This is a genomic window from Streptomyces sp. NPDC007084 (assembly GCF_040703595.1).
Taxonomy (GTDB): domain Bacteria; phylum Actinomycetota; class Actinomycetes; order Streptomycetales; family Streptomycetaceae; genus Streptomyces.
Genome location: NZ_JBEYFY010000011.1, coordinates 57672 through 113117, shown reverse-complemented (window position 1 = coordinate 113117; position 55446 = coordinate 57672). Strand labels below are relative to the sequence as shown.

Annotated in this window: 53 protein-coding genes and 1 riboswitch (1 of these 54 cut by a window edge); of the genes, 23 read left to right on the top strand and 30 right to left on the bottom strand. The window is 72.5% G+C overall.

The annotated features are described in order from the left end of the window. Window positions 1-19: 19 nt before the first annotated feature. Window positions 20-460 carry a VOC family protein gene (locus AB0912_RS12865; protein WP_366698722.1) on the bottom strand — a complete coding sequence of 147 codons (441 nt, stop codon included), beginning with the start codon at window positions 458-460 and terminating at the stop codon, window positions 20-22. A gap of 290 nt (window positions 461-750) precedes the next feature. Here AB0912_RS12865 and AB0912_RS12860 point away from each other — a divergent pair, with 290 nt between their 5' ends. Next, on the top strand, window positions 751-1176 hold the full coding sequence (locus tag AB0912_RS12860) for a hypothetical protein (protein WP_366698720.1): 426 nt from the start codon (window positions 751-753) through the stop codon (window positions 1174-1176). Between the two features lie 109 nt (window positions 1177-1285). Here the strand turns inward: AB0912_RS12860 and AB0912_RS12855 are convergent, their stop codons facing one another. Then, entirely contained in the window at window positions 1286-1708 is a 423-nt protein-coding gene (locus AB0912_RS12855) for a MarR family transcriptional regulator (RefSeq protein WP_366698718.1), read from the bottom strand. A gap of 245 nt (window positions 1709-1953) precedes the next feature. Between AB0912_RS12855 and eno the strand changes: the two genes are divergently transcribed. Then, the gene (gene eno / locus AB0912_RS12850; RefSeq protein WP_366698716.1) at window positions 1954-3333 is read left to right on the top strand and encodes a phosphopyruvate hydratase; all 1380 of its coding nucleotides are present in this window, start codon (window positions 1954-1956) and stop codon (window positions 3331-3333) included. Between the two features lie 100 nt (window positions 3334-3433). Here the strand turns inward: eno and AB0912_RS12845 are convergent, their stop codons facing one another. After that, window positions 3434-3766 (bottom strand): hypothetical protein, encoded by a 333-nt coding sequence (locus AB0912_RS12845; protein ID WP_366698714.1) that lies wholly within the window; start codon window positions 3764-3766, stop codon window positions 3434-3436. Between the two features lie 266 nt (window positions 3767-4032). On the opposite strand from AB0912_RS12845, the gene AB0912_RS12840 reads away from it, so the two are divergent. The 3 genes from AB0912_RS12840 (at window position 4033) to AB0912_RS12830 (ending at window position 6646) form a co-directional block, all read left to right on the top strand. Beyond that, the gene (locus AB0912_RS12840; protein WP_366698711.1) at window positions 4033-4497 is read left to right on the top strand and encodes a MarR family winged helix-turn-helix transcriptional regulator; all 465 of its coding nucleotides are present in this window, start codon (window positions 4033-4035) and stop codon (window positions 4495-4497) included. A gap of 101 nt (window positions 4498-4598) precedes the next feature. Beyond that, entirely contained in the window at window positions 4599-6056 is a 1458-nt protein-coding gene (locus AB0912_RS12835) for an MFS transporter (protein WP_366698825.1), read from the top strand. Window positions 6057-6058: 2 nt separating this feature from the next. After that, window positions 6059-6646, top strand: a complete 588-nt coding sequence (locus AB0912_RS12830) for a hydrolase (protein WP_366698709.1) — start codon at window positions 6059-6061, stop codon at window positions 6644-6646. Between the two features lie 160 nt (window positions 6647-6806). Here the strand turns inward: AB0912_RS12830 and AB0912_RS12825 are convergent, their stop codons facing one another. Continuing rightward, window positions 6807-7745: a 2-dehydropantoate 2-reductase gene (locus tag AB0912_RS12825; RefSeq protein ID WP_366698707.1), complete on the bottom strand. Its 939-nt coding sequence runs from the start codon at window positions 7743-7745 to the stop codon at window positions 6807-6809. 174 nt (window positions 7746-7919) lie between these two features. Between AB0912_RS12825 and AB0912_RS12820 the strand changes: the two genes are divergently transcribed. After that, entirely contained in the window at window positions 7920-8150 is a 231-nt protein-coding gene (locus AB0912_RS12820) for a DUF2277 domain-containing protein (RefSeq protein ID WP_366698705.1), read from the top strand. A 238-nt stretch (window positions 8151-8388) separates the two neighbouring features. Here AB0912_RS12820 and AB0912_RS12815 read toward each other — a convergent pair whose 3' ends face one another. From AB0912_RS12815 to AB0912_RS12795, 5 genes are all read right to left on the bottom strand, one after another. Further along, the gene (locus AB0912_RS12815) at window positions 8389-9036 is read right to left on the bottom strand and encodes a VTT domain-containing protein (RefSeq protein ID WP_366698703.1); all 648 of its coding nucleotides are present in this window, start codon (window positions 9034-9036) and stop codon (window positions 8389-8391) included. 369 nt (window positions 9037-9405) lie between these two features. Then, window positions 9406-9861 (bottom strand): DoxX family protein, encoded by a 456-nt coding sequence (locus tag AB0912_RS12810; RefSeq protein WP_366698701.1) that lies wholly within the window; start codon window positions 9859-9861, stop codon window positions 9406-9408. Window positions 9862-9943: 82 nt separating this feature from the next. Continuing rightward, on the bottom strand, window positions 9944-11836 hold the full coding sequence (locus AB0912_RS12805) for an FAD/NAD(P)-binding protein (protein ID WP_366698699.1): 1893 nt from the start codon (window positions 11834-11836) through the stop codon (window positions 9944-9946). Between the two features lie 298 nt (window positions 11837-12134). Beyond that, window positions 12135-13796 (bottom strand): alkaline phosphatase D family protein, encoded by a 1662-nt coding sequence (locus AB0912_RS12800; protein ID WP_366698697.1) that lies wholly within the window; start codon window positions 13794-13796, stop codon window positions 12135-12137. Window positions 13797-13966: 170 nt separating this feature from the next. Continuing rightward, a complete protein-coding gene (locus AB0912_RS12795; RefSeq protein ID WP_366698695.1) occupies window positions 13967-14611 on the bottom strand; it encodes an HNH endonuclease family protein in 645 nt (214 codons plus the stop codon). Window positions 14612-15090: 479 nt separating this feature from the next. Here AB0912_RS12795 and AB0912_RS12790 point away from each other — a divergent pair, with 479 nt between their 5' ends. After that, complete coding sequence (locus AB0912_RS12790) at window positions 15091-15672, top strand: TMEM165/GDT1 family protein (RefSeq protein WP_366698693.1); 582 nt, start codon at window positions 15091-15093, stop codon at window positions 15670-15672. 516 nt (window positions 15673-16188) lie between these two features. Further along, the gene (locus AB0912_RS12785) at window positions 16189-16620 is read left to right on the top strand and encodes a hypothetical protein (protein ID WP_366698691.1); all 432 of its coding nucleotides are present in this window, start codon (window positions 16189-16191) and stop codon (window positions 16618-16620) included. A 73-nt stretch (window positions 16621-16693) separates the two neighbouring features. Here AB0912_RS12785 and AB0912_RS12780 read toward each other — a convergent pair whose 3' ends face one another. Both AB0912_RS12780 and AB0912_RS12775 read right to left on the bottom strand, forming a co-directional pair. Beyond that, window positions 16694-17539 carry an inositol monophosphatase family protein gene (locus AB0912_RS12780; protein WP_366698689.1) on the bottom strand — a complete coding sequence of 282 codons (846 nt, stop codon included), beginning with the start codon at window positions 17537-17539 and terminating at the stop codon, window positions 16694-16696. Window positions 17540-17596: 57 nt separating this feature from the next. Further along, window positions 17597-18405, bottom strand: a protein-coding gene (locus tag AB0912_RS12775) for an IS5 family transposase (protein WP_366698687.1) whose coding sequence is annotated in 2 segments (ribosomal slippage) — window positions 17597-18066 and window positions 18066-18405 — 810 coding nt in all. Because the reading frame shifts where the segments join, the coding sequence is not laid out codon by codon here. A gap of 520 nt (window positions 18406-18925) precedes the next feature. On the opposite strand from AB0912_RS12775, the gene AB0912_RS12770 reads away from it, so the two are divergent. Continuing rightward, window positions 18926-19588 carry an HAD family hydrolase gene (locus tag AB0912_RS12770; RefSeq protein ID WP_366698685.1) on the top strand — a complete coding sequence of 221 codons (663 nt, stop codon included), beginning with the start codon at window positions 18926-18928 and terminating at the stop codon, window positions 19586-19588. A 168-nt stretch (window positions 19589-19756) separates the two neighbouring features. Here the strand turns inward: AB0912_RS12770 and AB0912_RS12765 are convergent, their stop codons facing one another. Then, complete coding sequence (locus AB0912_RS12765; protein WP_366698683.1) at window positions 19757-20857, bottom strand: peptidoglycan-binding domain-containing protein; 1101 nt, start codon at window positions 20855-20857, stop codon at window positions 19757-19759. Window positions 20858-21168: 311 nt separating this feature from the next. On the opposite strand from AB0912_RS12765, the gene AB0912_RS12760 reads away from it, so the two are divergent. The 3 genes from AB0912_RS12760 (at window position 21169) to AB0912_RS12750 (ending at window position 25574) form a co-directional block, all read left to right on the top strand. Then, window positions 21169-23232 carry an MDR family MFS transporter gene (locus AB0912_RS12760; protein WP_366698823.1) on the top strand — a complete coding sequence of 688 codons (2064 nt, stop codon included), beginning with the start codon at window positions 21169-21171 and terminating at the stop codon, window positions 23230-23232. 488 nt (window positions 23233-23720) lie between these two features. Beyond that, complete coding sequence (locus tag AB0912_RS12755; RefSeq protein WP_366698681.1) at window positions 23721-24455, top strand: hypothetical protein; 735 nt, start codon at window positions 23721-23723, stop codon at window positions 24453-24455. 198 nt (window positions 24456-24653) lie between these two features. After that, entirely contained in the window at window positions 24654-25574 is a 921-nt protein-coding gene (locus tag AB0912_RS12750; RefSeq protein WP_366698679.1) for a hypothetical protein, read from the top strand. A 220-nt stretch (window positions 25575-25794) separates the two neighbouring features. Here the strand turns inward: AB0912_RS12750 and AB0912_RS12745 are convergent, their stop codons facing one another. After that, window positions 25795-26262: a DUF1992 domain-containing protein gene (locus tag AB0912_RS12745; protein WP_366698677.1), complete on the bottom strand. Its 468-nt coding sequence runs from the start codon at window positions 26260-26262 to the stop codon at window positions 25795-25797. 121 nt (window positions 26263-26383) lie between these two features. On the opposite strand from AB0912_RS12745, the gene AB0912_RS12740 reads away from it, so the two are divergent. Further along, a complete protein-coding gene (locus tag AB0912_RS12740) occupies window positions 26384-26779 on the top strand; it encodes a hypothetical protein (RefSeq protein ID WP_366698675.1) in 396 nt (131 codons plus the stop codon). A gap of 76 nt (window positions 26780-26855) precedes the next feature. Here AB0912_RS12740 and AB0912_RS12735 read toward each other — a convergent pair whose 3' ends face one another. Further along, window positions 26856-27527 carry an O-methyltransferase gene (locus AB0912_RS12735; RefSeq protein ID WP_366698673.1) on the bottom strand — a complete coding sequence of 224 codons (672 nt, stop codon included), beginning with the start codon at window positions 27525-27527 and terminating at the stop codon, window positions 26856-26858. Window positions 27528-27731: 204 nt separating this feature from the next. Then, window positions 27732-29132: a glycine betaine/L-proline transporter ProP gene (gene proP / locus AB0912_RS12730; RefSeq protein WP_366698671.1), complete on the bottom strand. Its 1401-nt coding sequence runs from the start codon at window positions 29130-29132 to the stop codon at window positions 27732-27734. 413 nt (window positions 29133-29545) lie between these two features. Between proP and AB0912_RS12725 the strand changes: the two genes are divergently transcribed. Then, the gene (locus AB0912_RS12725) at window positions 29546-31597 is read left to right on the top strand and encodes a bifunctional glycosyltransferase 87/phosphatase PAP2 family protein (RefSeq protein WP_366698669.1); all 2052 of its coding nucleotides are present in this window, start codon (window positions 29546-29548) and stop codon (window positions 31595-31597) included. Between the two features lie 28 nt (window positions 31598-31625). On the opposite strand, the gene AB0912_RS12720 is transcribed toward AB0912_RS12725, so the two are convergent. Further along, the gene (locus AB0912_RS12720; protein ID WP_366698667.1) at window positions 31626-32870 is read right to left on the bottom strand and encodes a cytochrome P450; all 1245 of its coding nucleotides are present in this window, start codon (window positions 32868-32870) and stop codon (window positions 31626-31628) included. 334 nt (window positions 32871-33204) lie between these two features. Here AB0912_RS12720 and AB0912_RS12715 point away from each other — a divergent pair, with 334 nt between their 5' ends. After that, the gene (locus tag AB0912_RS12715; protein WP_366698665.1) at window positions 33205-34374 is read left to right on the top strand and encodes a steroid 3-ketoacyl-CoA thiolase; all 1170 of its coding nucleotides are present in this window, start codon (window positions 33205-33207) and stop codon (window positions 34372-34374) included. On the opposite strand, the gene AB0912_RS12710 is transcribed toward AB0912_RS12715, so the two are convergent. Both AB0912_RS12710 and AB0912_RS12705 read right to left on the bottom strand, forming a co-directional pair. Next, complete coding sequence (locus tag AB0912_RS12710; RefSeq protein ID WP_366698663.1) at window positions 34358-34636, bottom strand: DUF397 domain-containing protein; 279 nt, start codon at window positions 34634-34636, stop codon at window positions 34358-34360. The genes AB0912_RS12715 and AB0912_RS12710 overlap by 17 nt on opposite strands. Next, window positions 34596-35444: a helix-turn-helix transcriptional regulator gene (locus tag AB0912_RS12705; protein WP_366698661.1), complete on the bottom strand. Its 849-nt coding sequence runs from the start codon at window positions 35442-35444 to the stop codon at window positions 34596-34598. The genes AB0912_RS12710 and AB0912_RS12705 overlap by 41 nt, the downstream gene beginning before the upstream one ends. A gap of 93 nt (window positions 35445-35537) precedes the next feature. On the opposite strand from AB0912_RS12705, the gene AB0912_RS12700 reads away from it, so the two are divergent. Beyond that, complete coding sequence (locus AB0912_RS12700) at window positions 35538-35972, top strand: ATP-binding protein (protein WP_366698659.1); 435 nt, start codon at window positions 35538-35540, stop codon at window positions 35970-35972. Window positions 35973-36104: 132 nt separating this feature from the next. Here the strand turns inward: AB0912_RS12700 and AB0912_RS12695 are convergent, their stop codons facing one another. From AB0912_RS12695 to AB0912_RS12670, 6 genes are all read right to left on the bottom strand, one after another. Further along, complete coding sequence (locus AB0912_RS12695) at window positions 36105-36524, bottom strand: transglycosylase SLT domain-containing protein (protein WP_366698657.1); 420 nt, start codon at window positions 36522-36524, stop codon at window positions 36105-36107. Between the two features lie 369 nt (window positions 36525-36893). Continuing rightward, window positions 36894-37772 (bottom strand): ECF transporter S component, encoded by an 879-nt coding sequence (locus AB0912_RS12690; protein WP_366698655.1) that lies wholly within the window; start codon window positions 37770-37772, stop codon window positions 36894-36896. Further along, window positions 37769-39598: an ATP-binding cassette domain-containing protein gene (locus AB0912_RS12685; protein ID WP_366698653.1), complete on the bottom strand. Its 1830-nt coding sequence runs from the start codon at window positions 39596-39598 to the stop codon at window positions 37769-37771. The genes AB0912_RS12690 and AB0912_RS12685 overlap by 4 nt, the downstream gene beginning before the upstream one ends. Beyond that, window positions 39595-40866, bottom strand: a complete 1272-nt coding sequence (locus tag AB0912_RS12680; protein WP_366698651.1) for a CbiQ family ECF transporter T component — start codon at window positions 40864-40866, stop codon at window positions 39595-39597. Before AB0912_RS12680 ends, AB0912_RS12685 begins: the two co-directional genes overlap by 4 nt. 9 nt (window positions 40867-40875) lie before the next feature. Further along, on the bottom strand, window positions 40876-41574 hold the full coding sequence (locus tag AB0912_RS12675; protein WP_366698649.1) for an SCO2322 family protein: 699 nt from the start codon (window positions 41572-41574) through the stop codon (window positions 40876-40878). Beyond that, window positions 41571-42821, bottom strand: coding sequence for a prenyltransferase/squalene oxidase repeat-containing protein (locus AB0912_RS12670; RefSeq protein ID WP_366698647.1), 1251 nt, complete (start codon window positions 42819-42821; stop codon window positions 41571-41573). The genes AB0912_RS12675 and AB0912_RS12670 overlap by 4 nt, the downstream gene beginning before the upstream one ends. Window positions 42822-42955: 134 nt before the next feature. After that, a riboswitch (cobalamin riboswitch) is annotated at window positions 42956-43019 on the bottom strand. A gap of 141 nt (window positions 43020-43160) precedes the next feature. Between AB0912_RS12670 and AB0912_RS12665 the strand changes: the two genes are divergently transcribed. Further along, window positions 43161-43832: a phosphotransferase gene (locus tag AB0912_RS12665; protein ID WP_366698645.1), complete on the top strand. Its 672-nt coding sequence runs from the start codon at window positions 43161-43163 to the stop codon at window positions 43830-43832. 44 nt (window positions 43833-43876) lie between these two features. Here AB0912_RS12665 and AB0912_RS12660 read toward each other — a convergent pair whose 3' ends face one another. Next, window positions 43877-44956 (bottom strand): MBL fold metallo-hydrolase, encoded by a 1080-nt coding sequence (locus AB0912_RS12660; protein WP_366698643.1) that lies wholly within the window; start codon window positions 44954-44956, stop codon window positions 43877-43879. Between the two features lie 198 nt (window positions 44957-45154). Here AB0912_RS12660 and AB0912_RS12655 point away from each other — a divergent pair, with 198 nt between their 5' ends. Both AB0912_RS12655 and AB0912_RS12650 read left to right on the top strand, forming a co-directional pair. Further along, window positions 45155-46612 carry an aldehyde dehydrogenase gene (locus AB0912_RS12655; protein WP_366698641.1) on the top strand — a complete coding sequence of 486 codons (1458 nt, stop codon included), beginning with the start codon at window positions 45155-45157 and terminating at the stop codon, window positions 46610-46612. A 2-nt stretch (window positions 46613-46614) separates the two neighbouring features. After that, window positions 46615-46848: a ferredoxin gene (locus AB0912_RS12650; RefSeq protein WP_366698821.1), complete on the top strand. Its 234-nt coding sequence runs from the start codon at window positions 46615-46617 to the stop codon at window positions 46846-46848. 201 nt (window positions 46849-47049) lie between these two features. On the opposite strand, the gene AB0912_RS12645 is transcribed toward AB0912_RS12650, so the two are convergent. Further along, window positions 47050-47688 carry a TetR family transcriptional regulator gene (locus AB0912_RS12645; protein ID WP_366698819.1) on the bottom strand — a complete coding sequence of 213 codons (639 nt, stop codon included), beginning with the start codon at window positions 47686-47688 and terminating at the stop codon, window positions 47050-47052. A 406-nt stretch (window positions 47689-48094) separates the two neighbouring features. Here AB0912_RS12645 and AB0912_RS12640 point away from each other — a divergent pair, with 406 nt between their 5' ends. Genes AB0912_RS12640 through AB0912_RS12630 form a run of 3 tightly spaced genes read left to right on the top strand, consistent with a single transcriptional unit; the run spans window position 48095 to window position 51470 of the window. Further along, window positions 48095-49600, top strand: coding sequence for a glycosyltransferase family 4 protein (locus AB0912_RS12640; RefSeq protein ID WP_366698639.1), 1506 nt, complete (start codon window positions 48095-48097; stop codon window positions 49598-49600). Next, window positions 49594-50397 carry a class I SAM-dependent methyltransferase gene (locus AB0912_RS12635; RefSeq protein WP_366698637.1) on the top strand — a complete coding sequence of 268 codons (804 nt, stop codon included), beginning with the start codon at window positions 49594-49596 and terminating at the stop codon, window positions 50395-50397. Before AB0912_RS12640 ends, AB0912_RS12635 begins: the two co-directional genes overlap by 7 nt. Beyond that, window positions 50394-51470, top strand: a complete 1077-nt coding sequence (locus AB0912_RS12630) for a prenyltransferase (protein ID WP_366698635.1) — start codon at window positions 50394-50396, stop codon at window positions 51468-51470. The genes AB0912_RS12635 and AB0912_RS12630 overlap by 4 nt, the downstream gene beginning before the upstream one ends. 24 nt (window positions 51471-51494) lie before the next feature. On the opposite strand, the gene AB0912_RS12625 is transcribed toward AB0912_RS12630, so the two are convergent. Further along, the gene (locus tag AB0912_RS12625; RefSeq protein WP_266613361.1) at window positions 51495-51788 is read right to left on the bottom strand and encodes a hypothetical protein; all 294 of its coding nucleotides are present in this window, start codon (window positions 51786-51788) and stop codon (window positions 51495-51497) included. A gap of 162 nt (window positions 51789-51950) precedes the next feature. Here AB0912_RS12625 and AB0912_RS12620 point away from each other — a divergent pair, with 162 nt between their 5' ends. Beyond that, window positions 51951-52520 carry a hypothetical protein gene (locus tag AB0912_RS12620; protein ID WP_366698633.1) on the top strand — a complete coding sequence of 190 codons (570 nt, stop codon included), beginning with the start codon at window positions 51951-51953 and terminating at the stop codon, window positions 52518-52520. An 85-nt stretch (window positions 52521-52605) separates the two neighbouring features. Here the strand turns inward: AB0912_RS12620 and AB0912_RS12615 are convergent, their stop codons facing one another. From AB0912_RS12615 to AB0912_RS12605, 3 genes are all read right to left on the bottom strand, one after another. Beyond that, a complete protein-coding gene (locus AB0912_RS12615; protein WP_366698631.1) occupies window positions 52606-53616 on the bottom strand; it encodes an LLM class F420-dependent oxidoreductase in 1011 nt (336 codons plus the stop codon). Window positions 53617-53730: 114 nt separating this feature from the next. Continuing rightward, on the bottom strand, window positions 53731-54495 hold the full coding sequence (locus AB0912_RS12610) for a hypothetical protein (RefSeq protein WP_366698629.1): 765 nt from the start codon (window positions 54493-54495) through the stop codon (window positions 53731-53733). A 206-nt stretch (window positions 54496-54701) separates the two neighbouring features. Then, window positions 54702-55446, bottom strand: partial view of an N-acetylmuramoyl-L-alanine amidase gene (locus tag AB0912_RS12605; RefSeq protein ID WP_366698627.1) — the 3' portion only. The gene runs 263 nt beyond the window's last position; only the last 745 of its 1008 coding nucleotides appear in the window; its start codon lies off the right edge, out of view; the stop codon is at window positions 54702-54704.

The following is a 55446-nucleotide window of genomic DNA, read 5'->3' as shown; positions in this document are numbered from 1 at the left end:
GGCTGGTCCGGTAGTCACCTCACCTCAGTTGTTCCGCCAGGCCGACGATGATGCCCTCCGGGCCGCGGACGTAGCAGAGCAGGTAGATGTCCTCGAACCGGGCGATCTCGCCGACGAGTTCGGCGCCGTGCGGGCGCAGGCGGGCGACCGTGTCCTTGAGGTCGTCGACGGCGAACATGACGCGGTGGGTGCCCAGGATGTTGTGCGGCCGGTTGCGGACACCGTCGCTGATCGCCTCGGGGCTGCGGTACTTCGACAGTTCCAGGCGGCCGTGGCCGTCCGGGGTTCGGAGCATCGCGATGTCGCAGTGGACGCCGTCGAGGCCGGTGCACTGGTCGGCGACGGGGCCCTGGACCTCTGTCCTGCCCTCCAGCTCCATACCGAGTTCCTCGAAGAACGCGACGGCCGCGTCCATGTCCTCGACGACGATGCCGACGTTGTCCATCCGCTGAATCGCCATGTTGGCTTCTCCTTCTTCCTCGCGCGGCCGGTGGCGGCCGGGGGTGGCCGGGGGTGGGTACTGGTGTCCCTGGGACGGAGCCGAGGGACCGTTCTCGACATTCGCAGACTGCCGGGCTTCGAAGGTTCCGGACCGCGCCTCAAAGGGGGTTCATCCGGATGCGCCAATCCGCCGCCATGCCTTCCTCAGGCAGAGGCCGGCTGTGCCGCCGAGGCGCGTCACGGTCAAGTAGGGCTCGGACGACCGTATTTGCTGGCCATGCGGCGAGCAGGGCTGCCACAGTGATCGCCATGGAGCTGCCCCCCGACACCGTGCTCGTCTTCGATCGCGACGAGGACCTGCTCGCCTTCGAGTCCTCCGGCCACGCCACGAACTGGATCGAGGCGATCGACGTGGACGAGGGGGAGTACACGGCGGCGTACTCGCCGGCCGGTGGTGTCTTGGCGCTCACCGCTCCCGACGGGCCGGAGGGGGCGGTCGTCCTGGCCGGGACCGGCAGGGTCGACCTGGGTGATCTGGAGCGGAGGGTGGCCGCCTACTGGCGTCGCCACCAGGCGGGCCTGCCCCCGCGTGACCCGATCCAGACGGCGCGCTTCCTGATCGACAGGGACGGGCGGCCCCGCCGAGGGTGGTTCGGTCGGGCCGTCGGCTTGCTGCGGCGCGATCGTGGCGGGGGACGAGTAGCGCGGTCGTACGGGGGTGAGGGGGCGGCATGAGGATGTCGCCGCTTCTTCCGGTGCGGGGGGTGGGCAACGCCGCTGTAGGTCGTGTGCCGGAGATGCCCGGCGGCGAGGAGTGGTGCCCTTTCTCTCCACCGGCGCCCTGCTAACGCGCGGCCAGCCGTTCCAGTAGAACCGTGCTCCGCGCCAGCAACTCCCGCTCCTCGTCCGTGAGTTCGGCCTCGATGGCCTGTGCGAGCCAGCCGGCCCGGCGGCCGCGTTCCGCTTCGAGGGCGGCTCGGCCCGCGTCCGACAGTTCGACCAGGGACTTGCGGCCGTCCGTGGGGTGCGCCCGGCGGGTGATCAGGTTCTGTTCCATGAGCAGTCCCACCGCACGGGCCATCGACTGCGGGCGTACGCGCTGATCGGCGGCGAGGTCGCTGGTGGTCATGGCGCCGTTGCGGTCGAGTGCGCCGAGCACGGCCGCCTGGCCCAGCGGGATGCGGTCCTCGTGTTTGACGCGTCGGGTGAGCTTGCCCATCGCGGTGCGCAGTTCGGCGGCGATGGCGGCGGCTTCCTGGGCGGGCATACGGCACTTTATCCCGGAGGCGCGCGCCGCTGTGCGCCTGACCTGCGCAGCAGCGCCCGGCCGCTGGACGCCTGACCACACAGCGACACCGCGGCAATGCTGCACAGCAACCCTGCACAGCAACACTGCACAGCAATGCTGAACAGCAAAACTGAGCAGCATTGCTGTAGTGTTTGGTTCGCCGGGCTCGGCGCCAGCGTTGTCGCAGCAGGGGTCACGGCATACGGCAAGGGAAAGGAACTCCCATGTCCATCAAGGCTGTTCGAAGCGCCGTTGCGAGCGCTGCTCGGAGCACCGGCACCCCCATCGATACCGATGCCGATACCGGTACCGACACAGATGCCGATACAGCCATCGCCACCGTCACCGCCCGCCAGATCCTCGACAGCCGCGGCAACCCCACGGTCGAAGTCGACGTCGTCCTGGCCGACGGGTCCCTGGGGCGGGCCGCCGTCCCCTCCGGTGCCTCCACCGGAGCCCGCGAGGCCGTCGAGCTGCGTGACGGGGACGCCGCGCGCTGGCACGGCAAGGGCGTCGACCGCGCCGTGGCCCACGTCAACGGGGAGATCGCGCAGTCCGTACGGGGCCGGGACGCCGGCGACCAGGCGGGCCTCGACGCCGCGCTGATCGCCCTCGACGGCACCCCCACGAAATCCCGCCTGGGCGCCAACGCCGTCCTCGGCGTCTCCCTCGCCGTCGCCAAGGCCGCCGCAGTGGCCCACCGCCGGCCCCTCTACCGCTACCTCGGCGGCGCCGGCGCCCACCTCCTGCCGCTGCCGATGATGAACATCGTCAACGGCGGCGCCCACGCCGACAATCCGCTGGACTTCCAGGAGTTCATGATCGCGCCCGTGGGTGCGCCGACCTTCGCGGAAGCCGTCCGCATGGGCAGCGAGGTCTTCCACACCCTGCGCCGGGACCTGCTGGCCGCCGGGCACTCCACGGGCGTCGGCGACGAGGGCGGCTTCGCGCCCGCCCTGCGTACCGCCGAGGAGGCGCTCGACTTCGTGACGGCCGCCATCGAACGCACCGGCTACCGCCCCGGCACGGACATCGGCCTGATCATGGACCCGGCATCGTCGGAGTTCTTCCACGACGGGGTGTACGACTACACGGGCGAGGGCGTACGCCGCACTCCCTCGGAGAACGCCGACTACCTCGCCAGGCTCATCGACGCCTACCCGATCGTCTCCATCGAGGACCCCATGGCGGAGAACGACCTGGACGGCTGGCGCGAGCTGACCGCCCGCGTCGGCGACCGCTGCCAGCTCACCGGCGACGACGTGTTCTGCACCAACGAGACCCTGCTGCGCGAGGGCATCCGCACTGGCGTCGGCAACTCGGTTCTGGTCAAGGTCAACCAGATCGGAACCCTCACCGAGGCGCTCGCCACGGTGGAGACGGCCCACCAGGCGGGCTGGACGGCCGTCATGTCGCACCGCTCGGGCGAGACGGAGGACACCACCATCGCGGACCTCGCGGTGGCGACCGGCTGCGGCCAGATCAAGACGGGTTCACTCTCCCGCTCCGACCGGACGGCCAAGTACAACCAACTGATCCGCATCGAAGAGGAGTTGGGCACCGCGGCCCGCTTCGCGGGCGGTTCCGCGCTGCGCCGGGGCTGACGGCCGGGCGGGAGCCCTCCCCGAAAACCGGCGCCCAACCGCACACCCCCGAGCCGCGCTTACACGGTCCCACGCCCCGCTCGGACGGCCCCCGCCTCTCCTACGCGCCCCCGTCCCCCGCATGCTTCAACCCCATCCGCGCCTCCACCTTCTCCGGTGGGGCGACCTCCGACCAGAAGCGGTGGCCGGAGACGAAGACGGCCAGTTCGCGTTCGCGTTGGCGGAGTTTTTCCACCTCGGCCTGTTCGTCGGGGGTCCAGCCGGGGGACGCCGGGCGTTCCACCTTGCGCCAGCCGCCGGTGTCGCTGAAGCCGTCCAGCGGCTCGACCGACCAGGGGAGTCGTTTCAGCAGGGCCAGCAGCTCGGCCCGGACCTGATGCAGCTCCTCCTGGCCGGCCAGGAGGTCACTCGGGAAGTCATAGGTCGCAGCCACACGGCAATGGTACGCCTGTTCGATTTTGTGGTGCGAGTTCCTTCCGGGACTTCACGCGAACGGGTGTCGAGGGGTGCGCCCCGGATGTACCGGCCCCGGGAGGACGCACTCCCTCCGAGCTGCGAGAAGGGCGGGGGAGGGGGGAGGAGAGGGGGGATGGCGACAGGGGTGGAGGCGGGGGCGGCGACAGTGTGCAGAAAAGCTGTGCAGGAAAGCTGTGCAGGTGGAACTGGACAGTCTTGGCTGTTTAATTTACGGTGGCCCGCATGGCTCAGGACAGCACCCCTCCCTACGACCCGGGCGTCTCGGACTCCGCCGCCCGCGCCGCGCAGGACCTGCGGGTCGCGTTCAGCCTGCTCCGGCGCCGGATCCGCGAGGTCTCCGAGAAGCAGGACCTCACGCCCTCCCAGACGTCCGCGCTCATCCTCGTGAGCAAGAGCGGCGCCGCCACCGCCAGCGCGCTCGCCGCCGTCGAGGGCGTCCGGCCGCAGTCGATGGCCGCCACCCTCGCGGCCCTCGACCAGTACGGCCTCATCCAGCGCAACCCGGACCCCGGCGACGGCCGGCGGCAGCTCGTCACCCTCACGGAGGCGGGACGCGAGCGCGTCGAAGGCACCCGGGAAGCCCGCTCCGCCTGGCTCGCCCACGCCTTCGAGGAGCGCTGCACCGAGGAGGAGCGGCAGACGATCATCGCCGCGATGGCCCTGCTCGAACGGCTGACCCGCCCGTGATACCCACCCTCCGCGAGCGGCTCCAGCAGCGCTTCGCCGGCGACGCCGAGGCCGACCGCAGGCCGCCGCCCGACCGGTTCGACCGCCGGCTGATCGCGCCGATGGTCCTCGGCTCCGTACTGAACCCGGTCAACTCCTCGATGATCGCGGTGGCGTTGGTGCCGATCGGCAGCGCGCTCGGCGCGCCGCCGTCCCAGACCGCGTGGCTGGTCTCCGGCCTCTACCTCGCCACCGCCGTCGGCCAGCCCGTCATCGGCCGGCTCGTCGACATGTTCGGCCCGCGCCGCCTCTACCTCATCGGTACGGCCATGGTGGGCGTCGCCGGACTCGTCGGCGCCCTCGCCCCGAGCCTCGGCGTGCTCGTCGTCGCCCGGGTCCTGCTCGGGTTCGGCACCTCGGCCGCGTATCCCGCCGCGATGCACCTCACCCGCAGCGAGGCCGAACGCACCGGCCGGGACAGCCCGGCCGCAGTGCTCACCGCGCTCGCCGTCTCCGCGCAGACCGTCTCCGTGATCGGCCCCACCCTCGGCGGACTGCTCATCGGCCTCGGCGGCTGGCGCACCATCTTCCTCGTCAACGTGCCCCTGTCGCTGGCCTGTCTGGTCCTCGGCGCGGTCCGGCTGCCGAAGGCCACCCGGAAGGCCCGGCCCACCCGGAAGACCGAGGCCGGCCGGACGACCGAGGCCGGCCGGGCCGCCACGGCGGGCCCGGACCCCGCGGCGGACGCGAGCGGCCTGCCCACCGTCCCCGCGCCCGCCGCCCCCGCCCAAGCCCCCGCCGTTGTCCCCGCCGCCCGTGCCATCGACCTCCCGGGCATGGCCCTCTTCGCCGCCCTGCTCGGCTGCCTCATGCTGTTCCTCATGGCACCGCGGGCCGGGACCTGGTACCTGCCGGTGCTCGCCCTCGTCGCCGGCGCCGCCTTCGCGCGGCGCGAACTGCGCGTCCCCGAACCCTTCATCGACCTGCGGGTCCTCGGCGGCAACGGCCCCCTGCTGGCCACCTACCTGCGCCAGTTCCTCAGCTTCACCACCGCCTACGCCTTCCTGTACGGGTTCACGCAGTGGCTGGAGGAGGGGCGCGGACTGCACGCCGCCGGCGCCGGACTCGTCCTGCTGCCCCTGTCGCTCAGTGGGCTGCTCGTCTCCGCGGTCACCGGCCGGCGCGAGGCCGTGCGGGGCAAACTGGTGGTCGGCAGCCTCGTCCAGATCGCCGGATGCGTGGCGATGCTGACCCTCCAGGCGGGCAGCGCGATCTGGCTGCTGGGCGCGGTCGGCGCCCTCATGGGCGTACCGCAGGGACTCAACGGCCTCGCCAACCAGAACGCCCTCTACCGGCAGGCCGACCCCGCCCGCATCGGCTCCGCGGCGGGGCTGCTGCGCACCTTCATGTACCTCGGCGCGATGGCCGCCTCCGCGGCGGACGCCGCCTTCTTCCGGCACGGCGCCGACACCGGCGGCCTGCACCACCTGTCCCTTTTCATGCTCGCCGGAGCCCTGCTGCTCCTGGCGGTCACCGTGATCGACCGGTCACTTGGCACCCTCACCCCCCGAAAGGCCTGACCATGGCAGTCACCACACTCGACCCCCGCACCGCGCTCGTCGTCATCGACCTCCAGAAGGGCATCGTCGGCAGCCCGGGCCTCGCCCCGCACCCCGCCGCCGAGGTCGTGGAGCGCTCCGTCCGTCTCGCGGACGCCTTCCGGGGCCACGGCCTCCCGGTCGTCCTCGTACGCGTCACCGCCGCCGCCGACGGCGCGGACGCCGTGCCCGGCCGCAACGAGGCCGCCTCCCGTGGCCGCAGCTTCCCCGAGGGCTGGGACGTCATCGTCGACGACCTCGCCGGCCACCCCGAGGACATCACCGTGACCAAGCGGAACTGGGGTGCCTTCTACGGCACCGACCTCGACCTCCAGCTCCGCCGCCGCGGGATCACCCAGATCGTGCTGACCGGCATCGCCACCAGCATCGGCGTGGAGTCCTCCGCCCGGGCCGCCCACGAGCACGGCTACCACGTCACCCTGGCCACCGACGCCATGTCCGACATGAACCCCGAGACGCACCGCAACAGCGTCGAGCGGATCTTCCCGCGTCTCGGCGAGACCGGCACCACCGACGAGATCCTCGAACTGCTCGACAAGTCCCGCGTCTGAGCCGGTAGTTCGGGCGGTACGCCGGGACAGGACAATGCCCGGGGCCGTGGATCGTCGGCGGGCCAGGGTAAGGCGCAGGGCGAGGGTAAGGGGCAGGGCCGGGACCGGAGTCCTCGTGAACTCCGGCCCCGGCCCCGGCCGTTCAGGGCAGGCGCCCGCCTCAGCCCTCCGTACCCGCCGCGCCGCCCGTCCCCGTACCCGACCCCGGCGTCAGATCCCGTACGAGACCCGCCGCCACCGGTACCGGTACCCCGGCCCGCTCCGCCGCACGGAGCAACGCGCCGCCGATCGCGTCGAGTTCGAGGGCGCGGCCACTCTCCGCGTCGCGCTGCATCGACGACTTGGCGCCCGGCGGGAACGCGTCGTAGCGGGCCAGCGCCGCCGCCGGGTCGGCGGGGGCGCCGGACGCGCTGCTGACCGCCGCCGTCTCCTCGACCAGCGCGGTCAACTCCTCGCGGTGCAGGGTCCGTACGTCACCCAGCGGCAGCCCGTAGCGCGTGGTCAGCAGGGCGAACGGCGCGAGGAACGACATCTTCGCCCACAGTGCCGGCGCCTCCTCGTCCTCGACCCGGACGCGCACCCCGGCCTCCTCCAGCGCCGCGGCGAGCGCGTCGACCCGGGGGCGGGAGGCCGTCTCGGCGGTCAGGTCGACCTCGGCGAAGGGGCTGCCGTGCTCGATCACGCCCGGCGCGACCCGCGTCGACTCCACGCGGATCACCGCCGGGGAGACCTGCTCGGGGCGGTAGCGCTCCCGCAGCAGCGCCGGGTGCTCCACACCGTTCAGGAACGGGACGACGAGCGCCTCCTCGCCCAGCACCTTCGCGGGGACCCGCTCCAGGGCGGCGCCCAGCGACGTCGCCTTGACGGAGACCAGCAGCGCGTCCACCGGCTCGCGCAGTTCGGTGTCCGCCGACACCCGTGCCGTGAAGTTCCCGAACAGGCCGCTGCGCACCTCGATGCCGTCGGCGGCCAGCGCCCGCGCGGTGTCCTCCCCGGCCAGGCAGATCACCCGGTGTCCGGCCCGGGCCAGCAGCGCGGCGAGCAGTCCGCCCACGCCCCCGGGGCCCAGTACCGCCACGGTCAGCCGGTCGTTCGTCATACGTCCTCGCTCCTCCCCACGGGGCCCGAGAGGGCCGCCCGTTCATGATCGGCACAAGCCGGCTGCCCGTGCCGCTATTCCCCGCGCCCGGTCCGGCGCCCTGTTTCCTGCCGCCCTGCGGGCCGATTTCGTGCGGGCGCCGCACGAGCGCGCCGGGCGCGCGACACTGGACGCATGTGCCGCAGCATCAAGACCCTCCGCCCGCCGGCGATCCCCGAGGAAGCGACCGACGACGAGATCCGCGCCGCCGCCCTGCAGTACGTGCGCAAGGTCTCCGGGTTCCGCGCCCCGGCCGCCCACAACCAGGAGGCCTTCGACCGTGCCGTCGAGGCGGTCGCCGCCGCGACCACCGACCTCCTGGAAAGCCTGGAGGTACGGGGCGTGCCGGCCCGACGCGCCGGATAGCGCACGCGACGGCCGGGCGCCGGTGCGCCGTCCCGCCGTACGGGGAGACGGCCGGGCGCCGGTGGGCTGTTCCGCCGTGCGGGGAGACGGCCGGGCACCGGGGGCTGTTCTCGTACGGCGGGGCGGCCGGGCGCCGGTGGGCTGTTCCGCCGTACGGGGAGACGGCCGGGGGCCGGGGGCTCTTCCCGTACGGGGAGACGGTGAGGCGCCGGTGGGCGGGTCCCGTGCGCCGGGACGGTCAGGCGCCGGCGCGCTGTTCCCGTACGGCGGGACGGCGCACCAGATAGGCCGCGCCCGCCCCGGCGACGAACAGCGCCCCGAACGAGACGCCCGTCGCCAGCCAGGTGGCGCCCAGCCACTGGCCGCCGAAGTAGCCGAGGCCCACGCTGTACCCGGCCCAGGCGCAGCCGGCCAGCGCCGACCAGGGCAGGAACTCGCGGACGCGGCGGTGCGCCGCGCCCGCGCCGAGCGAGACGACCGAGCGGCCGGCCGGCGCGAAGCGCGCGACGACGACCAGCACACCGCGCGCCGGGCCACCGCGCGCCAGCACCTCGCCGAGACGTTCCTGCGCCTGGGTGAGGCGGCGCGAGCGGGCGATGGCGCGGTCCAGGCGTTCGCCGCCGCGCCAGGCGAGGCGGTAGGCCACCAGGTCGCCGAGGACCGAGGCGGTGGCCGCGCAGAGGGTCAGCACCAGCAGGTCGGGGACGGCGTGCGGAACGGCGCCGGTGGCGGTGCCCGCCGCGGCCGTGCCCGCCGCGGCCGTGGCCGCGGTGATCACCAGGACACCGCTGGGCAGGACCGGCAGGAACACATCAAGGACGACGGACACGGCGACCGCCGCGTAGATCCATGGGCTGCCCGTCAGCGACCCCACACTCTCCAGCACCGAAACTCCCCCGGAATCCCCCGTAGGCACGGACCATGCCGCGATGTCGCGGGGAGCGGCAGGGGCGGCCAGTAACAGCCATACAGCGTACGCCGAGGACGGGCCCGGAGATCCACGGGGGCCACATGTGTCGATCACAGCACGTTCACCTGTCCGCACGCTCCGCCCGCCGCCGGGGCGGACACGACGGCGCCCGCCCCTGGTGACCGGGGCGGACGCGTCGGGCGGACGGAAGGGCGAGCGGGCGGCCGGAAGGACAGGCGGGCGGGCCCGTCCGGCCCGGTGCGGTCCGGACCGGTCCGGACCGCACCGCACCGGACCGGTGCGTGGCCTCCGGTGTCCCGTGTCCGGTGCCGGGTGTCCGTGGGGTCAGGCGGTGACGGGCTCCGAGGCGCGCTGGTCCTCCACGGCCGCGGGCGTACGGGCGCCGAGCAGCCGGTCGAGGCCGAGCGCGCCGGAGCCGGTGAAGACCAGCAGGAGCATGGCCCAGCAGAACAGCGCGGACAGCTCGCCGCCGTTCTGGATCGGCCACAGCGCCGCCGACTGGTGCACGTCGAAGTAGGCGAACGCCATCGAGCCGGAGGCGATGAACGCGGCGGCGCGGGTGCCGAGGCCGAGCAGGACGAGGGCGCCGGCGACGAGCTGGATGACGGCCGCGTACCAGCCGGGCCAGGTGCCCGCCGTGAGGGTGCCGCCGTCGGTGCCCGCCGCGCCGCCGAGCACGCCGAAGAGCGAGGCGGCGCCGTGCGCGGCGAAGAGCAGGCCGACGACGATCCGGAACAGTGCTATGGCGTACGGCTGGGCGCTGTTGAGGCGTCCGGTCATGGGGGAACTCCTTCGGTCGGATCCGGCCGGGCGGGCCGGACCGTGGGGACGGAACCGAGTGAGCCACCAACGTTAGGTGAGCCTAATCTATGCTTGCAAGTTCAACATTCGGCCACGGGTGCGCCTCCGTTCGCGGTTCCGCTTCGGCCGTAGCCGCACGTAGCGCGGCCCGCGCCAGCGCGTCGGCGTCCGAGAGGGTGACCGAATCCACTCCGGGTCTCGCACCCGCCGTCGTCACCCAGTGCACCCCCTCCGTGGGCACCCCGAACGCGAACCTCCGCGCGTGCGCACGGCCCTGACGGTCGATCAGATGGTACGGCCGCTCGGTGACGTCCAGCCCGCCGGTCTCGTAGCCGTCGACCGTGTGCGGACGGCACCCGCCCGTCTTGAGCAGCCGCGCCAGGAGTTCGTCCCCGGTGCGCCGCACATCCGGTTCCGGTAGCCGCGCCTCCACGAGCGTCGTCGCGCGGACGGCGGAGCCGGGGACGTCGGGCGAACGCGCCACCCAGGCCCCGTCCTCGGCCCGTACGTCGAGCCGTGGGCCGATCACCTCCACCACCCCCGCCTCGATCAGCGCGGCCAGCTCCTCGATCCGGCCGCGCGGCGGGCCGATGGACAGGAACGCGTTCAACGGCGTGTACCAGCCGTCCAGATGGGAGCGGCGCGACTCCCCGGACAGACCGCCGTGGTCCACGATCCGGCGCAGCTCGTTGCGCAGGTCCCGCAGCACGTCGAGGGCCGCCTTCAGCGGACCGGCCACATTGCCGAGCGCCGCCTGCGCCGCGTCCTCGCGCAGATGGCCGAGCAGCCACTCCCGCCAGTCCGCCGGACCCGTGAACTCCCGCCCGCCGTACGGCCGGGAGGCCCGCTCCCAGGACCAGCGATCCGCCTCTGCGACCCCGAACTCGCCCAGTACGCGCGCCTCTTGGGCCGTGCCGTGCGGGGTGGCCAGGAAGCGCGCCCGGAAGGCCTCGGCGCGGCCGGAGGCCGCCAACAGCCGCTCGTAGTAGACCGTTTCGACCTCCTTGGCGACCAACGGCCATATCTCCCGCAGGAAGTCCGGCGCGTCACCGGAGTCCGCGCGCTTGCGGAAACGGCCGATCACGTCGTCGGTCAGCACGAGCGGGAGGTGCCGGCCGTAGGGGCCCTTCGCGTTGTCGCCGCGCGCCTGGTACGGGATACCGCGCCGCGAACCGGCGTACAGGCGCGGCTCGTTGCCCGACGGCACATAGCGCAGCCCGCCGTCCGCCCGGACGAACCGGCCGCCGCGGCCCTGCGTCAACAGGGCCATGTGATCGAAGAAGTTGAGCCCGAGACCGCGCAACAGGACCGGCTCGCCCGGCGCGATACCGGCGAGGCCGACGTCGGCGGGGTTGGCCGGCGGGATGTGGCGCAAGCCGTACCGCGCCGCGTCCGCGGCGAGCCCCTGCTGCGCCGCGTCGGGAAGCACCGGCAGATGCCCCTGGGCCAGCACCACGGCGGCGAGGCCGGTCAGCGTACGGCCGTCGGACAGGGCCAGCGTCTGACGGCCGCCGGGCCCGTCGGTGAGCCGCAGCGCCCGGGCCGCGTGCACCTCGACCCGCACCTCGGGCGGCGCCCCGCGCACCACCTCGGCGAACACCCACTCCAGATAGCGGCCGTACTGGGCGCGCGTCGGATACGCGTCCGGGCCCAGCTCACCGCCCGCCCACGCGTGCAGACTCGGCCCCGGACGGACGGGCCCCGAACAGTCCACGCTCTCGTCGGTGAACAGCGTCACCTGCGAGGCCACGGTGTTCATCAGCAGACACGGCGATTGCCCGGTACGCCACACCCGGCCGGGGCCCGGCGGATACGGGTCGACGACATGGACCGTCAGTCGCGCGCCCGGCGCGAGCAGCTCTGGCGCGGACGCGCAGAGGCGCTCCAGGACGCTCGTGCCGCGCGGACCCGCGCCGACGACGGCCACGGAGACCCGCGACGACCGGACGGGCACGGAGACCCGCGAAGACCGGACGGGCGCCGGGCATCGCGGTGTGACGGGGGCGACGGGTGCGGCGGAGCGGTGGGGGGAGGGCTCTGCGGACAAGGGTGTGACTCCCGGGCGTGGGGGCGCAGGACGGCGGACCAGGACGGCGGACCAGGACGGCGGACCGCCCACGGGAAGCGGACGGTCCGCCTCATCATGCCGCCGGGCGCTGTGCGCGCCGACCCCGGAGCGAAGGATCGGCACCCGGTGTGGGATGCGTCACGATCATCGGGGACAAACAGCCCAACAACCAGGTGAAAAGGCCCTATTGCGGGGCGAGTACGGACTCCCGCACCGTCCGCAGCCGCGCGCCCCCGCCCGCCTTCCCGCCGCGCCCCGCCACCGCCTGTTCCAGACGCAGCGACGCCGAACGCCCCCGCAGGGTCAGCGTCATGAGCTGGTTGCCGAACCAGGGGCCGCCCGTACGGCTCCAGTCGACCGACCCCGGCGCGCACCGGCCGTGCCGGGCCAGCGCGTCGCCGAGCCGCCGGGCGAGCCGGCTCCAGCCGAACCGGAAGCCGAGGCGTATCTGCGCCGGCACGGAGTTGTGGACGGGCGAGCAGGTCAGCTGGAGCACCCGGGAGGCCGGCTGCCGGGCGGAATCGGCCCAGACCGGCTCGGCCACATAGGCGTGGTGCACGTCCCCCGACAGCACGCACACGGTCGCCGGCGCGTGCTCCCCGGACCCGGCGTCCGCCACCAGATCCGCCAGCTCCTCGAACGACTCGGGGAACGCGGCCCAGTGCTCCAGGTCCGCCGCGCGCCGCAGCTTCTCGCCGAACCGCGCCCAGCGCGGCCCCCGTTCCCCGCGGCACAGCGCGGCGTCCCACGCCTCCGCCTGGTGGATCAGCGGCGGCAGCAGCCAGGGCAGCGAGGTGCCGATCAGCAGATGGTCGCGGGTGTCCGGCGCGTCCAGGGCCTGTTCGCGCAGCCAGGCCGACTCCCCGGCGTCGAGCATCGCCCGGTCCTGTTCGGCCAGCACCCGGGCCGCGCGGCTGTCGACCATCAGGACCCGGGTCCGGCCGAAGTCGCGGCGGTAGCTCCAGCGGACCGAGGCCGGATCGGCGTCGGCCTGCGCCGCGAAGCCCCGCAGCACGTCCGTACCGTCGGGCGTCTCGCACACCGCCGCGTACAGCAGGTCGCGGGAGAGTTCGCCGGGGGAGAGGTTCCCGAGGTGCTGGTGCACCCAGTACGACATCAGCCCGCTCAGGATCCGCTCGCGCCACCACGGGGTCGCGCGCATGTCCTTCACCCAGGCCTCGCTGGTGTTCCAGTCGTCGATGACGTCGTGGTCGTCGAAGATCATGCAACTGGGCACCGTGGACAGCAGCCAGCGGATCTCGGGATCGAGCCAGGACTCGTAGTAGAGCCGGGTGTACTCCTCGTAGTCCGCGACCTGGTCGCCGGGCGGCTCGGCCGGGTCGCGGCGGGCGGCCATCCACGCGCGGGTCGCGTCCGAGACCTCGTCCGCGTACACCTGGTCGCCCAACAGCAGCAGTACGTCCGGGCGTTCGCCCTCCGGGTCGGCGGCGACGCGGCCCGCGAGGATGTCCAGCGCGTCGGGCCCCGCCGGGTCCTTCTCGTCCGCCGGCGGCGCCGCCCAGCGGCAGGAGCCGAAGGTGACGCGCACGGGGGTGTCGTCCCCCGCGAGGCTCCGCACCACCGGGGGCGGGAATTCCGACTCCGGCAGCGGCCACACGCCCTCGCCGTCGAGCAGCACCTCGTACGCGGTCGCCGTCCCCGGTGTCAGACCGCTCACCGGCACCAACGCGTAGTGGTGGCCGGCGACTTGGAACGTACGGGCCGATCCCGACGTCCCGTCCGCGCAGCGCACCTCGGCGGTGCACGGCCGGCTCGCCTCGACCCAGAAGGTCGCCGACGAGCCGTCGACATACCGCAGCAGCGGTCCCAGGCGCAGCTCGGCCATGTGATCACCCTCCTCCGTCGCCCCGTACGGTACGGAACGACGGAGGAGGTGGCGAGGGGGCCGGACGCCGGGGGAGTGCTGTGGGGGGAGCGGCGCCCGGCGTCCTCGGGAGCGGCGCCCGGACTCCTCGGGGGAGCCGGCTGTCGCTCACGGCCGCGTCGGGCCGGGGCTCAGCAGCCGTTCAGGACCGAGCTGAGCTTGGACTTCTCGGCGGAGTCGACCTTGAGGTTGTAGTAGTACTTCACCTGCACCCAGGCGCGGACGTACGTGCAGGCGTACGAGCTGAGCGGGGGCATCCACTCGGCCGGGTCCTTGTCGCCCTTCGCCTGGTTCACGTTGTCCGTGACGGCCAGGAGCTGCGGGCGGGTGACGTCGTTGGCGAAGGCCTGGCGCTGCGCGGTGGTCCAGGCGCTCGCGCCGGAGTCCCAGGCCTCGGCGAGCGGCACGAGGTGGTCGATGTCCAGGTCGGAGGCGGCGGTCCAGTTGGCGCCGTCGTAGACGGAGTGCCAGGACCCGCTGGTGGCCGTGCAGGCCGAGTTGGTGACGACGTTCGTACCGTCGCGCTTGAGGATGTACTCACGAGTGTTGCAGGTGCCGCTGATGGTGATCCAGGTGGGGAACAGGTCCCGGTTGTATCCGCTGCGGTTCTCCGTCGCGACGGTGAGGGACGCGAGGTAGGTCCGCGCGGTGGCCGCGCTGACCGGGGTGGGGAGGGCGGCGGACGCGGTCGGGCCGTTGAAGACACCGGCCATGGCTATCAGTCCGGTGACGGCCGCGAGTATGCTCAGCCGTCGACGCGCGTAGACCTTGGGCATGTGAACTCCCTTGGGGCGTGGGGGTGTTGGGGTGCGGGCGAAGGAATGCTCGCGGGGGTGTGTTGCCGTGGGGTGTGGGGGCGGTTAGAAGTTAGTGACGTGTGCATGACATGACAAGGGGTGGGGGTTTCCGGGTTTTCCGGGGGCCGGGACTTTCGGCCCTTCGGGGGGCGGGCGGGCGTCGCGTACTATGGACGGCGCAGAAGGGGAGTAGCTCTTCGCCGGACCGTCGACATACTGCTCAGCTCGTCTGAGCCGGCGCCCGGAGGCAGACCTCGTTCCACGGGGCCGGCCAGCGAGACCTTCGGCAAGCAGTGCACATGCCCGTGCCGGGCCGCCTTCGGGCCTCCGGCGGGGGTGCTTCCGCCCGTACCTGTCGGTGCGGGTACCGCTGTGCGCTGCCGTGCCGAGGTGTCGCGCAGTGACCACACGCGCAGTCGCAACACTCTCGGTGGGGCAGCCCGACCGATTGAGGAATTTTGATCAGCTTCAGCGTGATGGCGCTCGTCTTCGGTGTCGTCTTCCTTGCCGAGCTGCCGGACAAGACCGCCCTCGCCGGCCTCGTCCTCGGCACGCGCTACCGCGCCTCCTACGTCTTCGTCGGTGTCGCCGCCGCGTTCGCCGTCCATGTCGCCCTCGCCGTCGCGGCGGGCAGTGTGCTGACCCTGTTGCCGCAGCAGATCGTGCACGCGGTGACCGGTGTGCTCTTCCTTGGCGGGGCGGCCGTGCTCCTGATGAAGAAGGACGAGGACGAGGGGGAGGTCCGCCGGCCGGAGAACCAGAGCTTCTGGAAGGTCTCCGGGGCGGGCTTCATGCTCATTCTTGTCGCCGAGTTCGGCGACCTCACCCAGATCATGACCGCGAACCTCGCCGCCCGTTACGACGACCCCCTGTCGGTGGGGCTCGGTGCGGTGCTGGCGCTGTGGGCGGTCGCGGGGCTCGGCATCGTGGGCGGCAAGGCGCTGATGAAGCGGGTGCCGTTGTCGTTGATCACCAAGGTGGCGGCGCTGTTGATGGTGGGGCTGGGGGTCTGGAGCCTGTACGAGGCTGTGGCGGGCTGAGGGTTCGCTGCGGGGCGCTGGCGCTGGCGGTTGCGGCTCCGGTCCGGTGGGGGGCCGGGTCCGCGCCGGTACATCCGGCCGTCGCCGCTGAACTGGCAGCGCTGAACGCCGCCGCCGAACTCGACTGGTCCCGGGCCTGCGTGGACGGCTCCCGCATCCGGGCGAAAAGGAGGTGCCGACACCGGTCCGTCGCCGGTCGGCCTGACCTTCGGCACCTTCAGCTATCTCAGCGGGGCGCAGATCACGTGCCCATCCGTGTACAACTTCGGGTTGTACGCGAGCATGGTGCCGTTCCCGGTCTCGGGCGGAGGCAAGCGTGCTCTGGAAGAGGGGGACTTTACCTCCTTCCAAGGGCAATAAACTTGCCGTCCTGGAAAACCGTCACGGTGGATATGGTTCACGTGATTGAGAGGCATACAGCGGACGGAAAGATTTACTTGAAGGGTTGGAGATCGAGATGTGGTTGGACAGGGAAACAAAGGTCATCGAGACCGCTTACCCCGTCTGGCGCTAGCTGTGGGGTTCGCTCTCCGCTGCGATGCGGATTCCCTGGAGATTTCCAATTCGGGAACCATCTGGGGCGGTGTGTGGATCGAGGCCGGTGGTGAGGCATTTCCTCAGGTCGGCTGGAACGACATGTCCGTTGCTTTCGCTGTCGAGCTGGGGATTGCACTCATGGGTGCCGGGGGGAGTGACTCCTCGTCAATGCGTGTACGTTTCTATGACGGCCCCTTCTGGGTGATGGTCGGCGGATCGGGCACCGGACAGCTCGTCCTGACGCTTGGGGGACCCCATGAGAAGAAGGTGGTAACGCTTCCCGCGGTCGAGGCCTTCGAAAGCTTCATCTCGACAGCTTCGGGACTGCTCGATGCATGTCACGCTCGAGGGTGGGGCGGCAATCGGGACGTTGTCCGCCTTGAAGGCGTTGTGGCGTCAGTCGATCGGTAGCTGCCGAAAGGATTGTAAGGGTGCCCTTAACTGACCATTTCAGAATGAACTTCAGCGTCGGCACCCTGTCGAGTTACACGCCGTCGTCGAGGGCGTACAGGTCGCGGCTGCGCGGCAGGCCTTCAACCAGGTCCAGGATCGCTTCGTGGAGTAGGCCGTTGGTGGCCAGCACCGTCATGTCGCCCTCCAGTACGGGCCCGCCGCCTAGGTCCGTCACCCGGCCGCCAGCCTCCGAAACGATGATGGGCATGGGTGCCACGTCCTCGTAACCCATGGGTGGGCCGGCGATCACGACGGCGTCCGCGCGGCCGGTGACGAGGTCAACGATGCAGCCCATCGACGCCATCAGGAACACCTGACGGTGGAGAGCGGTGAGGAGTTCCTCCGGCCAGCCGGCCGGGTTGAGTGCCTGAGTCCTCGCTCCGCCCACGCTGGTCCGCTCGGTGACTCGGGCGCGGTGGCCCGACTTCAGGTCCGGGCTCTCCCCGGTCAGCACCCAACAGCCCAGGCCCCGCCCGGCCACGACCATCTGTCGGCTCATAGGCATGTTGATCACCCCGACAGCGGGACCGTACTCGTCCTCGTAGGCGATGTCGTTCGAGAACAGCGGCCACCGGCGAGTGAACGATGTGGTGCCGTTGATGGGGTCGATGATCCATCGTCTCCCTGACACCCCGGCGGTCGAGCCCCTCTCCTCGCCGTAGATGGCGTCCTCGGGCATACGGCGGGCCAGCTCGTCTCGGACCAGCTCTTCGACTGCGAGGTCGATCTCGGTTACCTCGCTGCCGTCTTCCTTGCGGCGACTTCCCCACTCTCCGAAGAAGCCCTGGGCGGACACCTGGCCAGCCCGCGTGGCCAAGCCGACAGCGAAGTCGAGAAGCTCTCGGTCAGCGGGCGGAGCGTCGAATGTGTGATCCATCCGGTGAGCCTGTCACGGCTCCCGGCACCAAGGTGCATTCTTCCTCAACCGACCAGTTCAGGGCGACGTTCGGAGTCGGCGTAGGCAGATGATGCTGCAGGCGAGTTGGAGTAGACCGAGGTGGAGATCGGCGCGTACTTCGTAGCGGATCCGTAGGCGTTTGAACTGGTGGAGCCATGCGAAGGTCCGCTCGACCACCCACCGGGTCTTCCCCAAGCCGGAGCCGTGGGCAGTGCCTTTGCGGGCTACTTTGGGTGTGATGCCCCGGGCCCTGATCAGGCGGCGGTACTTGGCGTAGTCGTAACCACGGTCGCCGAACAGGCGCTTGGGCCGGTGGCGGGGTCGCCCGCGAGCACCGCGGATGTGCGGTATCGCGTCCAGCAGCGGAATCAACTGGGTGACGTCGTGACGGTTCCCGCCCGTCAGGGACACGGACAGAGGTGTTCCGTGCCGGTCGGTGATCAGATGGTGCTTGCTGCCCGGACGAGCGCGGTCGACTGGCGAAGGCCCGGTGTGAGCCCCCCTTTGAGAGCCCGGACGTGGGAGCCGTCGACCGCCGCATCGTCCATGTCCAGTAGTCCGGTTTTGCGCAGGTCCGCCAAGAGGACCTCGTGCAGGCGCGGCCAGACTCCTGCCTCGGTCCAGTCCCGAAGCCGCCGCCAGGCCGTCACGCCGCTGCAGCCGATCCGCTCAGCTGGCACGTCGGCCCAGCTCACCCCTTTGCGCAGCACGTAGACGATCCCGCGCAAGGCAGCCCGGTCCTCCACCGGCAACCGCCCCGGATACCGACGACGACGCGGCGGGCGAGGAGGAAGCAACGGCGCTACGCGGTCCCAGAGGTCATCGGGCACAAGATCATTCGCCATTGTGGAAGTCTGCCCCAGCCCACGCCACAACAAGTCCCCCACCAACTCATTCTGAAATGCTCAGTAAGTGACGGCCATCTAACGTACCGGTACGGCCCCTTCCGCCGGATGCCGGCTGCGGACCGTGCGTGGCTCGCGATATTTCAGCCCCTCCGGCGCTCGCGAAAATTCCAGCCCCTCCGTCGTTTGAGGAGCGGGGTCTGAGGTGGAGCCCCAGGGGTGGGACGGGCAGGGGTGGAGGGGGTGGGGAACGTCTTTGAGCCCCTGCTCTCGGCGACGGTTCGAGCCCCGGCCCGGGGTTTCGGGTGGGTGTACCGGGGGTGTCTCCGTGGGGGAGCGGGGGTTGACCCTGCGGGGCCGATGGCATAGGGGCTGGTCAGGGGCGGTGGCGCCGTCGCCGCTCGTTTTGTATCGTGAAGGAACAAAGTGGCCCCCGCCCGCACCTCCCTGACCGGTGGGCGGGGCCGCCTTGTTTCCGGGGGGACTCTTGAACCCCCTACCCGCACCCTGGAGCATGCCGATGACGACGGCCACGACCGTTCTGACCGCCCGCGCCCTCCTGCTCGACATGGACGGCACCCTCGTCAACTCGGACGCCGTCGTCGAGCGCTGCTGGCGCCGCTGGGCCGACCGGCACGGGCTGGACGGGGACGAGGTCATGAAGGTCGTCCACGGGCGGCAGGGCTACGCCTCGATGGCGGTGCTGCTGCCCGACCGGCCCATGGAGCAGAACCACGCGGACAACGCGCGCATGCTGGCCGAGGAGACCGCCGACATGGACGGCGTCGTCGAGGTCCCGGGTGCCACCGAGTTTCTTGCCTCGCTCGCCGGGGTTCCGCACGCCCTTGTCACCTCCGCGGACGTGGGTCTCTCCACCGCGCGGATGGCCGCTGCCGGGCTGAAGCTTCCCGATGTGCGGGTCACCGCCGAGTCGGTCGGGGCCAGCAAGCCGCATCCCGAGGGGTTCCTCAAGGGGGCGGCCGAGTTGGGGGTCGCGCCTGAGGACTGTGTCGTCTTCGAGGACTCCGGGGCGGGGATTTCCGCCGGGCGGGCTGCGGGTATGCGGGTGGTCGGGGTTGGACCCCGGGCCGGGGTCCATGGGCCGGACGTGCTTGTCCGTGATCTCACTCAGGTGCGGGTCGAGGTCGTCGGGGACGGGACTGTTCGGCTGCACATCGGCTGAGCGGGGGAGAGGGGAAGGAGAGGGCTGGGGTGAGGTTTTTCGCTCCCCCTCCGCCCCTGCCCGTCCCACCCCTGGGGCTCCGCCCCCAGACCCCCGCTCCTCAAACGCCGGAGGGGCTGACATCTCTGCCCGCACCCGGCACGGTCCCGTCCCGCCCACCAGCCTGCGTCAGGGCTGTGACGTCTCCGACTCCAGGCTCGCCCGGGTCGCCGGGCCGTATACGCCCGCCGGGTCCGACGTGATGCCCCGGGCCCACTGGTACCAGCGCACCGCGTCTTCGAGGTGGCGGTCGAAGTAGCCGTCCGCGTCGCCCATGTACATCCTCAACTGGCGCATGCGCAGCTGGAGTTCGGTCACCTCGGCGCTGTTGTCGCCGCGCCGCAGGGTGGGGCCGGGGGCCAGGCCCGGCTGGGCTCCCGTGGTCTGCGGCGACTCCGTCGCGGTGGCCGTCGCGGTCGCGGGCGGCGGGGTGGGGGACGAGGGCGCCGACTCCGACGCGGACGCCGACGCGCCGGCGGACTCCGGCGCCGAGGGCGAGGGGCTCGCGCTCGGCGACGACGCCGGGGCCTCGGACGCCGACGCCGTGGGTGACGTACTCGCCGAGGGGGCCACCGACCGCGCCTTCGGCGACACGTCCGGCACACTCGCCCGTACGTCCTCCGGCAGCGCGCTGTCCCGCGCCGGGGTGTCGTACGAGAGCAGGCCGCCCGCGAACCCCGCCGCGGCCGCCACCGTCACCACGACTCCGGCCGCCGCCAGAATCCCGTTGCGCCGCCTGCGCCCCGGCCGGGGCGCCGCGGCCGTGACCCCCGGCCCGGCGTCCGAGGCGCTCTCCTGGAACAGGCGGACGTCGGCGGCGCGCGGCTCCGAGGGCAGTGCCGTCAGCCGCATCGTCTCGTCGGCCGGAGGGCCCGCAGGGACCGAGGGGGCCGAGGGTCCCGAGGGCGCCGAGGGGGACGAAAGGGCCGACGAAGTCGGCGGTACCGCGTCCGCCGGTATCGCCGCGAGCCGCATCGTGGCCGGCGAGGAAAAGCCGGGGTCCCCGGCCTCCCCGGAGACTCCGGCCTCCCCGGGGACCCCGGACTCCCCGCTCAGCTCGACGTACGGCCGTATCCGCAGCGGATCGAAGTCCTCCGCCGCCGCGGCCTGTGCTGTGCGGGCCTCGCGGAGGGCGTCGGAGGCGTGGCGGGTGCACGTGCAGGACGGGGTGCCGTCCGGCGCGCGGCGGGCGGCGCAGCGGGGGCAGACATGCCCGGTCTGTTCAGTCACGAGTGGGTCCCTCCCCCTGAGAACTCCAGAGATTATCCGGACGTCCTTCACACCACCTTCAACGAGCCCCCCGAAATCCCGGATTCCGGATGCCTCGACAGGCCATAACCGGACACACCGATCAGGATGGAGGGTGATCGAGACCCTCGGGCGCGCAGGGAGGCCGTATGACCGGGGACGCGCACGGTTCGCGGACGCCCGACGACCGCAGCACGAACAGCACGAGCGGCACAAGCAGCACAAGCAGCACGGGCGGCACGGGCGGCCTGAGCGGCCCGCACGGGTCGACGGAGATGAGCGAGCCGATAGAGATGAGCGAGACCGCCGTACGGCGGCGGACCGCCGCGGCCACCGACGCCCACGACACCGTGCACGGCAGCGTCTTCGTCTCGATCGGCGCCCTGCTCCTCGGCATGCTGCTCGCCGCGCTGGACCAGACGATCGTGTCGACCGCGCTGCCGACCATCGTCAGCGACCTCGGCGGCCTGGAGCACCTGTCCTGGGTGGTCACCGCCTACCTGCTCGCGTCGACGGCGGCGACCCCGCTGTGGGGCAAGCTGGGCGACCAGTACGGCCGCAAACGGCTGTTCCAGACGGCGATCGTGATCTTCCTGATCGGCTCCGCGCTGTGCGGCATGGCGCAGAACATGGGTGAGCTGATCGCGTTCCGGGCGTTGCAGGGGCTCGGCGGCGGCGGCCTGATGGTGCTGTCGATGGCGATCGTCGGCGACCTCGTACCGCCGCGTGAACGGGGCAAGTACCAGGGCCTGTTCGGCGCCGTCTTCGGCGCGACCAGCGTGCTCGGACCGCTGCTCGGCGGGCTGTTCACGGAGCATCTGAGCTGGCGCTGGGTGTTCTACGTCAACCTGCCCGTCGGCGTCGTCGCGCTCGGGGTGATCGCGGCGGTGCTGCACGTCCCGAAGAAGTCGGCCCGCCATGTCATCGACTACCTCGGTACGTTCCTGATCGCGGCGGTCGCCACCTGTCTGGTCCTGGTGGCCTCGCTGGGCGGCACCACCTGGGACTGGGGCTCGCCGCAGATCATCGCTCTCGCGGTGCTCGGCGTGGTCCTCGGCTTCGCGTTCGTCGCGGTGGAGCGGCGCGCGGCCGAACCGGTGCTGCCGCTGAAGCTGTTCCGCGTCCACACCTTCACGCTGTCCGCGATCATCAGCTTCATCGTCGGGTTCGCGATGTTCGGCGCGATGACCTATCTGCCGACGTTCCTCCAGGTCGTGCAGGGCGTGACCCCGACGATGTCGGGTGTGCACATGCTGCCGATGGTCTTCGGGCTGCTGCTGTCGTCCACGGTCTCCGGGCAGATCGTCAGCCGGACCGGCCGCTGGAAGGTGTTCCCGGTCGCGGGCACCGGCGTCACCGCCCTCGGCCTGCTCCTGCTGCACCAGCTCGACGAGAACAGCGGCACCGGCGAGATGAGCGCGTACTTCTTCGTCTTCGGCCTGGGCCTCGGCCTGGTCATGCAGGTCCTGGTGCTGATCGTGCAGAACGCGGTGTCGTACGAGGATCTGGGCGTCGCCACCTCCGGCGCGACGTTCTTCCGGTCCATCGGCGCCTCCTTCGGCGTGGCGATCTTCGGCACGGTCTTCGCGAGCCGGCTGGGCGACAACCTGACCGAGGCGCTCGGCGGGCGGCAGTTGCCGGCGGGCATCACCACGGACTCGCTGAAGGCCGACCCGAAGGGGATCGGCTCGCTGCCCGCGGACCTGCGGCCACCCGTGCTGCACGCGTTCGCGACCTCGATCACCGACGTCTTCCTCTACGCCGCCCCGGTCGCCGTGCTCGGCTTCGTACTGGCCTGGTTCCTGCGCGAGGACAAACTGCGCGGCTCGGTCACCGCCCCCGACGTCACGGAGACGCTCGCCAGCAACCCGGTCGAGCGGTCCTCGTACGACGAGGTGTGCCGGGCGCTGTCCGTGCTCGGCACCCGGGAGGGGCGGCGCGAGATCTACGAGGAGATCACCGAGCGGGCGGGTTACGACCTGCTGCCGGCGGCGAGCTGGCTGCTGCTGCGGATCAAGAAGTACGGGTGGGCCGAGCCCGCCCTGCTCGCGGAGAGGAGCGCCGTGCCGCTGACCGTCGTGCTGGCCGCCGCCCGCCAGATCGAGGAGCGCCGGCTCGCCCGCCGCGACGGCATGGACCTGGTGCTGACCGACGCGGGGCGGGCCGCCGCCGGGAAGCTGTCGCTGGCCCGCGAGGAGTCGCTCGCCGCGCTCCTCGGCGACTGGTGGGGCCCGGATCGGCCGACCGACCTCGCGCGGCTGGTCGAGGAGCTGAACGAGGAGCTGTGCGGCTCCGACGCGGAACGCCCCCACGAGGAGGGCGCGCCGCAGATCCGGCGCCTGGGCGAGCCCGCCTGAGACGCGCCGCCTCGCCTCGCCTCGCGGACCCGGTCCGGGTCCGGTCCGGTTCGCCTTGCGGGTGTCCGGGTCTGGTCGCGCTTGCCTCGCGGGTGTCCGGGTCCGGCCCCGCTCGCCTCGCGGTGTCCGGCCCGGCCCGGTTCGCCTTGCGGGTGTCCCGCTCGGCCTGCCCCCTCACGGGCGTCGGGCCCGGCCCCGCCCACCACCGGGCGGGACTCGGCGCCGTCCACCCCGCCGACAGCCGACAGCCGACAGCCGGCAGCCGGCAGCCGGCAGCCGGCAGCCGGCAGCCGGCAGCCGGCAGCCGGCAGTCGACAGCCGGCCGACCGGTCGATTCCGGTCGATTCCGGGGTGTGCCGAGGGGCCGGGCGCGCCGCCGGGTGAGGGCCCCGGCCCTACGCGCCGTGACCGCCGCCGTTTGAGGAGCGACTTCCGGGCAACCCGGGTGTAGAACCGGCCCGTTGGGTCGAGAACCTCGGAAGGCATCCATGTCCACAGGCGTGATCATCGCTCTGATCGTGATCGTGGTGGCCGTTGCCGTCGTCGCGGCCGCCCTGACCCTCCTCAACCGACGGCCGCCCGGCGGCCGTACCCTCCGGCGGCGCTTCGGACCGGAGTACGACCGTGCCGTCGACCGGCACGACGGTGACACCAAGGCCGCCGAGGCCGACCTCACCGAACGGGTGAAGCTGCACGGCGGACTGCGCGAGCGTCCCCTCGACCCGGCGGACCGCGAGCGGTTCACGGCCGGCTGGACCGCCGCGCAGGAGCGCTTCGTCGACTCCCCGCGCGAGGCGGTGGCCGAGGCCGACCGGCTGCTCGGCGACCTGGCCGCGGCCCGCGGGTTCCCCGGCGTGGAGCAGTACGAGGAGCAGGTCTCCGCACTCTCCGTGCACCACGGACACCACGTCCACGGCTACCGCAAGGTGCACCGGGCCGCGCTGGCCCCGGCCGCCGCGGGCCAGGACGGCACCGGCGACACCGAGCAGATGCGCGAGGCGATGCTGGAGGCCCGCGCCCTGTTCGAGGACCTGATGAGCCCGGACCGCGAGGACAAGTCCTCCGGCCACGCGCGCGACCGCGACACGGACGGCGTGGACGGCAGGGACGACGTGAGCGAGTCGGCGGACGCACGTGACGACCGCGACGACCACTCCGTACGCACCCGTCGGTTCGGCATCACGAAGAAGGACGACCACCGGCACACCGCCGAGTCCGCCTAGCTCCGTCGGGAGCGCGACGAACACGACGAGCCGCGACGAGTACGACGAGCACGGCGAGTACGACGAGCACGTGAAGTGCCCCGGCGCGGCGGACGGTCGCGCACCGACAACCCGAGACTTCCAACCACGACACTCGCTCCCCCTGCCCGTGGCCTTCAACAGGCCTCAGGCGAAAGGGAGTTGAGGAAGGTGAACGCGATGAAGCCCACACAGGACCCTGAGCGCAACCCGTCCGGCGAGGCGGCCACGAAGGGCCGCGTCACCCCGGTGCCCCCCGAGCGTCCCGTGGACGACCGGGCGCAGTCGGCCGACAGCGCCGCCGGCGACGACGTGTCGCGCCGCGACGCCCTCAAGGGCCACCTGGACCCCACGTCCGACGACCTCACCACGGACGACCGTCCGAGGACCGGCGACACCGCCCGCACGGCGGGGACCACCGGCACGGCCGGCACGACCGGGACCGCTGGCACGACCGGCACGACCGGGACGACCGGGACCACCGGCACGGGCGACGGCATCACCGCCCGCACGTCCGGCACCACCGACACCCTGGCCCGCACGAACGGCACCGGCACGCCGGGCCGCGACAGCGCCGACATCCGTACCGGCGAGGACACGACCTCGTACGGCGACCGGACCGGCCGCACGGGCACGGCCCCGCCCATCACCCCGCGTGACACGGACCTCGACACCGACAACGCCCAGCCGGGTGCCGTGCAGCGCGACAGCGGCGACGGCAGCGGCACCGGGCGCGCGGACACCGCGAACCGTACGGACGGCAAGGACCGCGGCAAGCGGCACGGCACGGACCGCGCCGAGGACGCCACCGGGCACGGGGACCGGCTGCTGCCGGGCGACGAGTACGACAAGTTCTCGGAGCGCATGCGGCACGCGGTCGGCGGGTTCGTCGACGGGCCGGAGGCGTCCGTCGAGGAGGCCGACCACGTGCTCGAAGAGCTGGCGAGCCGGTTCACGGAAGCCGTGTCCCAGCGCCGGCGTTCGCTGCGCACCTCCTGGCAGGCGGAGGGCGAGGGCAAGACCTCGTCCACCGACACCGAGAAGCTGCGGCTCGCCCTCCAGGACTACCGCGAGATGACCGAACGGCTGCTGCACATCTGAGCCGCCCGGCGGATACCACAAGCGCCATCAGCGCGGGTGAGGCCGCGTCCCGGACCATGTTCCGGGACGCGGCCTCACGGCGTGCGCGCGACCGGTACGTGACCGCCGCGCCGTCCATGGCGTCGCCGCGCCTTCCATGGTGCCCACGCGACGGGACCCACCGACCCGGCTCACGACCGGTGCGGGCTTACGACGGGGCGCGTCCGAGGGCTGGAGGGTCTCAGGCGGCTCCGCCGCTCTCCCGCCGGTCCGCCTCGGGGCCCGCCTCCGGGTGCCCGGCGGCCCGCTCCTCGCGCGCCGCGCGCCACTCCTGGACCAGCTTCTCCACGTCGTAGGGCTTGAGGCCGAGGGGAGGACCCGGCGGCGGCTTGAACATGACCTCGCGGATCTTGGCGTTGACGTCCTCGATGATCCGCCGCACGGCCCGCTCGGAGGGGGCCACGGACGCGGCCACGAGGGCGTCCTCCGCCTCCTTGCGCAGGGCGAGTGTGGGCGGCAGGACCGACAGGCCCTCACGGGCCATCTTGCGCTTGATCCACCACAGTTCGTCGTACGCCGTGTCGGTGATCTCCGGCAACGGCTTGCCCGCGCCCGGGAGTTGGTCGAACTCGCCGCGCGACTTCGCCTCGCGGATCTGCCGGTCGACCCAGGACTCGAAGCTGACACCGGGTGGCTTGCGCTCCGTCATGGGTCCATTGTGCCGGAGGCCACACCAGGACGGGAACGGTCGAATTATCATGCGGCGGCGGCGTGGGAACCACGCTCCGCGTCAGGACGACGGGTCCAGCACCCTTCACGAAGGAGCGCGCGTGCTCGAACTCACCATGGCCACGATGTCCGGCGCGGACGCCGGCGCGACGGCCGGGATGCTGATGGCCGACGCGCCGAGCGACCCCGGGGCCATGCTGCGGGTGGGACGGGACCGGGCCGTGTGCCGGCTCTCGACCCCCGACGACTGGCTGTTCGTCTCCCGGGTCCACCTGGAGTTCCTGTGCGGGCCCGACGGCTCCTGGCAGGTCACCTGGCTGCGCGGCTCCCACCCGGAACCGTCCTCCGAGGTCCGGCTGACCCTGGCGGGACTGCCCCCGCAGGCGCTGCCGTACGGAGGCACGGCCAAGCTGCCCGCGGGCGGCTCCGGCGAACTCGTCATCCAGGACCGGACCGGCCCCCGCACGGTGAACGTGGGCTTCTACCACGAGCCGTAGGGCGAACCCCGGGCTGTCCGGCGCGGTCAGGCCCGTACACGCCCGGCGCCCTCAGGCCCGTACGCGCCCTTCGCGCTCAGGCCCGTACGCGGGCCAGGGCGAAGCCGTCGTAGCCCTTGCTGCCCACCGTCTGGACGGCGGTGCCGTCCAGCTTCGGGTGCGAGGCGATGAGTTCGAGCGCCGCCCGGGTGCCCCGCACGCTCGGGTCGGTGCTGTCGGCGTCGGCGACCGCGCCGCCGCGCACGACGTTGTCGACGACGATGACGCTGCCGGGCCGGGTGAGCCGGACCGCCCACTCCACGTAGTGCGGGTTGTTCACCTTGTCCGCGTCGATGAAGACGAAGTCGAACGGCTCGGGGTCCTCCTCCGCCAGCTTCCGCAGCGACTCCAGGGCGGGGCCGACCCGCACCTCGGCCAGTGTGCCGAGGCCGGCCCGGGCGAGGTTGCCGCGGGCCACCTCGGCGTGCCGGGGCTCGTACTCCAGGGTGATCAGCCGGCCGTCGGCGGGCAGGGCGCGGCCCAGCCAGATCGTGCTGTAGCCGCCGAGGGTGCCGATCTCGAGGATGCGGCGGGCGCCCTGGATCTCGGCGAGCAGCCGGAGCAGCTTGCCCTGGTTCGGCGCGACGTTGATCGGGGGCAGTCCGGCCGCCTCGCTGTCGCGCAGCGCGGCGGACAGCGGTTCGTCGGCGGGGGCCAGCAGGGTGGTGAAGTGGTGGTCGACGTCGTTCCAGACCTGCGACTCGCTCATGCACCGGGCCTTTCGTATGCCTAGTTAGATGCGCTAAGTACTTCAGGAGAAACCTAGTCGCCCGCGCTGGTGGCGGCCAGCGGGTTTCCGGGGCCGTGAAATCCCTGCCCGGACGCCCGGACGCCCGGACGCCCGGACGCCCGGACGCCCGGGCCTGGCGGTCGGCGAGGTGTCAGTTCGGCTTGGTGTCGGTTCGGCTTGGTGTCAGTGGCGGGCCGGCGCGGGCTCCACCGCGGGGGCGGAACCCGGCAGCGGGCGGCCCGCCGACTCCGTCATGAACCAGACCGCCACACCGCCGACGACGGCCGCGGCCATCATGTAGTAGGCGGGCATCATCATGTTCCCGGTCGCGCCGATGAGGGCGGTGACCACGAGCGGGGTGGTACCGCCGAAGAGCGAGACGGAGATGTTGAAGCCGATGGACAGCGAGCCGTAGCGGACCCGGGTCGGGAAGAGCGCCGGGAGCGCGGCCGGCATCGCGGCGGTGAAGCAGACCAGCAGCAGGCCGAGGGCGCCCATGCCGAGGCCGATCGCGGCCAGGCCGCCCTGGCGGATCAGCAGCATCGCGGGGACGGACAGGGCGAGGAAGCCGGCGCAGCCCGCGGCGATCACCGGGCGGCGGCCGATCCGGTCGGTCAGCGCGCCGGCGAAGGGCTGCACGATCATCATCAGCGCCATCACCGCGAGGACGACGAGCAGACCGTGCGTCTCGTCGTACTTCAGCTCGCTGGTCAGATAGCTCGGCATGTACGACAGCAGCATGTAGTCGGTGACGTTGAAGACCAGGACCAGGCCCATGCACAGCAGCAGGGTGCGCCACTGGCCGGTGATCATCTCGCGCAGCGGCACCTTCGGGCGGTCGGTCTCGGCCTTCTCCAGCTCGGCGGCGAACGCCGGGGTCTCCTCCAGGCGCATCCGCAGGTAGAGGCCGATGATGCCCATCGGGCCGGCGATCAGGAACGGGACGCGCCAGCCCCAGGAGAGCAGGTCGTCCGTGGAGAGCAGCGCGGTCATCAGGGTCACCAGACCCGCGCCGCCGATGTATCCGGCGAGGGTGCCGAACTCCAGCCAGCTCCCGAAGAAGCCGCGCTTCTTGTCGGGCGCGTACTCGGCGATGAACGTCGAGGCGCCCGCGTACTCGCCGCCGGTGGAGAAGCCCTGCACCAGGCGGGCCGCGAGCAGCAGGACCGGGGCGCCGACGCCGATCGAGGCGTACGACGGGATCAGGCCGATCGCGAAGGTGCCCGCCGCCATCATGATCATCGTGAGGGCGAGGACCTTCTGGCGGCCGATGCGGTCGCCGAGCGGGCCGAAGACCAGGCCGCCGAGCGGGCGGACCAGGAAGGCCGCGGCGAAGGCGCCGAAGGTCGACAGGAGCTGGGCGGTCGGGTTGCCGGAGGGGAAGAAGACCTTGCCCAGGGTCACCGCGATGTAGCTGTAGACACCGAAGTCGAACCACTCCATCGCGTTGCCGAGCGCCGCCGCCTTCACAGCGCGCTTGACCAGCGCGGGATCGGTGACGGTGACCTCTGGGGACGCCGGGCGGCCGGGGGCGGGGACGGATGTCGCGGGGGCTGCGGGCGCTACGGGGGTCGCGGTGGGCAAGGGCCTTCCTTCCGCCGGGGACAGGGACGCGGCCCGCCCGGAGGCGGAACCGAGGCCCGCCCGGAGGCAGGCCGAAAAGCGACCTTAGGGGCACTCGTCCGGATCACGTGGCGTGCGGGGATCGTCGCCGAGAGTGCGTAAAGGTGACGTACGCAGGCAGGACGGGTCGCGCCGTGAGGGCCGCCGGGCGCCCCGTCTGTGACGTTTGTCGCGACCCCGGGACGGAACCGGCGGGTGCGCGGACTATCGTCATTCGGACAAAAGGAAGTGGAAGGGAAGGGGGGTATCGGGTGAAGCGGGGGTTTCCCGTGTCTCTCGACGGGGCGGTGTGGGGCCCATAGGGTCCTGATAAGGAATGACGTAACGGACACGCGGGACACAAGGGGAAATCGGGGCGGGAGGGTCGACGGGGCGTGGCGAACGTGGAGCACGGCGGACCAGCGGGAAATGCCTTCGCGGCAGGAGCGCGGACGGCGAGACCCCGGCTGCGCGCGCTCCGCGCCGGACTGTGGATGCTGGCCGCCCTGCTCGCCGCACGACAGGTCACCGCCGTCCTCGGCGCCCCCGAGGCGGAACGGCTGACGGTCCTGGAGACCTGGGTCGGCCCGCACGGCGTGCTGCACGTCAACGGCTCGCTGTACGACTCGACGCGGTTCACCGGGACCCCTTTCGGGGGACTTGTGCTCAAGCCGCTCACCCGCGCGGCCGAACAGGCGCTCGGCTGGGGCTGGACCTTCGGCACCCTCCTGCTGGTCGTCGCCCTCGGCCTGGTCGCGGCCCGCGCCCTGCCGCAGCCCGTCAGCCGCCGTACGTCCCTGCTCGCCGCGCCCGTCGCCGTCAGCCTGCTGATGCTGTCCCTGCCGGTGCGCAACGCCCTCCACCTCGGCCAGACCAGCATCATCCCGGTCCTGCTCGTCCTCCTCGGCTGCTTCACCGTGCGCGGGGAGCGGGCGAGCGGGGTGCTGATCGGGCTCGCGGCGGCCCTCCAGCCCACCGTGCTGCTCTTCACCCCGCTGCTCTGGTTCACCGGCCGCCGCCGCGCCGCCGCCTCCACCGGGGCCACCTTCGCCGCCCTCACCGCCCTCGCCTGGGCCGCGATGCCCCACGACTCAGGCACCTACTGGCTGCGCCACCCGGCGGGCGTCGGGCTCGGCGGGGCGGCCGACGACCTCGCCAACCAGTCCCTGCACGGCGCGCTGCTGCGCCTCGGACTCACCGGCCCGCTGGAGATCGGCCTCTTCCTGGCCCTCGGCGCGGCCGTCGCCGTCCTCGGACTGCGCCGCGCGGTTTTCTACGCCCGCGACGGGCAGCTCCTGCTCGCCGTCGCCCTCACCGGCTGTGTCGCCGTCGCCGTCTCGCCCACCACCTGGCAGCACCAACTGCTGTGGGTGCTGCTCGCGGTCGTCGGACGGGTGGGGAAGAAGACCTCGGACCGCTACATGTGGCCCGTCGCCGTCGTCCTCGTCATGACCCTGCCCGGCACGATGATGCTGCCGAACATGCCGGCCCTCTACCCGGTGCGCGACAACGTGGTGCTGATCGCCGCGCTGGCCGCCGCCACCCTCGTACCGTTCCTGTCCCGCACCCGCGAGCACTACCGGGCGCCCGTCCCCACCGACTACGCGGCGCCGGTGCCCGCCCGGTGGAAGCGGGTGCCGCTGCTGCCCGTCCCCGGCCGCGTCCTCACCCGCCCGAACCTGCTGCTCGAACTCCTCCTGATCCGCGTCGGCTACTCCGCCTACCAGCAGGTCCGGCTCGCCGCGACCGGCGGCACCAACGCGGGCGGCCGGGCCACCGCCGAGCACCACGGCGACCAGATCCTCGCCGTCGAGCGGTTCCTCCGCCTCGACATCGAGCACTGGGTCAACCACGCGGTGTTCAAGATCGGCTTCCTGCGCGAGTTCTTCGACTTCTACTACGAGTCGTTCCACTTCTTCGTGCCGCTGGCCGTCCTCGCCGTGCTCTACGTCCGCCGCCCCGCCGACTACCGGTGGGCCCGCTCCGCCCTCGGCTTCGCCACCCTGCTCGCCCTCGTCGGCTTCTGGCTCTACCCGCTCGCCCCGCCCCGCCTGATGCCGGGCCTCGGAATCATCGACACCGTGCACGGCGTGCAGGACTTCTCCAAGCCGGACTACGGCACGCTGACCGCCCTCACCAACCAGTACGCGGCGATGCCCTCGCTGCACTTCGGCTGGTCCCTGTGGTGCGGGCTCGTCATCGCGATCCTGGCGCCCAAGTGGTGGATGAAGGCGCTGGGCCTGCTGCACCCGCTGTTCACGGTCTCCGCGATCGTCGCGACCGGCAACCACTGGATCCTGGACGCCGTCGGCGGCGCCGCCGTGGTCGCCGCCGGCTTCGGGCTGACGTACCTCCTCCAGGGCCCGCGGGCCCTGGAGGAGGCGGAACGGGCCGGCGGGTGCCGGGAGATCGTCGGCCCGAGGGGGCGGGGTGTCTGTCACAGGTGACCGACCCGTCATCACGTGACCGGGCCCGCTACGCGTGGCTGACCCGGAGTTCCTTCACGCCGTTCAGCCAGGCCGAGCGCAGTCGGCGCGGGTCGCCGGTGAGGCGCAGGTTCGGCATCGCGTCGGCGATCGCGTTGAAGATCAGGTCGATCTCCAGGGTGGCCAGCGACTTGCCGAGGCAGAAGTGCGGGCCGCCGCCGCCGAACCCGAGGTGTGGGTTGGGGTCGCGGGTGATGTCGAAGGCCTCGGGGTTCTCGAAGACCTCGGGGTCGTGGTTGGCGGAGGAGTAGAAGAGGCCGACCCGGTCGCCCTCGGCGATCCGCTGCCCGCCCAGTTCGGTGTCCTGCGTGGCGGTGCGCTGGAAGGCCACGACCGGCGTCGCCCAGCGGACGATCTCCTCGGCCGTCGTCTTCGGCCGCTCCCGCTTGTAGAGGTCCCACTGTCCGGGGTGGGTCAGCAGGGCGTGCATCCCGTGCGTGATGGCGTTACGGGTGGTCTCGTTGCCGGCGACCGCCAGCAGCAGCACGAAGAAGCCGAACTCGTCGGAGCCGAGGTTCCCCTCGTCCTCCGCCGCCACCAGGGTGCTCACGATGTCCTTCGCCGGGCACCGCTTGCGCTCGGCGGCCATGTTCATCGCGTACGAGATGAGTTCGGTGGCCGAGTCCGCGCCGATCTCCTCGGTGATCGCGTACTCCGGATCGTCGTACGCCACCATCTTGTTGGACCAGTCGAAGATCTTGGCGCGGTCCTCCTGCGGGACGCCGATCAGCTCGGCTATCGCCTGGAGCGGCAGTTCGCAGGCGACCTGGGTGACGAAGTCGAAGCCGCCGCCCGGACCGGCCCCGGCGAGCGCGTCCGCGACGATCGAGCCGGCCCGGGCACGCAGCGCGTCCTCCAGCGAGCGGATGGCGCGCGGGGTGAACCCGCGCTGCACGATCTGCCGGACCCGGGTGTGCTCGGGCGGGTCCATGTTGAGCATGATGAGCCGCTGCACCTCGACCTGCTCGCGCTGGATGTGCTCGTTGAAGCGGATGACGGCCGTGTTGAGGTACGAGGAGAAGAGTTCGGGGTGCGTCGAGACGTACTTGACGTCCGCGTGCCGGGTGACGGCCCAGTAGCCGTCGTCCCCGAACCCCGCGACGCCGCTTCGCTGCGGCACCCAGTGGACCGGTTCGGCCCGGCGCAGTTCGGCGAACTCCGGCAGGGGCACGCGCTGGTGCAGGACGTCGGGGTCGGTGAAATCGAACCCGTCGGGCAGCGCTGGACAGGGCATCGGCAACTCCAGGTCTCGCGTCTCGCGCCCGCGGCGGTGAGGGGCGGGGGCACAGCGTTCTGACGGTCCATCAGAAGCAGGGAATCGCCGTGAACGTAGTAACGGGTTCTACAAGTGGCAAGGGGTGCGGGGCCCCCAATTGCGTGCGGGATCGGTGCAGATCACCACTTCGGGGGCTGCACGACCCTTGCGGCGCGGGGGCTCCGCTCAGCAAACTGCACGCAGAACTGGTACGCGTTCTAGTTCTGCGCGGTGGGTGGGCCGGGACGCCCCGCGCTGCGCGGGTGAGCTGGGCCTGACCCGCCGGGCAGGCCTGAGGAGAGGACGAGCCCCCATGGCCGCGGAACCCGTGATCGTCGAAGCCGTACGCACGCCGATCGGCAAGCGCGGTGGCGCGCTCGCCAACCTCCATCCCGCCTATCTCCTGGGCGAGACCTACCGTGAACTCCTCGGCCGCACCGGCATCCACGCCGACTGCGTCGAGCAGATCGTCGGCGGCACGGTGACCCACGCCGGCGAGCAGTCCATGAACCCCGCGCGCACCGCGTGGCTCGCCATGGGCCTGCCCTACGAGACGGCCGCGACCACCGTCGACTGCCAGTGCGGCTCCTCGCAGCAGGCCTCGCACATGACCGCCAACATGATCGCGGCCGGTGTCATCGACGTCGGCATCTCCTGCGGGGTCGAGGCGATGTCCCGGGTGCCGCTCGGGTCCGGCTCCAAGCACGGGCCGGGCAAGCCGTTCCCCGACGAGTGGAACGTCGATCTGCCCAACCAGTTCGAGGCCGCCGAGCGGATCGCCCGGCACCGCGGGCTGACCCGCGAGAACGTCGACTCGCTCGGGCTGATCTCCCAGGAGCGGGCCGCGATCGCCTGGGCGGAGGAGCGGTTCAAGCGGGAGACGTTCGCCGTGCAGGTGCCCACCACCGAGGAGGAACAGGCCGCCGGGCAGGGCATGTGGCGGCTCGTGGACCGGGACGAGGGGCTGCGCGACACCTCGATGGAGGCGCTGGCACGGCTGAAGCCGGTCATGCCGACCGCCGTGCACACGGCCGGGAACTCCTCCCAGATCTCCGACGGCGCGTCAGCGATCCTGTGGGCGTCCAAGCGGATGGCGCGGGCGCTGAAGCTGCGGCCCCGGGCGCGGATCGTGGCGCAGGCGCTGGTCGGGTCCGACCCGCACTTCCACCTCGACGGCCCGATCGACGCGACGCGGGCCGTGCTGGGGAAGGCGGGGATGTCGCTGAAGGACATCGACCTGGTCGAGATCAACGAGGCTTTCGCGTCAGTGGTGTTGAGCTGGACTCAGGTCTTCGAGCAGGACATGGAGAAGGTCAACGTGAACGGCGCTGGGATCGCCCTCGGCCATCCCGTCGGCGCGACCGGAGCGCGGCTCATCACGACGGCACTGCACGAACTGGAGCGCGCGGACAAGGAGTTCGCGCTGATCACGATGTGCGCGGGCGGCGGCCTGGCCACCGGCACGATCATCCAGCGGTTGTAGCGGCCCACCCCACGAACGCGGTGAACGCGGCGGGGCCGACGGTGAGAACCGGTCCCGCCGGGACCTTGGAGTCACGAACGGCCAGGGTGGTGTGGGGGGTTGCGGCGATTTCGAGGCACTGACCGCCTTGGTCGCTGCTGTAGGACGACTTGCTCCAGGTGAGGGTGCCGAGGGCTGCGCACTCGACGCATTCGCCGCCCTGGTCACTGCTGTAACTGGACTTACGCCACCGGATCTCGCTCGGGGTCGTGCCGGTCGCCATAGCGCTCCTCCATCACGTGCCGCATCAGCCGCGCCGAGTCCCTCAGGGAGAGGGCCGCAGCTTGGAGGTGATCGTAACGCAGCGAACAGTCCTTGACCGTTTCTGGATTGGCCGTCGGATACCCGCTGCCGTATGTCTCGGTGTAGAGGATTGCCGGGTCGCTGGCAAAACGGTAGAGGTCGAACGCGCCGGTGAGTCCCGCGTGTGAACCCGCAGAGAAGGGCAACACCTGGATGTTGATCCGCGGGTTGGCCTCGAAGCTCAACAGGTGGGCCAGTTGGCCTCGCATGATGTCCGGATCGCCGATCTCCAAGTTGAGCGCTGCTTCGCTGAGCACTGCCCAGAAAACGGGCGGTTCTTGTTTCTCGAAGATGCCCTGGCGAGACAGACGGACATCGGTGCGCTCGTCGAGGTTACTTTGGTCCACGGCGCCGAGCACGTTGCGGGCGTATGCCGGTGTCTGGAGCAGGCCGAGAACCATGTGGGTTTGAAATGAGCAGATTTCGATGGCCCGAGCCTCCAACTCCGCCACCTGTTGGAACCACGACGGAAGTTGGCTGCGCAGCACCAGCCCGACGAGCCGGGACAGTAACCCGCCCGTCCCCAGCGCCGCGTCCACCCTTTCGCTGAACTCCAGGGTGGGCAGCTTGCGGGCCGTCTCGATCTGGCCGACCAGCGAGCCGGTGTAGTTGATGATGTCGCCGAGCTGCTTCTGCGTCAGCCCCGCGGCCTCCCGGCAGCGGCGCAGCTCGAAGCCGTAGTAGTCGAGCGGCGAGGCGCCCGGGTCGAGGACGTTGATGTGGGTCATGGGCGGCGGCCCCTCTCGCGCACGCGGCCCACTGTGGGACCGGTTGCATCCGTTCCGTAGCCGAGAGTAGCGCTGGGTAGCCAGCCTGGAGGGGTGAACGAGTACTTTCCCCCTACGCTGCTGCTGGGTCCGCACCGCGCCCAGTACCGCCTGCGGCTCATCGCCGGTGACCACTCGGCGCGCCACATCCGGCGCATCGCCCGCTCCTACTTGCGCGAGTGGGACCGGGCCGACCTCAGCGACGCCGTCGAACTCGGCCTGACCGAGCTGATCGCCAACGTCGTACGCCATGTCCCGGACCGGCGCTGCGCCATCCTGCTGCTGCGGCAGGAGCGGGGGGTGCGGGTGGAGGTCGCGGACGGGAGCGAGCGACTGCCCGTACCGCGCACGGAGTTGTGCCCGGAGTCGGAGGGCGGCCGGGGCCTCATGCTGCTGGCCGCGGTGGCGGACTCCTGGGGGGTGACGCCGGGAGGTCCGGAGGGCGGCGGCGGCAAGACGGTGTGGTTCGTGTGCGGCGGCGACGGCTGACGGCTGCCCGGTCGGCGCGGGGCCCGTGAGACCGGGACGGCGCGGACCCCGTGACAGGGGGCGCGCCGGTGTCCGGGTACGCAGCAGGCGGTGACCCCCGGAGTGGGGGGCACCGCCTGCTGAGGGGGCTGGTCAGTACCAGCCGTTGGCCTGCCAGAAGTTCCACGCGCCCGCGGGGCTGCCGTAGCGCGAGTTCATGTAGTCCAGGCCCCACTTGATCTGGGTCTTGGGGTTGGTCTTCCAGTCGGAGCCGGCGGAGGCCATCTTCGAGCCGGGCAGGGCTTGAACCAGGCCGTAGGCGCCGGAGGACGAGTTGGTCGCGCTGGGGTTCCAGCCGCTCTCGTGCTCGACGATCTTGCTGAAGGCGTTGAACTGACCGGCGTCCGGGATCATCTTGTGCGCGATCGCCTTGGCGGAGGAGGCGCTGGTCGGCGCGGCGGCCTGGGCGGGAGCCGCGGCCAGGACCATGCCGGCGGTGGCGGCGGCCACGGCGGCACCGGCGAGGGCCTTCTTCGGGGACGAGACGGCGCGGCGGATGACGGAGACGGACACGGAGAACCTTTTTCTTCGGGGACAGGGCGGCCGCTCGTATGCCGGGCCACGTGAAGTGGCGGCGTACGTCGGCGCCGCGACCCGGGTGGGCCGTCGGCGCCTGGCGACTGCTCCAGAGAAACAGCCCCGACGGCTGTCCGCAATGACCCTTTTTACTAGTGGAGGTCGCATCCGCGATGAAAGTCCCTCGTGTGACCTGGGTCTCAAAGCCCAGGTGGGAGGGGGTTTCGATGCGCACATGTCACGAGGTGGGGCTACGAGGCCGCTTCGTACGTGACGTAGGTCCTGTGGGGCGCCTCACTCCGTGTCTGACGCAGGGTGCGCGGGGCCGCACGCGGTGTCGTCCGCCGGTGTGACCTGGGTCGCGGATCAGCGGGGTTCGAAGGTGACGGGGCTCTCGAAGGCGGCCCGGCGGGTGGCCCGGCGCAGCGCTTTGAGGAGGGTCGCGCCGAGCGTCAGGGTCAGCACGACGGTGACGGCGGCCCGGCCCAGGTCCCAGCCGAGCGAGGTGGCCCCGCAGTACGCGAGGAAACGCGCCAGGTTCGCGGGCAGGGCGGCCTGCGGGTCGAACGCCACGTTCGAGGCCAGCGCGTCCATGAAGGGCCAGCCGGACAGGTTCATGACCGTGCCGTACGCGAAGGCGGCGAGGAACCCGTACCCGGCGAGCATCAGCAGCTCCCCGCGCCCGCGCAGCCGGTCGGGCCCCGGCAGCAGCCCCGCGCCCATCGTGAACCACCCCATGGCGAGCATCTGGAACGGCATCCAGGGCCCCACCCCGCCGGTCAGCAGCGCGGAGGCGAACATCGTCACGGAGCCGAGCACGAACCCGAAGCCCGGTCCGAGCACCCGTCCGCTCAGCACCATCAGGAAGAACATCGGCTCGATGCCGGCCGTCCCCGCCCCGACCGGGCGCAGCGCGGCCCCGGTCGCGGCCAGCACGCCGAGCATGGCGACCGCCTTGGGGCCGAGCCCCGACTCGGAGATGGTCGCCGCGACGACCGCGACCAGCAGGACCAGCAGCCCCGCGAACAGCCAGGGCGCGTCCTGCGCGTGCGCGCCCACCCGCGAGCCCGGCCCGGCGAGCAGCGGCCAGCCGAACGCGCCCACCCCGGTCGCGCTGACCAGCGTCAGCGCGGCGACGGAGCGCGGGCCCAGGCAGACCGCCCTCGCCTGGGGCTGAGGCTGAGGCTGAGGCTGGGGTGCGGGATGCCGGGTGGCGGGTGTCTTCGTCGTGTCCGGGGTGCTCATGCGAGGGCCTTTTCGACCTGGGCGACAGTGAGCCAGGGCTCGGGGGCGAGGATCTTGGCGACCTGCGGGGCGAACGACGGTGACGCGACGACCACCTCGGCCGTCGGCCCGTCGGCCACCACCTCCCCGTCCGCCAGGATCACCACGCGATGCGCCAGGTCCGCCGCGAGTTCCACGTCGTGCGTGGCCAGCACGATCGCGTGCCCCTCGGCCGCGAGCGCCCGCAGCACCGTGACCAGCCGGGCCTTCGCCGCGTAGTCCAGGCCGCGGGTCGGCTCGTCGAGCAGCAGCAGCGGGGGCCGGGCCGTCAGGACGACCGCCAGCGCCAGGGCCAGCCGCTGCCCCTCCGACAGATCACGGGGATGGGTGTCGTCGCCGATGTCCGGCAGCAGCTCCGACACCAGCGCCCGGCAGGTCCCGGCCGCGGCCCCGGCGTCCTCGTCGGCCGCCGCGCACTCGGCGGCCACCGTGTCGGCGTACAGCAGATCCCTCGGTTCCTGCGGTACGAGTCCCACGCGGCGTACGAGGTCACGCGGTGCCGTGCGGTGCGGTACCGCGCCGCCGACCCGTACCGACCCGGCGGCCGGTTCGACCAGGCCGACCAGCGCCCCGAGCAGTGTCGACTTCCCGGCGCCGTTGCGCCCCATCAGCGCGATCGTCTCGCCGGGGCCCGCCGTGAGGTCCACCCGGCGCAGCGCCTCCACCCGCCCGCGCCGGACCGCCAGCGCCCGGACGACCGCCACCTCGGAAGGGGAGGCGGAGGGAGAGGGGGCCTGGGGAGCGGGGGTGTGTTTGCGCAGGAGGCGGGTGAGGAGGGGGCGGGCGGGGGCGGGCTTTCCGGCCGGGGCCGTCGGGCTCGTCAGGTTCGTCGGGGCCGGGAGTGGTGTGGTTCCCGGGGGCGGCGTGGTGTCCGTCGGCCGCGGAGAGACTTCGGTCGCCTCACGTGTCTCGGCGGTCGTCTCACGTGTCTCGGCGGTCGTCTCACGCGTCTCGGCGGTCGCCCGGCGCCTCTCGGTCAGGCGCTCGCGCAGGGGTGCCGCCTGGCGGCGGGCGTCGCGGACGGTCAGGGGGAGCGGGGTCCAGCCGGCCAGGCGGCCCAGCTCCACCACCGGCGGGCGGACCGGCGAGACGGCCATGATCTCCGCCGGTGTGCCCAGCCTCAGCGGGGCTCCGGGCGCGGGGAGCAGGGCGAGCCGGTCGGCGTACTGCACGACGCGTTCGAGGCGGTGCTCCGCCATCAGGACCGTGGTGCCGAGGTCGTGGACCAGGCGTTGCAGGACGGCCAGGACCTCTTCCGCGGCGGCGGGGTCCAGGGCCGAGGTCGGCTCGTCGAGGACCAGCACCCGGGGATGCGGGGTCAGCACCGAGCCGATCGCGACCCGCTGCCGCTGGCCGCCGGACAGGGTGGCGATCGGGCGGTCCCGGAGGTCGGTGAGGGAGAGCAGGTCGAGGGTCTCCTCGACGCGGCGCCGCATCACGGCCGGGGCGAGGCCGAGCGACTCCATGCCGTAGGCGAGTTCGTCCTCGACGGTGTCCGTCACGAAGTGGGACAGCGGGTCCTGGCCCACCGTGCCCACCACGTCGGCGAGTTCACGCGGCCGGTGCGTGCGGGTGTCCCGCCCGGCCACGGTGACCCGGCCGCGCAGCGTGCCGCCGGTGAAGTGCGGGACCAGCCCGCTCACCGCGCCCAGCACCGTCGACTTGCCCACCCCGGACGGGCCGACGAGCAGCACGAGTTCGCCCTCCGGGACCTCGAAGTCCACGCCCTGGACGGCGGGTCGGTCCGCGCCGGCGTAGGTCACGGAGACGTCCTCGAAGCGGATCATGAGGGCTCCTCGGGGGCGGGAGATCGCCGGGGGGTCGGGGCCGCGAAAGCCGGGAGCAGGCCCAGCAGCACCGCCGCCGCGGGGCCGAGGGGCAGGCCGGGTGCCACCAGGGGGACGACACCGGGGCGCAGCGCGGCGGGGTCGTCGGACGCGGCCAGGATCATCAGGGCCGCCACCGCCACGCCCGATCCGGCGACCAGCCAGGCCCGTACTCCCCAGGTGTCGGGCCGGTACCGGGTGCGCAGTGAGCGCCGGCCGCCGAGCCAGAGCCCGCCGAGCGCCGCGCCGACCCCGGCCAGCAGCAGCGGAAGGCCGTAGCCGCCGCCCTCGGCGGTCAGCAGTCCGTAGGTGCCCGCGCAGACGCCGAGCAGCCCGCCCAGGGTCAGCGCGCCGGTGGTCCGGCGGACGGCGGGCGGGACCTGGGCCGTCCGCCCGTAGCCGCGCGCGTCCATCGCCGCCGCCAGCGCGACAGAACGCTCCAACGCGCCCTCCAGGACCGGCAGTCCGACGTGCAGCAGGCCGCGCAGCCCCCGGTCGGGACGGCCCCGGAGCCGGCGCGCGGCCCGCAGCCGCTGGGCGTCGGCGATCAGATGCGGGGCGAAGGTCAGCGCCACGACCACCGCGACGCCCGCCTCGTACAGCGCCCCCGGCAGCGACTTGAGGAGCCGCGCCGGGTTCGCGAGCGCGTTCGCCGCGCCGACGCAGACCAGCAGAGTGGCCAGCTTCAGGCCGTCGTACAGCGCGAAGACCACGCCCTCGGCGGTGACCCGGCCGCCGACGCGGACGCCCTGCGCCCAGTGCGGCAGCGGGAGTTCGGGAAGCGTGACGATCACATGCGTGCCCGGGACGGGGGAGCCGAGGACCACGGCGAAGGCCAGCCGGATGAGCAGGACCGCCCCGGCGAGTTTCACGAAGGCGGTGTAGGAACGGGCCCAGGGGGCGTCGCCGCGGTGGGTGGCCACGACGTAGCCCGCGACCGCGATGAGCAGCGCGAGCAGGAGGGGGTTGGTGGTGCGGGAGGCCGCCGTGCCGAGGCCCAGCGCCCAGACCCACCAGGCGCCGGGATGCAGCGCGCCAGGCCGGGCCGACCAGGGCGGCCGGGCCGGGGAGTGGAGGCGGACGGTTCCGCCGTCCTCGGGGTTCCGGGCGCGTTCGGGCAGGCCGGGGTGCCCCGTCGGAAGGCCGGAGTGCCCCGCCGGAAGACGGACCCGGCCCGGGTCCGTGTCCTCTCGGGGTGCCTTCGGCCGTGCGCGATCGCCGGTGTCCATGGTCCTGGCTCAGCCCCTGCGGCGCCGGGCCTGCCAGACGCCCGCCGCGCCCAGCACCGCCACCGCCGCCACGCCCGCCCACAGGCCCACCGAAGGACCGTGACCGGCCGGTTCGGCGGCGCCGGGACGGGCCGGCGCGGACGGCTCGGACGACTCGGACCTTCGGGACGCCTCGGACGCCTCGGAGGCCGACACCGTGTCCCCGCAGCCCGTCCGCGGATAGCCGGAGATCGCGCACAGCAGGGCGTTCGTGTCGTAGCGCAGCGGCTTGGCGACCGCCGCCAGCGCCTCCGCCGTGGTCGCGTCGGGGGCGACCCGGGCGCAGGCGGTACGCGGGGCGGGCGGGCGCTCGCCGGACGGCGCGTCCGCCGCCGTACCGGGGTCGATGACCAGCGCCACGCGCTTGGTGCCCGGCCGGGCCGGGGTGCCCGCGCAGATCGCGGTGAACTTCCGTTCCCCGCGCGGCCGGACCGCGTTGCGGGAGTCCTCGCTCACCGCGAAGCGGAAGCCCTCGACATCGCCGTCGGAGGGCCGGGCGGTCGACGGGCCCTCGGTGGCGTACGTCCACTTTCCGCCGGTCAGCTCCCAGAAGGACCAGTAGCGGTAGCCGACCGCCCGCGCCTGTCCCGCGCCGCCGAGGACGAGGAACAGGAGGGCGAGGGCGAGGGCGAGCGCCAGGGCGGGGGCGGTCGTCCGGCGGACGGTCACGGCCGGCGGTTCTTGTTGCGGGCGCTGATCAGGAAGCCGATGCCGATGCCGGCGACCAGGCCGACGCCGACGATCCACCACACGCCGAGGCCGCCGCCGTCGTCCTTCTTCTCGTCGGCCTTCTTGTCGCTCCTGTCGCCCTTGTCACCCTTGTCGCTCGTGCCGGCCGCGGCGCCGGGCGCCGGGCCCGTCGCGTTCAGCTTCGCGACGAGGTCCTGGCCGCCGAAGTCGCGCGGGTCGGTGCCGGTGGCGTGCGCGGCGAAGACGAGCTGCGCGTACGCGGCGGGTCCGGACTTGGCGGCCCAGGCGGCGGAGTTCTTCTCCAGCCAGGCGAGCGGCTTCTTCGCCTCTTCCGTCGCGCCGTCGGCCGCGAGGGCGACGACCGCGTCCGCCGTGTTGCCATAGTCCGGCTGGTCCTCGGCTCCGGCGAGCGCGGACTTCAGGTACGGGGTCTTCGCCAGCGCCGTGGCCAGGTAGGCGGCGCCGTTGCCCGCCGCGGCCTTCGGGTCGGAGCCGGCGGCGGCGCAGTGCGTGTCCTCGTGCGCCGGGCCCGCCTTCGGGGCGAGACCCAGGCCGAGGCCGCCGAGCACACCGGCCGCGGTGGCGTCCGCGTTCGCCGCGAGCCGGCCCTTCTTGTCGGGCTGGTAGGCGAAGGCGCCGCCGTCCTTGGCCTCGCAGGGCAGCGACAGCTTCAGCAGGGCGTCGTAGGGGGTCTTGCCGCCCTTGGCGACGCTCTGCGGCTTCTCGCCGGCCGCGTGCAGCGCGCCGATCACGACGGACGTCGAGTTGGTGTCGCTGGGCCCGCCGGCCATGTAGCCCCAGCCGCCGTCCGCGTTCTGCGCCGACTTCAGCCAGGTCACGGCCCGGCCGGTGGCGTCGTCGTGGCCGCCGAGCGCGGCGAGCGCCTGGACGGCGGCGGCGGTGCTGTTGGTGTCGGTCTGCGTCTTGGCGTCGCAGTCGGCCGAGGCGTCCGCGCGGTAGGCGGCGAAACCGCCGTTCGCGCACTGCTGGCCGGCCAGCCAGTCCACGGCCTTCGCGGCGGGCCGCACCCCGACGGTGTCCTGCGCGAGCAGCGCGAGCGACTGCCGCCACACGCCGTCGTACGTCGGGTCGCCGGCGCCGTAGAGCCCGGAGGGGACCGCCGTCGACGGCGAGGGGGAGGAGTCCGCGGCGAGGGCGGCCGGTGCGAGCACCGCTCCGATCACGGTGGTGGCGGCCAGTACCGCGGCGGTGCGGCGAACGAACATGACTCTCCCTGCGGGGAGCCGGGCAGCACCGGACGCCGACAGGCATCCCGGGCGGCTCCGGCCCCGTATCCCTCGACGGTGCCTGCCGTCGGCGGACTGCCGAGGGCACGAGCCGGTCACATCCCGGGCGAGGCGATCCGGCTCACCGCCGAAGCGGCTCACGGTTGCGGGTCAGCGCCGGATTCGCACCGGCTTCTCCTCGTACGGGCGTGATGACGACGGGGTCACTCTACCGGCCCGTACGAACTGACCTTCGTACCGCCTGCCTGACCTTCGTACCGCCTGCCTGACCTTCGTACCGCCTGCGCGGTCGCCCGGGCCGCCGCTAGGTTCGGGGGCATGCGGACGGGGAGACTGCTCGGCTCGGGGCGTTCGGCGGATGTCTACGAGATCGACGAGGCGTGGGTGCTGCGGCGTGAACGCGGCGACTGGGGCGACGCGACCGCCGAGGCGGAGGTCATGCGGCACGTCCACGCGCACGGCTATCCGGTGCCGGGCGTACGGGCCGCGACCCGCACGGACCTGGTCATGGAGCGGCTGTCGGGGCCGACCATGCTGGAGGCGTTCGGGCAGGGGCTGCTCTCCGCGGCCGAGGCGGGTCTGCTGCTCGCCCGGCTGCTGCGCCGGCTGCACGCGCTGCCCGCCCGGGTCTCCGCCGACCCCGCCGTGCGCGTCCTGCACCTGGACCTGCACCCCGACAACGTGATGCTCACCCCGGACGGCCCGAAGGTCATCGACTGGGCGAACACCGAGGAGGGGCCGCCCGGCCTGGACTGGGCCGTGTCCGCGGTGATCCTCGCCCAGGTCGCCGTCGGCGCCGCGCCCTTCGCCGGCGTGGCGGCCGGGACGCTGGAGGCCCTGCTCGACGGCAACGAGGACCGGACGACCGAGCGGGACCTCGCCGAGGCGCTCCGCCGCCGGGCGGCGAACCCGACGATGAGCGACCACGAGACCGGGCTGCTGGGGGAGGCGGGGGCGCTGGTTCGGGGGGTGCTGGCGGGAGGGGGGTGAGGGCGTGAGGGGGGCGTGACGAGGGGCGCCTCGGGGGCGCGGTGTCAGACCGCCGCGTAGGTCACCGGGTCGGTGCCCGGGACCGCCTCGGCGCGGCCCAGTTTCACCAGGCGGCGTACGTGCGCCTCGGCCTCGGAGACGGCGATGTTCCGTGATCCGTAGGGGATGTCGGCCCAGGGGCGGTTCCACTCCATGCGCTCGGCGATCTGCCAGGTGGTGAGCGGGGCGGCGAGGAGCGTGAGCAGGCCGGTGAGGCGCTCCTCGTGGTGGGCGAGCAGTTCGGTGACGCGGGCGGGCGCGTCGGTGAAGACGTGCTGGTGGGCGGGGAGGACCTCGGCGGGGCCGAGGCGTCCGACGCGCTCCAGGGAGTCCAGGTAGTCGCCGAGCGGGTCGGCGATCTCCGCGAGGCCCTCGTCCCCGCCGGCGTACGGCGGGCGGCCGTGGGTGTCCGGGTCCTCGTAGAGGCCGATGTGCGGGGTGATCCTCGGGAGCAGGTGGTCGCCGGAGAACAGGCGGCCGTTGCCCGGCAGCCGGGCGGGGTGCTCCTCCTCCAGGTGCAGGCAGACATGGCCCGGGGTGTGGCCGGGGGTCCACACGGCACGGAGCCGGCGGCCGGGCAGCGGAAGGAACTCGCCGGGGACGATCTCGCGGTCGGGCAGCGCGGGGGAGAAGCCGGGCAGGGTGCTGGGCCGGTGCGCGGCGGTGGCCGCCTCGCGCAGCGGGGCGATGTGCTCCTCGGGGGCGCCGGACGCCTCCAGCTTGGCGGCCAGGTAGGCGAACCAGCGCTCGGGGCGGTTCTCCCGGGTGCGCCGGACGATCGCCGCGTCGGCCGCGTGCATCGCGATCCAGGCGCCGGACGCCTCGCGGACCCGGCCGGACAGACCGTGGTGGTCGGGGTGGTGGTGGGTGATGATCACGCCGTGGATCTCCGCGACGGACGTGCCGCAGTCGGTCAGCCCCTCGGTGAGGGTGTCCCAGGAGGCGGGGTCGTCCCAGCCGGTGTCGACCAGTACGGGTCCCGCGTCGGTGTCGAGCAGATAGACCAGGGTGTGGCCGAGGGGGTTGTCGGGGATGGGGACCCGGACCGACCGTACGCCTCCGCCGTGATCGCTCACCTGCGCCATGCGCTCCCACCCATCGCCGAGTTCCCGCCACTATAACTAGAACGGGTTCCAATGGGAGCCCAAGTCGACTGTCTCGTCGGCGGTGTTCACCGGTCGGGTCCGCGCCGTGGACTGATGTGACCGGAACTGGTATCAGTTCTCGTATCTGATGAAGCGTCAGAAGTGCTGGCGGTGCGCGTCCTTGGGAGGCAGTCGGCCATGACCGGGCTTGTGGAACACGGACAACTGTTCATCGGCGGGGAGTTGACCGACCCCCTCGGCAAGGACGTCATCGAGGTGATCTCGCCGCACACCGAGGAGGTCATCGGACGGGTGCCGCACGCCTCGGCGGCGGACGTGGACCGGGCGGTCGCCGCTGCCCGCGCCGCGTTCGACGAGGGGCCCTGGCCGCGGATGAGCCTCGGCGAGCGGATCGAGGTCGTCACCCGGATCAAGGACGCGATCGCGCTGCGGCACGAGGAGATCGCCCGCGTCATCTCCTCGGAGAACGGCTCCCCCTACTCGTGGAGCGTCCTCGCGCAGGCCCTCGGCGCGATGATGGTCTGGGACGCGGCGATCACGGTCGCGCGCGGCTTCCCGTACGAGCAGGCGCGCGACGGAGTCCTCGGCAAACTGCTGGTGCGGCGGGAGCCGGTGGGGGTGGTGGCGGCCGTCGTGCCGTGGAACGTCCCGCAGTTCGTGGCGGCGGCCAAGCTCGCGCCCGCCCTGCTGACCGGCTGCGCGGTCGTCCTCAAACCGTCGCCCGAATCGCCCCTGGACGCCTATCTGCTCGGCGAGATCGCCCGCGAGGCCGGGCTGCCCGAGGGGGTGCTGTCGATCCTCCCGGCGGACCGCGAGGTCAGCGAGTACCTAGTCGGACACCCCGGCATCGACAAGGTCTCCTTCACCGGCTCGGTCGCCGCCGGCCGGCGCGTCATGGAGGTCGCCTCACGCCATCTGACGCGCGTGACACTGGAGTTGGGCGGCAAGTCGGCGGCCGTGGTGCTGCCCGACGCGGACCTCGACACGGCGGTCCCGGGGATCGTCTCGGCGGCCTGGATGAACAACGGCCAGGCCTGCGTGGCCCAGACCCGCATCCTCGTACCGCGCTCGCGCTACGACGAGTTCGCGGACGCCTTCGCGACGGCCGCGAACGCGCTGGTCGTCGGCGACCCGCTGGACCCCGCCACCCAGGTCGGCCCGCTCGTCGCCGAACGCCAGCGCCGCCGCAGCCTCGACTACATCCGCGTCGGCCAGGAGGAGGGCGCCAAGCTCCTCGCGGGCGGCGGCCGTCCCGAGGGCCTGGACCGCGGCTGGTACGTGGAGCCGACCCTCTTCGGCGACGTCGACAACTCGATGCGCGTCGCCCGCGAGGAGATCTTCGGCCCGGTCATCTGCCTGCTCCCGTACGGCGACGAGACCGAGGCCGTGAAGATCGCGAATGACTCCGAGTACGGGCTGAGCGGCAGTGTGTGGACCGCCGACGTCGCCCACGGCATCGACATCGCCCGCCGGGTCCGCACCGGCACCTACTCGGTCAACACCTTCAGCCTCGACATGCTCGGCCCCTTCGGCGGTTACAAGAACTCCGGCCTGGGCCGGGAGTTCGGGCCCGAGGGGTACGGGGAGTTCCTGGAGCACAAGATGATCCATCTGCCGGCCGGCTGGGAGGCGTGAGCATGGGCGACCGCTGGCAGGTCGAGGTCGACCGCTCCGTCTGCATCGGCTCCGCCCAGTGCGTCCACCACGCCCCGGACGCCTTCCGCCTCGACACCGCCCGCCAGTCCCACCCCACCGCCCCGGAGACCGACGCGGCCGAACCCGTCCTGGAGGCGGCCGAGGGCTGCCCGGTCGAGGCGATCATGATCACCCTGCTGGGCAGCGGGGAGCCGGTGTTCCCGCCGGAGGAGTAGGGGTGTCCCGCAGTGGGCGGGGCGGCCGGGGGTGGGGGCCGGTGGTGGGGGCCGGGGGTGGCCGGCGAACCGTAGGCTGCCGGCCGCCGACGGGCGTTCTCCTGCCGCCCTGTTGGCGGGCCGTGCCCAGCGCTCCGCCGGCGGGCCGTGCCTGCCGCTCCGCCGCCGGGGCGTGCCCACCGCTCCGCCGGCGGGCCGTGCCTACCGCTCCGCCGGGCCGGTCAGGTCGATCAGGCGGCAGACCGTCTCGATGTCTATCTTCACCTGGGCGATGGAGGCCCGGCCGGAGAGCCAGGTGATCAGGGCCGAGTGCCAGGTGTGCTCGATGACGCGGACCGCGGAGAGCTGGGCCGGGGTCGGGTCGTCGAGGCCCATCGCGTCCAGGATGATCACCGTGGTCTGCCGGGACACCTGGTCGACCTCGGGGCTGACACTGCGGTCGGCGAAGGTGAGCGCGCGGACCATGGCGTCGGCGAGGTGCGGCTCGCGCTGGAGCGCGCGGAACGCCCGCATCAGGGTCTCCGCGACCCGCTCCGCGGCGCTCTCCCCGGCCGGCGGCTTCTTCCGCAGCGTCCCGTGCATGTGCTCCAGCTGGTCCTGCATCGTGGCGACCAGCAGATGCACCTTCGAGGGGAAGTACCGGTACAGCGTGCCGAGGGCGACCTGCGAGGACTCCGCGACCTCCCGCATCTGCACCGCGTCGAAGCCGCCCCGGCTGGCCAGTTGCGCGCTCGCGCGCAGGATGCGGCGGCGGCGCGCCTCCTGCCGCTCGGTGAGTGGGGGAGAGGCCGGGCGGGTGGTGATGTGCGGGACGGAGTGCGCGGAGGGTTGCCCCGCCACGCCCGGGGACGCGGCGGACGCGGCGCCGCCCGGCGAGCGTCGCGCGTTCGGGGACGCGGCGGGCGTGCCGGTGGCCGGCGGGTGTTCCGTGTTCGGGGGCGCGGCGGGCTCGCCGGATTCCGGCGCCGGTCGCGCGTTCTTCGAGTCCGCCTTGGCTTCCGCAGACATGGGTCCGTTCCGTGACATCGGCTAGGGAGCGAGGAGTCGGTACGGCGGGGCCGTCCGCCGTACCGCGGACCGGTCGACCCCGCCGCGCGGTCGTGGCGTGAATCACCTGATCCACCGCTCACAGTGGCGCTACCTGCCGGTAGATTCAATGCTCCTTGAACGATCAAGTCTGAAACTTGTTCTAGATTAGCGTCCCGGCGTAATCTCGCGGGACAGTGCAGGGAGAAGGGGGCCGGAAGTGACCGCTGAGGCCATGGAGGCGGGCCCCGGGAAGGACGCGGCGGCCGACGGGGACCGACCCCTGAACATCGCGCTCCTCACCTACAAGGGAAACCCGTTCTGCGGCGGCCAGGGTGTGTACGTACGGCACCTCTCGCGCGAGCTGGCCCGGCTCGGGCACCGGGTCGAGGTCATCGGCTCGCAGCCCTACCCCGTCCTCGACGAGGGCCTGCCCGGCCTGACCCTCACCGAGCTGCCCAGCCTCGACCTCTACCGCCAGCCCGACCCCTTCCGCACCCCCGGACGCGGCGAGTACCGGGACTGGGTCGACGCCTTGGAAGTCGGCACCATGTGGACCGGCGGCTTCCCCGAGCCGCTCACCTTCTCGCTGCGCGCCCGCCGCCATCTGCGGTCCCGGCAGGGCGAGTTCGACGTGGTCCACGACAACCAGACGCTCGGCTACGGCCTGTTGGGGGACGTCGGCGCCCCGCTGGTGACGACCATCCACCATCCCATCACCGTGGACCGGCAGTTGGAGCTGGACGCCGCCGAGGGCTGGAAGCGCCGCGCGTCCGTCCGCCGCTGGTACGCCTTCACCCGGATGCAGAAGCGCGTCGCGCGCCGGCTGCCCTCGGTGCTCACCGTCTCCGGCACCTCCCGCCAGGAGATCGTCGAGCACCTGCGGGTCGAGCGGGACCGTATCCACGTCGTCCACATCGGCGCGGACACCGACCTTTTCTCGCCGGACCCCGCCGTGCCGCAGGTGCCCGGCCGGATCGTCACCACCTCCAGCGCCGACGTGCCGCTCAAGGGCCTGGTCTTCCTGGTCGAGGCGCTCGCGAAGGTGCGGACCGAACACCCCGGCGCCCATCTCGTCGTCGTCGGCCGGCGAGCCGAGGACGGCCCGGTCGCGCAGGCCATCGAGCGCTACGGTCTCGACGGCGCCGTGGAGTTCGTCAAGGGCATCTCCGACGCCGAACTCGTGGACCTCGTCCGGTCGGCCGAAGTCGCCTGTGTGCCCTCCCTGTACGAGGGGTTCTCGCTGCCCGCCGCCGAGGCGATGGCCACCGGGACGCCCCTGGTGGCCACGACCGGCGGCGCGATCCCGGAGGTCGCGGGCCCGGACGGCGAGACGTGCCTCGCGGTGCCGCCGGGCGACTCGGGCGCCCTCGGGACCGCGCTGAGCCGGCTCCTCGGCGACGCGCCGCTGCGCCGGCGGCTCGGTGCCGCCGGGCGGGCGCGGGTCCTGGAGCGCTTCACCTGGGCCAAGGCCGCCGAGGGCACCGTGGCCCACTACCGCGCGGCCATGGCCCGCTCCGCGCCCCGGCCCCCGGCCCGCCGGACGAGGCCCACGGGCACCGCCCCGGCCGCCGTGGGCACCGCCCCGGCTGCCGCTGCCGCTGCCACCGCCCCGGCCGCCGTGAGCACCGCCCCGGACGCGGGGTCCGGCCCCGCCGGCGCGCCGGAACAGACCTCCGCCACCGAACCCGTAGCAGCCAATCGCGAAAGCAGGGCCACGTGCTGACCGTCGACTTCTCCCGGTTCCCGCTCGCCCCGGGCGACCGCGTCCTGGACCTCGGATGCGGGGCCGGCCGGCACGCGTTCGAGTGCTACCGGCGCGGCGCGCAGGTCGTGGCGCTGGATCAGAACGGGGAGGAGATCCGCGAGGTCGCGAAGTGGTTCGCGGCGATGAAGGAGGCCGGGGAGGCGCCCGCCGGGGCGACCGCGACGGCCATGGAGGGCGACGCGCTGCGGCTGCCCTTCCCCGACGAGTCGTTCGACGTCGTCATCATCTCCGAGGTCATGGAGCACATCCCGGACGACAAGGGCGTCCTCGCCGAGATGGTCCGCGTCCTCAAGCCCGGCGGCCGGATCGCCATCACCGTGCCCCGCTACGGCCCGGAGAAGGTCTGCTGGTCGCTGTCCGACGCCTACCACGAGGTCGAGGGCGGCCACATCCGCATCTACAAGGCGGACGAACTCCTCGGCAAGATCCGCGAGGCGGGACTGCGGCCGTACGGCTCCCACCACGCGCACGCCCTGCACTCGCCGTACTGGTGGATCAAGTGCGCGTTCGGCGTCGACAACGACAAGGCGCTGCCGGTCCGGGCGTACCACAAGCTGCTGGTCTGGGACATCATGAAGAAACCGCTGGCCACCCGGATCGCCGAGCAGGCGCTGAACCCGCTGATCGGCAAGAGCTTCGTGGCCTACGCGACCAAGCCCCACCTGCCGCGCCTGGCCGCCGCCACGGACCCCGGCGCGACGGACGCCGGGGCCGCGGGCTCCGGCGCGACCACCCCCGAGGCGGACGCCACGTGACCACTCCCCGGACAGAACACCTCGTCCTGCCCGGGGTCCTCACCGCGGAGGAGGCCGCCGTCACCGTGCGCGGGATTCTCGCGGTGCAGCGCCCCGACGGAGCCATCCCGTGGTTCCGCGGCCACCACCTCGACCCCTGGGACCACACCGAGGCCGCCATGGCGCTCGACGCGGCCGGCGAACACGAGGCCGCCGAACGCGCCTACACGTGGCTGGCCCGGCACCAGAACGGCGACGGCTCCTGGTACGCGGCCTACGCCGACGGGAACTTCGACCAGGTCACCGACCGCGGCCGGGAGACCAACTTCTGCGCCTACATCGCGGTCGGCGTCTGGCACCACTACCTCGCCACCGGCGACGACGTGTTCCTGGACCGCATGTGGCCCGCCGTCTACGCGGCCGTCGAGTTCGTGCTGCGGCTCCAGCAGCCCGGCGGACAGATCGGCTGGAAGCGCGAGGACGACGGCACGGCCGTCGACGACGCGCTGCTGACCGGGAGTTCGTCCATCCACCACGCGCTGCGCTGCGCGCTGGCCATCGCCGAGCAGCGCGAAGAGCCGCAGCCCGACTGGGAGTTGGCGGCCGGCGCGCTGCGCCACGCGATCCGCCGCCACCCGGAGCGGTTCCTCGACAAGGACCGCTACTCCATGGACTGGTACTACCCGGTACTGGGCGGGGCGTTGACCGGCGCGGAGGCCAAGTCCCGTATCGAGGAGGGCTGGGAGCGCTTCGTGGTGCCCGGTTTCGGGGTGCGCTGCGTGGTCCCCAACCCGTGGGTGACCGGCGGCGAGTCGGCCGAACTCGCCCTCGCCCTGTGGGCGGTGGGCGAGTCCGACCGCGCCCTGGAGATCCTGCAGTCCATCCAGCACCTGCGCGATCCGGAGACCGGCCTGTACTGGACGGGGTACGTCTACGAGGACCGGGCCGTGTGGCCCGAGGAACTCACCACCTGGACGGCGGGTTCCCTGCTGCTGGCCGTCGCCGCGCTGGGCGGCGACGAGGCCACCTGTGCCGTCTTCAGCGGTGAGCGTCTGCCGGCCGGCCTGGACCCCGACTGCTGCACCCGGGCCTGACCCGCGGGCCAGGCCCGGGCCCGGTCAGTGCCGGTGCATGCGGTTCGCTATGGCGTGCCCGATGAACAGGTAGACCACGGCGGCGAGTCCGTAACCGGCGACCACGCGGGCCCACTGCTCGTCGAAGGTGAACAGGTCACGTGACCAGCCGGCCAGCCAGCTTGCCACGTTGTGGATGAACTGCACGAGGTCGTTGCCACGATTGGCGTCGAGCAGATACATCAGAATCCAGAGACCGAGGATGACGGCCATGACATCCGCGACGATCGCGATGACCGTCCCCGCGGAGTTCGAGCCGTTGCGATATCGAGGGGACATGACCAGCGTGTTGCCCGGCCGGGCCGGATGAAACCCGAACGGCTTCGGTCAAGTGGCGCACCTGTGCGAACCGGGTGAGGCTGCCGTGCAGAGCCGTGTTCCCCCGGGACCGGGGAGACGCGGCGGACCAGGGAGAACCGTTCCCCCCACCCGGAGGATCCCGTGCCCGTACCCATACGGCGTCTGTTCGTGGCGCTCACCCTCTGCTGTGCCCTGATCGGCGGCGCCACCGCCTGCGGCAGCGGCGGCACGTCCGCGCAGCAGAACACCGCGGCCGTCGTCCCCGAGGCGGCCACGCCCAGCCCGTCGACCTCCGCCGAGAAGCAGAAGTTCGCCAAGACCCGCTTCGTGGCGAACGCGGGGCTCGCGGCCGGCGCGACGTACCAGTGGATCGTCAAGCCCTACAAGGCGGGCAAGTTCAAGAAGGGCGCGAAGGGGCGCAAGGTCGCCCTCGTCAAGGCCGCGCTCGCCGGCACCTTCGCGTACAACCGGCTCAAGGCCGCCTCGAAGAACGCCAAGGGCGATCCGGCGCTCGCCAAGGCCGTCGCCCCGCTGACCGCGGGCATCGACGCCCTGAAGGGCCTGCCCGCCAAGCTCCGCAAGGGCGATTCCACCGACTCCGTCGCGAACTCCTTTGACGACATCATCAGCAAGGTGAAGGACGCGGGTAAGGGCGCGGGCGCCGAGGTCAAGGACAAGGTGCCGTCGGCCTCGCAGCTCAGCGGGGGCTGACCGCACCGGACGGCGGGAGCGCGTCGGGATGTCGGCCGCCGCGCTCCCGCCGCGCCCTGCGCCCTGCCCGCCCTCCCTTTCGCCGCTACGAGTTGAGTTCGGCGAGTACGCGCAGCGTGTGCCGGTCGGGGGACAGGAGCAGCAGGTCGGTCACCGGCCCCTTGCGCCAGGACTCCAGCCGTTCCGCGATGCGTTCTCGGGGGCCGACGAGCGAGATCTCGTCCGCGAAGGCGTCCGGCACCGCCCGTACGGCCTCCTCGCGGCGCCCTTCGAGGAACAGCCGCTGGACCGCGCGGGCCTCCTCCTCGAACCCCATCCGGGCCATCAGGTCGGCGTGGAAGTTGCGGGCCGCGTGCCCCATGCCGCCGATGTAGAAGCCGAGCATCGCCTTGACCGGCAGCAGCCCCTCGGACACGTCGTCGCAGACCCGCGCGTGGGCCATCGGCGCCACCATGAAGTCCTCGGGCATTTCGCCGAGCGCCGTCCCGTAGGCCTGCGGCCGGTCCGGCGCCCAGTACAGCGGCAGCCAGCCGTCCGCGATGCGGATCGTCTGCGCGACGTTCTTCGGGCCCTCGGCACCGAGCAGCACGGGCAGATCGGCGCGCAGCGGATGCGTGATCGGCTTCAGCGCCTTGCCGAGCCCCGAGCCGTCCGGGCCCCGGTACGGGTGCGGGTGGAAGCGGCCGTCCAGCTCCACCGGGCCCTCGCGGCGCAGGACCTGCCGTACGACATCCACGTACTCCCGGGTCGCGGTCAGCGGGGACGACGGGAACGGCCGCCCGTACCAGCCCTCCACGACCTGCGGCCCCGACAGGCCGAGCCCGAGCATCACGCGCCCGCCGGACAGATGGTCGAGGGTGAGCGCGTGCATCGCGGTGGTCGTGGGGGAGCGGGCGGCCATCTGCGCGATCGCCGTGCCGAGCCGGATGCGGGAGGTTCGCGCGGCGATCCAGGTGAGCGGCGTGAACGCGTCCGAGCCCCATGACTCGGCGGTCCACACCGAGTCGTAGCCGAGCCGCTCCGCCTCCTGGGCGAGCGGCACATGGTCCGCCGAGGGGCCGCGGCCCCAGTAGCCGAGCGCGAGACCGAGCCGCATGGCGCCTCCACAGCAGCGATTCTGACGAGCCGTCAGTTCACGAGGACGCTGCGACTGTACGACAACGGCCCCCCGCCGGAAAGGGCGAGGGGCCGGAGCCGAGGGCGGGCGGGGTCAGCCGCGCTGGATCCCCGAGGTGTCCTGGAGGACACCACGACGGCCGTCCTGCGTCTGCGCCACCAGCGCGGCGCCACGCTGCTCGACGGCCAAGTACCAGGTACCCGGGGCGAGTTCGGCGATCGGCGACGGGGCGCCGTCCTCCGCGAACAGCGGCCGGGCGACCGGCACGGCGAACCAGAACGGGGAGAAGTCCTGCGCGGGCTGCGGCGCCGGGGTGGACGACTGCGGCTGCGGCTGGCTCGGCTGCCCGCCGAACGGCTGGCCCGCCTGCGCCGGCTGGGCACCGTACGGCTGCCCGGGCTGCTGCGCCCCCGGGTACCCGTAACCACCCTGCGGCTGACCGCCGTAAGGCTGGGGAGTGGCGGGCTTGGGGGCGCCGATCAGGGCGGCCTGGAGGGCGGGGACGAGGGGCGTGGCCACGGCGGCGCCCGCCAGGATCAGGGCGGCGATGAAGCCGAGGATGAGACCGGCGGCGGCGCTGAGCCGGTCCGGAACGTCCACCAGCGTCCAGAACAGGGCCCAGGCGACGAGGACCGTGAAGGCCACCCCGACCGTCCCCAGGTCGAGTCCGGCGACCTTGCGCGGCTGCGGCAGGCAACGGTTGACGATGATCAGGGCGGCACCGATGACACCGCCGATGTAGATGCCGAGGCCTTCGCCGAGACTGTCCCACGCGGTCTGGTCCACGTTGAAACCGGATACGGAGTAGAGCTTCAGGAACGACGCGATGAACAGCAATACCGCTGCTCCGATCACCACGCCGTCGCCTCGAGTGAGGGAGCGGATATTCACTTCAGGTCCTTCGTCAGTCGTCTCGTCATCGGTGGAGGCATCGCTGTTCGCCGAGTCGCCGTCATGGTGTCGCCGTCGGGTCCCGGTGTGCAGCGCGGGGGCGGCCCCTCATCGTAGGGACGACACTATCGCCCGTCCGAGCTGGGTGTCCGCCGGGTCCGTCGCGTCGATCACTACCCGTGCAGGAAGCTCACGATTCCCTCAGAGATCCCCCGTGCCGCCTTCTGTCGCCAGGCGCCACTGGTCAGCAGCGCGGCATCCTTGCTATCGCGCATGTTGCCGCACTCGATGAAGACCTTCGGAACCGTTGACAGATTGAGACCGCCGAGGTCGGTCCGTACGTCGAGACCGGTGCCATGACCGATGTAGTTCGAGGGGGCGCTGCCCGTCTCGCGGACGAACAGGCCGGCGATGCGTTCGCCCAGCTCGCGGGAGGGGGCGACGATCGGGCGGGTGTCTGCGCCGCCCGCGTGCACGGAGCCCGGCAGGATCACGTGGAAGCCGCGGTTGCCGGCCGCCGAGCCGTCGGCGTGCACCGAGACGACCGCGTCCGCGTGCGCCTTGTTGCCGATACGGGCCCGCTCGTCGACGCAGGGGCCGAAGGGGCGGTCGCCGTCCTGGGTCAACTTCACGGTGGCGCCCTCGTGTTCGAGGATGGTCCGCATGCGGTTCGCCACGTCGAGGGTGAAGATGGCTTCCGCGTAACCGGCGTTGGTGGACGTGCCGGTGGTGTCGCATTCCTTGCGGTTCGTACCGATGTCGACCTTGCGGTTGATCTCGGAGGTGTGCTGGAAGTTGCCCGGGTTGTGCCCCGGGTCGATGACGATGACCTTCCCCTTGAGGGGCCCGGACCCGGCGGGCTTGGCGCCGGGGGCGGAGGCGGAGGGCGACGGCTTCGGGGAGGTACCGGTTTTCCCC

Coding starts and splice junctions, on each gene's coding strand:
- AB0912_RS12710 (WP_366698663.1), bottom strand. CDS start 34,636: ATGGCGACCGGCACGACCCCGAGCGAGATCCGGTGGCGTAAGTCCAGT.
- AB0912_RS12680 (WP_366698651.1), bottom strand. CDS start 40,866: ATGGACACCGGCGATCGCGCACGGCCGAAGGCACCCCGAGAGGACACG.
- AB0912_RS12755 (WP_366698681.1), top strand. CDS start 23,721: ATGTCCACAGGCGTGATCATCGCTCTGATCGTGATCGTGGTGGCCGTT.
- AB0912_RS12720 (WP_366698667.1), bottom strand. CDS start 32,870: ATGCCCTGTCCAGCGCTGCCCGACGGGTTCGATTTCACCGACCCCGAC.
- AB0912_RS12705 (WP_366698661.1), bottom strand. CDS start 35,444: ATGACCCACATCAACGTCCTCGACCCGGGCGCCTCGCCGCTCGACTAC.
- AB0912_RS12865 (WP_366698722.1), bottom strand. CDS start 460: ATGGCGATTCAGCGGATGGACAACGTCGGCATCGTCGTCGAGGACATG.
- AB0912_RS12835 (WP_366698825.1), top strand. CDS start 4,599: ATGGTCCTCGGCTCCGTACTGAACCCGGTCAACTCCTCGATGATCGCG.
- AB0912_RS12840 (WP_366698711.1), top strand. CDS start 4,033: ATGGCTCAGGACAGCACCCCTCCCTACGACCCGGGCGTCTCGGACTCC.
- AB0912_RS12860 (WP_366698720.1), top strand. CDS start 751: ATGGAGCTGCCCCCCGACACCGTGCTCGTCTTCGATCGCGACGAGGAC.
- AB0912_RS12820 (WP_366698705.1), top strand. CDS start 7,920: ATGTGCCGCAGCATCAAGACCCTCCGCCCGCCGGCGATCCCCGAGGAA.
- AB0912_RS12780 (WP_366698689.1), bottom strand. CDS start 17,539: ATGGATCACACATTCGACGCTCCGCCCGCTGACCGAGAGCTTCTCGAC.
- AB0912_RS12750 (WP_366698679.1), top strand. CDS start 24,654: ATGAAGCCCACACAGGACCCTGAGCGCAACCCGTCCGGCGAGGCGGCC.
- AB0912_RS12665 (WP_366698645.1), top strand. CDS start 43,161: ATGCGGACGGGGAGACTGCTCGGCTCGGGGCGTTCGGCGGATGTCTAC.
- AB0912_RS12715 (WP_366698665.1), top strand. CDS start 33,205: ATGGCCGCGGAACCCGTGATCGTCGAAGCCGTACGCACGCCGATCGGC.
- AB0912_RS12825 (WP_366698707.1), bottom strand. CDS start 7,745: ATGACGAACGACCGGCTGACCGTGGCGGTACTGGGCCCCGGGGGCGTG.
- AB0912_RS12745 (WP_366698677.1), bottom strand. CDS start 26,262: ATGACGGAGCGCAAGCCACCCGGTGTCAGCTTCGAGTCCTGGGTCGAC.
- AB0912_RS12690 (WP_366698655.1), bottom strand. CDS start 37,772: ATGAGCACCCCGGACACGACGAAGACACCCGCCACCCGGCATCCCGCA.
- AB0912_RS12800 (WP_366698697.1), bottom strand. CDS start 13,796: ATGGCCGAGCTGCGCCTGGGACCGCTGCTGCGGTATGTCGACGGCTCG.
- AB0912_RS12670 (WP_366698647.1), bottom strand. CDS start 42,821: ATGTTCGTTCGCCGCACCGCCGCGGTACTGGCCGCCACCACCGTGATC.
- AB0912_RS12810 (WP_366698701.1), bottom strand. CDS start 9,861: ATGACCGGACGCCTCAACAGCGCCCAGCCGTACGCCATAGCACTGTTC.
- AB0912_RS12760 (WP_366698823.1), top strand. CDS start 21,169: ATGAGCGAGACCGCCGTACGGCGGCGGACCGCCGCGGCCACCGACGCC.
- eno (WP_366698716.1), top strand. CDS start 1,954: ATGTCCATCAAGGCTGTTCGAAGCGCCGTTGCGAGCGCTGCTCGGAGC.
- AB0912_RS12615 (WP_366698631.1), bottom strand. CDS start 53,616: ATGCGGCTCGGTCTCGCGCTCGGCTACTGGGGCCGCGGCCCCTCGGCG.
- AB0912_RS12830 (WP_366698709.1), top strand. CDS start 6,059: ATGGCAGTCACCACACTCGACCCCCGCACCGCGCTCGTCGTCATCGAC.
- AB0912_RS12625 (WP_266613361.1), bottom strand. CDS start 51,788: ATGTCCCCTCGATATCGCAACGGCTCGAACTCCGCGGGGACGGTCATC.
- AB0912_RS12685 (WP_366698653.1), bottom strand. CDS start 39,598: ATGATCCGCTTCGAGGACGTCTCCGTGACCTACGCCGGCGCGGACCGA.
- AB0912_RS12655 (WP_366698641.1), top strand. CDS start 45,155: ATGACCGGGCTTGTGGAACACGGACAACTGTTCATCGGCGGGGAGTTG.
- AB0912_RS12770 (WP_366698685.1), top strand. CDS start 18,926: ATGACGACGGCCACGACCGTTCTGACCGCCCGCGCCCTCCTGCTCGAC.
- AB0912_RS12735 (WP_366698673.1), bottom strand. CDS start 27,527: ATGAGCGAGTCGCAGGTCTGGAACGACGTCGACCACCACTTCACCACC.
- AB0912_RS12650 (WP_366698821.1), top strand. CDS start 46,615: ATGGGCGACCGCTGGCAGGTCGAGGTCGACCGCTCCGTCTGCATCGGC.
- AB0912_RS12660 (WP_366698643.1), bottom strand. CDS start 44,956: ATGGCGCAGGTGAGCGATCACGGCGGAGGCGTACGGTCGGTCCGGGTC.
- AB0912_RS12855 (WP_366698718.1), bottom strand. CDS start 1,708: ATGCCCGCCCAGGAAGCCGCCGCCATCGCCGCCGAACTGCGCACCGCG.
- AB0912_RS12795 (WP_366698695.1), bottom strand. CDS start 14,611: ATGCCCAAGGTCTACGCGCGTCGACGGCTGAGCATACTCGCGGCCGTC.